General features: G+C 54.8%; 47 protein-coding genes (2 of these 47 only partly in view). 25 read left to right on the plus strand and 22 right to left on the minus strand.

Translation table 11 applies throughout. The annotated features are described in order from the left end of the window. From GSQ86_RS11375 to GSQ86_RS11405, 7 genes are all read left to right on the plus strand, one after another. Positions 1–12, plus strand: partial view of a tetratricopeptide repeat protein gene (locus GSQ86_RS11375; RefSeq protein ID WP_158750049.1) — the 3' portion only. The gene continues 825 nt to the left of window position 1, outside the view; 12 of the gene's 837 nt are visible here — the last part of the coding sequence; its start codon lies beyond the left edge, outside the window; it ends in the stop codon at positions 10–12. A gap of 257 nt (positions 13–269) precedes the next feature. Then, positions 270–3,782 carry a TonB-dependent receptor gene (locus tag GSQ86_RS11380; protein WP_158750050.1) on the plus strand — a complete coding sequence of 1,171 codons (3,513 nt, stop codon included), beginning with the start codon at positions 270–272 and terminating at the stop codon, positions 3,780–3,782. Between the two features lie 167 nt (positions 3,783–3,949). Continuing rightward, positions 3,950–5,131 carry a tetratricopeptide repeat protein gene (locus GSQ86_RS11385; protein WP_158750051.1) on the plus strand — a complete coding sequence of 394 codons (1,182 nt, stop codon included), beginning with the start codon at positions 3,950–3,952 and terminating at the stop codon, positions 5,129–5,131. Positions 5,132–5,159: 28 nt separating this feature from the next. Next, entirely contained in the window at positions 5,160–7,007 is a 1,848-nt protein-coding gene (locus GSQ86_RS11390) for a CRTAC1 family protein (protein ID WP_158750052.1), read from the plus strand. Between the two features lie 155 nt (positions 7,008–7,162). Continuing rightward, entirely contained in the window at positions 7,163–8,644 is a 1,482-nt protein-coding gene (locus GSQ86_RS11395) for a tetratricopeptide repeat protein (protein ID WP_158750053.1), read from the plus strand. A 19-nt stretch (positions 8,645–8,663) separates the two neighbouring features. Then, positions 8,664–9,644: a tetratricopeptide repeat protein gene (locus GSQ86_RS11400; protein WP_158750054.1), complete on the plus strand. Its 981-nt coding sequence runs from the start codon at positions 8,664–8,666 to the stop codon at positions 9,642–9,644. A gap of 104 nt (positions 9,645–9,748) precedes the next feature. Further along, positions 9,749–11,959 (plus strand): patatin-like phospholipase family protein, encoded by a 2,211-nt coding sequence (locus GSQ86_RS11405; protein ID WP_158750055.1) that lies wholly within the window; start codon positions 9,749–9,751, stop codon positions 11,957–11,959. Positions 11,960–11,967: 8 nt separating this feature from the next. On the opposite strand, the gene GSQ86_RS11410 is transcribed toward GSQ86_RS11405, so the two are convergent. After that, positions 11,968–14,496, minus strand: a complete 2,529-nt coding sequence (locus tag GSQ86_RS11410) for a glycoside hydrolase N-terminal domain-containing protein (RefSeq protein WP_158750056.1) — start codon at positions 14,494–14,496, stop codon at positions 11,968–11,970. A gap of 233 nt (positions 14,497–14,729) precedes the next feature. Here GSQ86_RS11410 and GSQ86_RS11415 point away from each other — a divergent pair, with 233 nt between their 5' ends. The 7 genes from GSQ86_RS11415 (at position 14,730) to GSQ86_RS11445 (ending at position 21,116) form a co-directional block, all read left to right on the plus strand. Then, the gene (locus GSQ86_RS11415) at positions 14,730–15,827 is read left to right on the plus strand and encodes a sugar kinase (protein WP_158750057.1); all 1,098 of its coding nucleotides are present in this window, start codon (positions 14,730–14,732) and stop codon (positions 15,825–15,827) included. Positions 15,828–15,842: 15 nt separating this feature from the next. After that, positions 15,843–16,487, plus strand: coding sequence for a bifunctional 4-hydroxy-2-oxoglutarate aldolase/2-dehydro-3-deoxy-phosphogluconate aldolase (locus GSQ86_RS11420; RefSeq protein WP_158750058.1), 645 nt, complete (start codon positions 15,843–15,845; stop codon positions 16,485–16,487). A gap of 156 nt (positions 16,488–16,643) precedes the next feature. After that, the gene (locus tag GSQ86_RS11425) at positions 16,644–17,408 is read left to right on the plus strand and encodes a glucose 1-dehydrogenase (protein WP_158750059.1); all 765 of its coding nucleotides are present in this window, start codon (positions 16,644–16,646) and stop codon (positions 17,406–17,408) included. Between the two features lie 8 nt (positions 17,409–17,416). Further along, positions 17,417–17,749 (plus strand): cupin domain-containing protein, encoded by a 333-nt coding sequence (locus GSQ86_RS11430; protein ID WP_158750060.1) that lies wholly within the window; start codon positions 17,417–17,419, stop codon positions 17,747–17,749. Between the two features lie 21 nt (positions 17,750–17,770). Next, positions 17,771–18,850, plus strand: a complete 1,080-nt coding sequence (locus GSQ86_RS11435) for an alginate lyase family protein (RefSeq protein ID WP_158750061.1) — start codon at positions 17,771–17,773, stop codon at positions 18,848–18,850. A 24-nt stretch (positions 18,851–18,874) separates the two neighbouring features. Next, on the plus strand, positions 18,875–19,732 hold the full coding sequence (locus GSQ86_RS11440; protein ID WP_158750062.1) for an IclR family transcriptional regulator: 858 nt from the start codon (positions 18,875–18,877) through the stop codon (positions 19,730–19,732). Between the two features lie 28 nt (positions 19,733–19,760). Beyond that, positions 19,761–21,116 (plus strand): alpha-L-fucosidase, encoded by a 1,356-nt coding sequence (locus tag GSQ86_RS11445; protein WP_254062314.1) that lies wholly within the window; start codon positions 19,761–19,763, stop codon positions 21,114–21,116. 29 nt (positions 21,117–21,145) lie between these two features. Here GSQ86_RS11445 and GSQ86_RS11450 read toward each other — a convergent pair whose 3' ends face one another. The 4 genes from GSQ86_RS11450 to GSQ86_RS11465 form a co-directional block, all read right to left on the minus strand. Continuing rightward, the gene (locus tag GSQ86_RS11450) at positions 21,146–21,622 is read right to left on the minus strand and encodes a cupin domain-containing protein (protein WP_158750063.1); all 477 of its coding nucleotides are present in this window, start codon (positions 21,620–21,622) and stop codon (positions 21,146–21,148) included. A 12-nt stretch (positions 21,623–21,634) separates the two neighbouring features. After that, complete coding sequence (kduI, locus tag GSQ86_RS11455) at positions 21,635–22,465, minus strand: 5-dehydro-4-deoxy-D-glucuronate isomerase (RefSeq protein WP_158750064.1); 831 nt, start codon at positions 22,463–22,465, stop codon at positions 21,635–21,637. Positions 22,466–22,486: 21 nt separating this feature from the next. After that, entirely contained in the window at positions 22,487–24,469 is a 1,983-nt protein-coding gene (locus tag GSQ86_RS11460; RefSeq protein ID WP_158750065.1) for a glycoside hydrolase family 88 protein, read from the minus strand. Positions 24,470–24,623: 154 nt separating this feature from the next. Then, entirely contained in the window at positions 24,624–25,460 is an 837-nt protein-coding gene (locus tag GSQ86_RS11465) for a FadR/GntR family transcriptional regulator (protein ID WP_158750066.1), read from the minus strand. Positions 25,461–25,646: 186 nt separating this feature from the next. On the opposite strand from GSQ86_RS11465, the gene GSQ86_RS11470 reads away from it, so the two are divergent. Then, positions 25,647–29,090, plus strand: a complete 3,444-nt coding sequence (locus tag GSQ86_RS11470) for a TonB-dependent receptor (protein WP_158750067.1) — start codon at positions 25,647–25,649, stop codon at positions 29,088–29,090. Between the two features lie 306 nt (positions 29,091–29,396). Beyond that, the gene (locus GSQ86_RS11475; protein WP_158750068.1) at positions 29,397–30,359 is read left to right on the plus strand and encodes a sugar phosphate isomerase/epimerase; all 963 of its coding nucleotides are present in this window, start codon (positions 29,397–29,399) and stop codon (positions 30,357–30,359) included. 199 nt (positions 30,360–30,558) lie between these two features. Here GSQ86_RS11475 and GSQ86_RS11480 read toward each other — a convergent pair whose 3' ends face one another. The 3 genes from GSQ86_RS11480 to GSQ86_RS11490 are packed head-to-tail and all read right to left on the minus strand — an operon-like array spanning position 30,559 to position 33,409. Next, on the minus strand, positions 30,559–31,938 hold the full coding sequence (locus tag GSQ86_RS11480; RefSeq protein ID WP_216841119.1) for an NAD(P)(+) transhydrogenase (Re/Si-specific) subunit beta: 1,380 nt from the start codon (positions 31,936–31,938) through the stop codon (positions 30,559–30,561). Beyond that, a complete protein-coding gene (locus GSQ86_RS11485) occupies positions 31,935–32,231 on the minus strand; it encodes an NAD(P) transhydrogenase subunit alpha (RefSeq protein ID WP_158750069.1) in 297 nt (98 codons plus the stop codon). The genes GSQ86_RS11480 and GSQ86_RS11485 overlap by 4 nt, the downstream gene beginning before the upstream one ends. Beyond that, the gene (locus tag GSQ86_RS11490) at positions 32,228–33,409 is read right to left on the minus strand and encodes a Re/Si-specific NAD(P)(+) transhydrogenase subunit alpha (RefSeq protein ID WP_158750070.1); all 1,182 of its coding nucleotides are present in this window, start codon (positions 33,407–33,409) and stop codon (positions 32,228–32,230) included. Before GSQ86_RS11490 ends, GSQ86_RS11485 begins: the two co-directional genes overlap by 4 nt. 156 nt (positions 33,410–33,565) lie before the next feature. Between GSQ86_RS11490 and GSQ86_RS11495 the strand changes: the two genes are divergently transcribed. Continuing rightward, positions 33,566–34,204 carry a phosphoribosyltransferase gene (locus GSQ86_RS11495; protein ID WP_216841120.1) on the plus strand — a complete coding sequence of 213 codons (639 nt, stop codon included), beginning with the start codon at positions 33,566–33,568 and terminating at the stop codon, positions 34,202–34,204. 442 nt (positions 34,205–34,646) lie between these two features. Here the strand turns inward: GSQ86_RS11495 and GSQ86_RS11500 are convergent, their stop codons facing one another. From GSQ86_RS11500 to GSQ86_RS11515, 4 genes are read right to left on the minus strand one after another with little or no spacing between them, the layout of a single operon-like run. Then, on the minus strand, positions 34,647–37,100 hold the full coding sequence (locus tag GSQ86_RS11500; protein ID WP_216841121.1) for a CHAT domain-containing protein: 2,454 nt from the start codon (positions 37,098–37,100) through the stop codon (positions 34,647–34,649). Between the two features lie 17 nt (positions 37,101–37,117). Further along, positions 37,118–37,960 carry a hypothetical protein gene (locus tag GSQ86_RS11505; protein ID WP_158750073.1) on the minus strand — a complete coding sequence of 281 codons (843 nt, stop codon included), beginning with the start codon at positions 37,958–37,960 and terminating at the stop codon, positions 37,118–37,120. A gap of 37 nt (positions 37,961–37,997) precedes the next feature. Beyond that, on the minus strand, positions 37,998–38,693 hold the full coding sequence (locus GSQ86_RS11510; protein WP_158750074.1) for a zf-HC2 domain-containing protein: 696 nt from the start codon (positions 38,691–38,693) through the stop codon (positions 37,998–38,000). 12 nt (positions 38,694–38,705) lie between these two features. Beyond that, positions 38,706–39,338: an RNA polymerase sigma factor gene (locus tag GSQ86_RS11515; protein WP_158750075.1), complete on the minus strand. Its 633-nt coding sequence runs from the start codon at positions 39,336–39,338 to the stop codon at positions 38,706–38,708. 211 nt (positions 39,339–39,549) lie between these two features. Here GSQ86_RS11515 and GSQ86_RS11520 point away from each other — a divergent pair, with 211 nt between their 5' ends. The 3 genes from GSQ86_RS11520 to GSQ86_RS11530 all read left to right on the plus strand — a co-directional run bounded on the left by GSQ86_RS11520 (position 39,550) and on the right by GSQ86_RS11530 (position 44,910). Then, positions 39,550–41,778, plus strand: coding sequence for a xanthine dehydrogenase family protein molybdopterin-binding subunit (locus tag GSQ86_RS11520; protein WP_158750076.1), 2,229 nt, complete (start codon positions 39,550–39,552; stop codon positions 41,776–41,778). 116 nt (positions 41,779–41,894) lie between these two features. Next, complete coding sequence (locus GSQ86_RS11525) at positions 41,895–43,451, plus strand: S10 family peptidase (RefSeq protein ID WP_158750077.1); 1,557 nt, start codon at positions 41,895–41,897, stop codon at positions 43,449–43,451. Between the two features lie 112 nt (positions 43,452–43,563). Continuing rightward, entirely contained in the window at positions 43,564–44,910 is a 1,347-nt protein-coding gene (locus tag GSQ86_RS11530; RefSeq protein WP_158750078.1) for a nucleotide sugar dehydrogenase, read from the plus strand. On the opposite strand, the gene GSQ86_RS11535 is transcribed toward GSQ86_RS11530, so the two are convergent. The 9 genes from GSQ86_RS11535 to GSQ86_RS11575 all read right to left on the minus strand — a co-directional run bounded on the left by GSQ86_RS11535 (position 44,823) and on the right by GSQ86_RS11575 (position 51,597). Then, complete coding sequence (locus GSQ86_RS11535; protein ID WP_158750079.1) at positions 44,823–45,389, minus strand: nuclear transport factor 2 family protein; 567 nt, start codon at positions 45,387–45,389, stop codon at positions 44,823–44,825. The two genes, GSQ86_RS11530 and GSQ86_RS11535, sit on opposite strands and share 88 nt — an antisense overlap. Before the next feature lie 18 nt (positions 45,390–45,407). Next, positions 45,408–45,887 carry a nuclear transport factor 2 family protein gene (locus GSQ86_RS11540; RefSeq protein WP_256366833.1) on the minus strand — a complete coding sequence of 160 codons (480 nt, stop codon included), beginning with the start codon at positions 45,885–45,887 and terminating at the stop codon, positions 45,408–45,410. 110 nt (positions 45,888–45,997) lie between these two features. Continuing rightward, positions 45,998–46,210 carry a hypothetical protein gene (locus GSQ86_RS11545; protein WP_158750081.1) on the minus strand — a complete coding sequence of 71 codons (213 nt, stop codon included), beginning with the start codon at positions 46,208–46,210 and terminating at the stop codon, positions 45,998–46,000. A gap of 52 nt (positions 46,211–46,262) precedes the next feature. Beyond that, positions 46,263–47,186, minus strand: a complete 924-nt coding sequence (locus GSQ86_RS11550) for a tetratricopeptide repeat protein (RefSeq protein ID WP_158750082.1) — start codon at positions 47,184–47,186, stop codon at positions 46,263–46,265. A 96-nt stretch (positions 47,187–47,282) separates the two neighbouring features. After that, positions 47,283–48,023 (minus strand): peptidoglycan-associated lipoprotein Pal, encoded by a 741-nt coding sequence (gene pal, locus GSQ86_RS11555; RefSeq protein WP_158750083.1) that lies wholly within the window; start codon positions 48,021–48,023, stop codon positions 47,283–47,285. Between the two features lie 109 nt (positions 48,024–48,132). Beyond that, positions 48,133–49,464 carry a Tol-Pal system beta propeller repeat protein TolB gene (gene tolB / locus GSQ86_RS11560; protein WP_254062315.1) on the minus strand — a complete coding sequence of 444 codons (1,332 nt, stop codon included), beginning with the start codon at positions 49,462–49,464 and terminating at the stop codon, positions 48,133–48,135. Between the two features lie 76 nt (positions 49,465–49,540). After that, on the minus strand, positions 49,541–50,389 hold the full coding sequence (locus tag GSQ86_RS11565; protein ID WP_158750085.1) for an energy transducer TonB: 849 nt from the start codon (positions 50,387–50,389) through the stop codon (positions 49,541–49,543). A gap of 16 nt (positions 50,390–50,405) precedes the next feature. Continuing rightward, on the minus strand, positions 50,406–50,831 hold the full coding sequence (locus tag GSQ86_RS11570; protein WP_158750086.1) for a biopolymer transporter ExbD: 426 nt from the start codon (positions 50,829–50,831) through the stop codon (positions 50,406–50,408). Continuing rightward, complete coding sequence (locus GSQ86_RS11575; protein WP_158750087.1) at positions 50,815–51,597, minus strand: MotA/TolQ/ExbB proton channel family protein; 783 nt, start codon at positions 51,595–51,597, stop codon at positions 50,815–50,817. Before GSQ86_RS11575 ends, GSQ86_RS11570 begins: the two co-directional genes overlap by 17 nt. 292 nt (positions 51,598–51,889) lie before the next feature. Here GSQ86_RS11575 and GSQ86_RS11580 point away from each other — a divergent pair, with 292 nt between their 5' ends. Both GSQ86_RS11580 and recN read left to right on the plus strand, forming a co-directional pair. Then, positions 51,890–52,099, plus strand: coding sequence for a hypothetical protein (locus tag GSQ86_RS11580; protein WP_158750088.1), 210 nt, complete (start codon positions 51,890–51,892; stop codon positions 52,097–52,099). Positions 52,100–52,264: 165 nt separating this feature from the next. Next, positions 52,265–53,953, plus strand: a complete 1,689-nt coding sequence (recN, locus tag GSQ86_RS11585; protein ID WP_158750089.1) for a DNA repair protein RecN — start codon at positions 52,265–52,267, stop codon at positions 53,951–53,953. 22 nt (positions 53,954–53,975) lie between these two features. On the opposite strand, the gene GSQ86_RS11590 is transcribed toward recN, so the two are convergent. Then, a complete protein-coding gene (locus tag GSQ86_RS11590; protein WP_158750090.1) occupies positions 53,976–54,443 on the minus strand; it encodes an SRPBCC family protein in 468 nt (155 codons plus the stop codon). A gap of 39 nt (positions 54,444–54,482) precedes the next feature. Between GSQ86_RS11590 and GSQ86_RS11595 the strand changes: the two genes are divergently transcribed. From GSQ86_RS11595 to shc, 3 genes are all read left to right on the plus strand, one after another. Then, positions 54,483–54,839, plus strand: coding sequence for a helix-turn-helix transcriptional regulator (locus GSQ86_RS11595; RefSeq protein ID WP_158750091.1), 357 nt, complete (start codon positions 54,483–54,485; stop codon positions 54,837–54,839). A gap of 167 nt (positions 54,840–55,006) precedes the next feature. Then, complete coding sequence (locus GSQ86_RS11600; RefSeq protein WP_158750092.1) at positions 55,007–56,032, plus strand: 4-hydroxy-3-methylbut-2-enyl diphosphate reductase; 1,026 nt, start codon at positions 55,007–55,009, stop codon at positions 56,030–56,032. A gap of 63 nt (positions 56,033–56,095) precedes the next feature. Next, positions 56,096–57,671, plus strand: the 5' portion of a protein-coding gene (gene shc, locus GSQ86_RS11605; protein WP_158750093.1) for a squalene--hopene cyclase. It continues 449 nt past the right edge of the window; 1,576 of the gene's 2,025 nt are visible here — the first part of the coding sequence; its start codon is at positions 56,096–56,098; the stop codon falls past the right edge of the window.

Genomic DNA, 57,671 nt, shown 5'->3' on the forward strand with positions numbered 1-57,671 from the left:
CCCCAGAATTGAACGCCAAAGGCGAACCATGGGAACGGTCCGTGGCATCGATACCATACCTGCAAAACCGCCGGAATGGCGTTATTTTTTGGCCCTAAAAAATCTGCTTGACAGCCCTCCTAAATACTCCCTATAGTTGGCGACGGTTGGAAACGATACCACGTCAACTTGGTATCGTTTCCAGATACCGAACGCAAAATAAGCCGGCAATGCTCGAATTACCCAGGCCGGACGATTGATAGTTAGGTAATTTTTCAGGAGGAGTTGTGATGCGACGATTGAGAGACGCCACTCGGCGTGTATCTAAAAACTGTGCCATCTTTGCAGTATTCATTGCGCTATTTCCACTGTTATCCGTACAAAATCTTCATGCCCAGGCCAATGCGGGCATCGTGGGAACTGTAGCGGATGCAAGCGGCGCGGTTGTACCTGATGCCAAGGTGACCATTACCAACCAGGGGACCGGCGTTGAGAACCACGCGACTACGAGTTCTGCCGGAACCTATGCCGTTACAGGTTTAACCCCGGGCGTTTACTCCATTACGGTCGAAGCATCCGGATTCAAGAAGGATGTCCAGAACTCGGTCAACGTGGATGTGGCCAACACCTCTACCCGGAACGTCACTCTTTCCACTGGCTCCACGGCTGAGACAGTCGAAGTCACAGCCAGCGCGATTGCATTGAACACAACTTCTCCGCAGCTTGGCAGCACCATTGAGCCTACGGTCGTCAAAGCGTTGCCGGCCGAAGTTTCGGGCCGTGGACGCCAGATCGATTCGCTGCAGTTCATGGTTCCCGGCACAACAGGCAGCGCGTTTTCACACCGCATCAGTGGCGGCGTGGACTTCGAGCAGGAAATTGTCTACAACGGTGTTCCCGCTCCTCAACCGGAGACAGAAGGCTACACCACCAACTTCAATCCGCCATATGAGATGGTCCAGGAATTCCGCGTTGAGCGCACCACGTTCGCCGCGCAGTTTGGACTTGGCCAGGGTGCTTTGAGCTACCAGATGGCATCAGGCACGAACAAGTATCATGGCGATCTTTTTGAGATCAACCGCAACAGCTTCTTCGACTCAGTCGGTTTCTTCAATGGTCCCTCATGGGGTGGCTCGAATACTCCGCCAACCGATCACGAAAACAACTATGGATTCACCGTCGGCGGCCCGATCTCGATTCCCAAACTCTACGATGGCCGCAACCGCACCTTCGGCCATTACAGCCAGGAGTGGTACAAGCAGAACAACCTGAATACGAACTCGTCCACAGTGCCGACGGCGCTGGAAAAGACCGGTGACTTCAGCGACTTCGTTGGAAGCGACGGAACCCTCATTCCGATTTACGACAACATTCCAGGAACCGCGGAATACGGCCAGCAGTTCTCGTACAACGGCAAAGCCAATGTCATTCCTCCGAGCATGCTCAGCCCAAATTCTCAGTCGCTGCTGCAGTATCTGCCTGATCCAAATCTTCCAGGTCTGGACAGCAACAGAAGCTATGCGCCTTTCGTCAATCCACACATCCAAAATGTCTGGGGCTTTACGGTTGACCAGGTGTTGACACCCAAACAGGGCATCCACTACAGCCAATGGCGTAACAGCTTCAGCAATTACAGCTTCGACAATAACCCATTTGTTATTGCGCCCAACCCGTTGAACAGCATGAAGTATGAGCCGGCAAAAGGCAGTGGCTTCCTGCTTACTTACGACAACACCATAACCCCAAACCTCGTAGCGACCGCTGGTATTGCCTGGATCGGTGAAATTAATAACCAGTTCAACCAGACCCGGTACAGCTTCCCGGCGATAGAGCAGGGAATCATCCCGCCTTATATTACTTGGGATGGTAACCACTCGCTAACCGATTGGGGAACGCAGGGTTCATGGCTGCAGTCCATCAACCGTAAGCTTGGTATCGCTATCGTTAACAACTACCTGTGGACCAAGGGACGCAACACCTTCAATATCGGTGGTGAATTCCGCCGGTCCTATCAGGACGACAACGAAGACCAGACGCAGGGCGGTCAGTTTGCCTTCAGCCAGAGGCAAACTTCAAGTCCGTCAGATTCCTCCAGCGGCGGCAGCGCGTTTGCCAGCTACATGCTGGGTTATCCCGATCAGGTCAATCGCAGCAACTCGCAGGAATTGCGGCTTCGCAACTTCGATCTCTCTCCATATGTTCAGGACGACATCAAGTTCAACCGCAGGTTGACGATCAATGTTGGCCTCCGTTGGGATATTCAGGTTCCGTTCAGCGAGGTCAACGATCGGGTAATCTTCCTCAATTCGGACAATAAAACTCCAAACCCCTTCGCCGGGAACGTCCCGGGCATTGCCCAACAGTTGGGCACTTGCAACGGATGTGCCGGATATAACCGTGCAGATATTCACTGGGGACACGTCGGGCCGCGCCTGGGATTTGCTTATCAGGTCAGCGACAAGACAGTTGTTCAGGCCGGCTTTGCGGTTGCTTTCCTGAACGGCGGTGCATATGAGTACGGTACGAACAAGGTGGCCGTAAACTATGGCAACCTGCTTGTCGGATCGTACAGCCAGCTCAAGACCGGATCTCAGCAATCCTCGTTCGGAAGCTGGGATGTCAACACCATGCCGAATCCCCAGCCCACACCCTATAGCCCAGGACTCGGTATAGGTACCCAGATCAATTCCTTAAACAAGACGAAAGACGGATTTGCTCCTTACGCTCAGCAGTGGAACGTAAACTTGCAGCATCAGGCTCCGTGGAATATCTTCGTGACTGCTGCATGGGTTGGCAATCGCGTCATTCACTTGCCCAGCAAACTGAACCCGATCAACCAGTTCGATCCCAAATATCTCGCGTTGGGTAACGACCTGCTTCTTAACTTCGCTGATGGCTCTGCACAGAGTAAGGGGTATCAGTTGCCGTATCCAACGTTCGTAAACGATTTTGGCGCATCGGCGACGGTGGCTCAGTCTTTGGCCCCCTTCCCGCAATACTCCAACGTCCAGAACACACTTGAAGGCTCCGGCACCACGTATTACGAGGGACTTCAGTTTGAGGCCGAGAAGCGCTTTACCAATGGCCTCTCGTTCCTGGCCGGATGGACACTCTCTCGCTTGTGGGATAACACCAGCAGCGGATTCACAAGCTTTACTGCTGGCGCTATCAACAAATACAACCAGAGACCCGAATGGGGTGTTTCAACTTCCGATGAACCGAATACTGTGAAGGTCAGCGGAACGTATGAACTGCCCATCGGTCCCGGCAAAGAATACTTCAACAACAAGGGAGTCACGGGTCAATTGCTGGGTGGCTGGCAGTTGAGCTGGATTCTTGATTACGAGTCGGGAACGGCAAACGGTCCCGGAGAGAACGGAACACCGTTCCCCCCGAACGGCGGCAACCGGCCAGATCGCAACAAGTCTGTCCAACTGTCGACCGCTTCTTATCAAGATGTGAAGAATCAGTTTGAAGGCAAAGGTGGCACAGCGCAGGTATGGCAGGCTAACAGCTTTACCCCAACCAGCCAGTTTGTTCTGGGTAACGCAACCAGAACATACACCGAGATGCGCAACCCGGCCTTCTACAACGAAAATGCGAATATCCGGAAGCACTTTTTCCTCGGCGAACGCTTCCAGGCGATTCTGCAATTCGATTACTTCAACCTGTTTAACCGCACGCAGCTGAATGGTCCTGATACGAATGCCAGCAACAGTACATTCGGTCAGGTCACCAATAAGAATGCGGCGAATTCGCCTGCAAACCGACAAGGGCAAATCAGCGTCCGAATCGAGTTCTAGACAAAAAGCTTGAAGTTTGCCAGCTGCAGTCTGGCTGGCAAGCTTCTCGATCGTAAAAAGATGAACCAAAAACTGCCTCCACGCCGGATTGCTTACCGCAATCCGGCTTTTTCTTCGTTGCTATCTGCCGCGCTCTCCGAAATAATGGTTTTTCCGGGAATCCATGCATGTCACGAGTAGTTCCGCTTCACATCAAGACTCTTCTTTTCACAACAATGCTGTGTATCGTCCTTTCAGCACGGCTTTTAGCCCAGTCCGGTAATAACGAAGTAACTCCCCAGGTGCAGGAGTTGTACGCGCAGGCGAAGGCGGCTCAACAACAGGGCGACGATGCGGCGGCTATTCAGAAGTACCGCGCCATGTTGAAGCTGGCTCCTCATCTGGCGGCCGCCTACAACAATCTGGGCAGGCTCTACGTGAATCAGCGCGACTACGCGCATGCCGTTGAAGTATTGGAGCAGGGGTTGAAGCTGAATCCTGACATGCCAACCGCCTCCGCGATGCTCGGCCTCAGCTATGCCCAAATCGGCGAAAATGAAAAGGCGGAGCCGCTTCTTGAGGCCGCGGTTCGTGCAAATCCCGCCGACGATAATGCCACGATGGTTCTTGTCCACACGCTGATCAATTTGAAAAAGTACGACGAAGCCGCGCCGTACCTGAAGAGTTTTCTGGAGCGCAATCCAAAGGATCAGCAGGCGTGGTATCTCCTCGGCAAGACATATCTCCAGTTGTCAGAAGATGCGCTGGGGCGTATCAATCAGATCGATCCGAATTCGCCAACAGCGCACATCGTTGCTGGTGAGATCGACGAGAGCATGCACAACTACGACGGCGCACTGGTGGAATACAAAAAGGCAATCGATGTTGATCCGCACCAGGCGGGTTCGCATGCGCACATGGGAAATACATTCTGGATGACAGGGAAGTGGGATTCTGCGGAAACCGAGTTCAAAGCGGAACTTGCGATCGATCCAAATAACTGTACGGCTCGCTGGAAGCTTGCCAACTCCATGCTGGAGGCGAACGCCTCACCGCAGGACGCGCTTACCGAACTCAATAAGGCGATCGATGGCTGCCCGACGCTCATGCAGGCACGCGTGGATCGTGCCCGGGCGCTGGTGAAGCTGGGTAAAAGCGATGACGCTCTGCCCGATCTGCTCATGGCCGTGAAGGCAAATCCGGATGAGCCGTCGATTCATTTTCTGCTGTCCACGGTTTATAAGTCACAGGGCAAGACCGCTGACGCACAGCAGGAAATGCATACCTATGCCCGGTTACAACGCCAGGCCAGCGAAGCTGTGGCAAGTCAGGCAAGCGATGCCATCAATATCAAAAGCACGTCTCATTAAAGTCGCGCTTTGGCCGGTATGTGGGGCAATGTTTCTGCCCATGGGGCTAGCTCTATCGAGCATAACCGTGCCGGAGCACGAAGACGCACAGGAACAGATGTCGTCTCAGCAGAGTGGTATGAGTACCGGCGGTACGCATTCGCCGGTGCATGATGAGGAACATCGTCCGATTACCGCTGGTGGATTTGTGAACGATGGGCCGGTGGTCTTCAAAGATGTAACCGTACAGTCTGGATTATCCGGATGGCGCTATGCCAGCGGGAATTCCGCAAAAGCATATATCGTCGAATCGCTCGGCAGCGGCGTTGCACTACTCGATTACGACAATGATGGCTGGCTCGATATTTACCTTGTAAATGGCATGACTTACACCGCCATGAGCGGAAAAGAGCCGGCACCTCATTCTGCTCTCTTCCACAACAATCACGACGGAACCTTCACAAACGTTGCCGAAAAAGCCGGAGTGACAAACGATCGGTGGGGAGTGGGCGTGGCAGTCGGCGATTACGACAATGATGGCTGGCCCGATCTTTATGTGACAAACATGGGCAGAAATCGCCTCTACCACAATAACCACGACGGCACATTTACTGATGTGGCAGAGAAGGCCGGCGTGGAGTTGGGAACATGGTCTACAGGAGCGAGCTTCGGCGACTACGATGGAGATGGAAAACTCGACCTCTTCGTTCCCGGCTACACCAAATTTGATTTCAACGATCTGCCCGCAGCGGATTCCAAATCAGTGGTTTCCAATACTTGTCGGTTTCGCGGCGTCAGTGTCTTCTGTGGACCGCGCGGACTGAAGGGGGAGCATGACCATCTCTTCCATAACAACGGAGACGGGACGTTCACCGATGTAAGCGTGAAAGCTGGTGTTACCGATGTGCCGGGATATTACGGCCTGGTTTCACTCTTCGTCGATCTGAATGGCGATGGCAAGCCCGATCTCCTCGTAGCCAATGATTCAACGCCGAATTATCTGTACCGAAACAAGGGCGATGGGACTTTCGAGGATCTGAGCTTTGAATCCGGTTACGCCGTCAACCACGATGGGCGCGAGACAGCAAGCATGGGCATTGCTGTAGGCGACTACCAGAACAACGGCCGCCTCGACATTCTCAATACGACGTTCTCTGACGATTACAAGGTCCTCTATCGCAACGACGGCGATCTCAGCTTCGCGGATGTCAGCTATGAAGCCGGTATTGCTGCTCCGACTATTCCATTTCTCAGTTGGGGAGATGGTTTCATTGATTACGACAACGATGGCTGGAAAGACATATTTATCGCCAGCGGCCACGTATATCCCCAGGTCGATCAACACGATTGGGGAACCAGTTTTTCTGAGCGGCCTCTCTTGTTCAGAAATTTAGCGGGAAAGAAATTCGAAGTGATACCGCCAGTGAAAGAAACCGGACTGGCCAGGGTTATTTCTGCGCGCGGAGCAGCTTTCGGCGATCTCTGGAATGACGGAAAAATCAGCGTAGTGATGAATAATATCGATTCCCCGCCCACACTTTTGAAAAATGTGAACCCAGATCATCATCACTGGATCGCGTGTAAGCTCGTCGGTGCTGCGGCAAGCCCGCGAGACGCGACAGGGACGACGGTCTTTCTCAGCGTTGGAGGGATGAAGCAGCGAGGAGATGTATTGAGCGGCGGCAGCTTCGCCTCTTCGAATGATCCTCGCGTGCACTTCGGTCTCGGCGATGCGACAGCTATCGATGCGCTGGATGTTCACTGGCCGGACGGCGCCGTAGAAAAGATCACCGTACCCGCGGTAGATCGAATTTACACAATTGAGGAAGGCAAAGGCATCGTGGGTTTCTGTTGCAAAGCTTCCGAGTCCAAAGAAAGTAAACTGGAACGGAAGTGATACGAAAATTCTTCATATATTTGACGCTGTTGCTGGTTCCCTTATCAGGCAGTGTTTCGATCCGAGCGCAGCAATCCGCATCGCCCGTTCGCGTAGCGGATGCTGTATGCGCAAATTGTCACCGGGAGCTGTTTCAAAATTACCTCTCAACTCCTATGGCGAATGCCAGCGGCGCAGCGATGGATAAGTTTCAAGCTGGCGCCTTCACTCATAAGTCTTCCGGAGTGACCTACAAGGTCTTTGCCCGCGACAAGCAGGCGATGCTCAGTTTTCAAAGCGCGCGCGATCCACAGCTGAATACCGAACGGCAGCTCGATTATTTTCTTGGCTCCGGACATCTCGGCATTACTTACCTCTATTCAGTTCAGGGATATCTCTTCGAGTCGCCGGTCGCATATTATTCCGCATCGCAATCCTATGACATGAAGCCGGGTCTTGAGACTCTTACCGCACTGCCACCCGCGCTGCCCATGCAGTCGGCTTGCATGCGGTGCCATATGAGCGCTGTGCAGAAGAGTGATCCTGGCACGGTTCACCATTATCAAGGCCTGCCATTTCTGCATACGGGCATCACCTGCGAGGCGTGTCATGGAGATACCCGGCAACACGTCCTCACGGGTGGTAAGGCAGCTGTCGTTAATCCCGCAAAGCTGGATGTTCCGAGGCGCGATTCCGTATGTATCAGCTGCCATCTCGAGGGCGACATTTCCGTCGAGCGGCCGGGGCGTTCTGCCATTGATTACAAGCCGGGAGATTCGATCTCCGACTATCTCTCTTATTTTGTCTACGAAGGGAAAGACGCGACGAAGAGAGGCGTAAGTGAAATTGAGCAATTAAGCCTGAGCAAGTGCAAACGCATGAGCGGCGACAAAATGTCGTGCATGAGTTGTCATAATCCGCACTACACGCCCCGGCCGGAAGAGCGCGCATCGTTCTATCGCGCCAAGTGCCTCGCCTGCCACACGGACGCCGCATTTGCGGCAACCCATCATCCTGAAAATCCTGACTGCACCGCCTGTCATATGCCGCGCAGCGGGGCGGAGAATATTCCTCACGTGGCATGGACTGATCACCGCATCAGGAAAACGCCCGAGACCGCTCTTGCCATGCAGGACATAAATGATGGAGATACGCTGACGGCGATTTTTTCTCCTCAGGCTGGCAATCGAGATCTCGCGCTCGCCTATTACAACGCAGTGCTTGATGGAAATACCGCGCTGCAGGACAAGTCGTATCAGTTGCTGGAAAGTTTGAAATCTGAAATATCGAATGATAAAGACGCGCTTGCAGCACTCGGCGTTCTTAGCGAGAAACGCGGCGACTATAAAGAGGCTACGATGACATTTGAGCAGCTTCGAAAGCTCGATCCAGAGAATCTGATCGCGTTGCTGAACCTCGGTGTGTTGCGCGCAAAATCCGGCGATCTGCAAGGTGCAGCGGCGCTGTTGCAACCGGCTTTTGAACGCAATCAGGATATCGTCGGCCTGGCAAAAAATCTGGCCACAATACAGTGCTCGCTGGGTGACGCAACCGCAGCACAGAAGACTCTTCAGACGACATCGCAGTACAATCCCGGACTTCAGGATGTGCAGAGATTGCTTGTCGAGTTCTCTTCATGCCCCGCTAACAAGCCATAAAATAATCAGCAGGGGAGATATGGGCAGCACTGTAACGGATTGCACAGGTTTATGGCGTGGGATGCGTCTGCTTGCAGGCTGCGCTCTATGCCTCATCGCCAGTTTATCCGTCTGGGGACAGACCTCTGCCGTAGAGGCCGATCCATTTCCAGCTGTCCACCAACTTCTGGATGAGAAGAAATATAGCGAAGCTGAGCAACTGTTGCGCTCATATCTTGAAAACCATCTCTCCTCTGCGGACGCACATTTTTTGCTTGGTTACGCGCTCTTCCGCGAAAACCGTCCTAAAGACTCCCTGGCAGAATTCACGCAAGGCGCGAAGTTTAAGCGGCCGAGCCCGGCGGATCTGAAGATTGTTGCATCGGACTATATCCTGCTCGATGCATACACCGATGCAGATAAGTGGTTGACGATGGTCACAACCGAAACTCCTCTCGATGCGGAAGCCTGGTACATGCTTGGCCGAACGAAGTACAACGAGAATCGCTTCCAGGAGGCAGTGCAGGCCTTTCAAAAAGTGCTCTCTTTGAAGCCCCATGACATAAAAGCAGAGAATAATCTTGGCCTGTCTTATGAGGGACTTAACCGCTTGGACGAAGCTCAGACTGCCTACGAAACGGCCATCGCCTGGCAAAAGGATGCGATCATTCGCGACGAGCAGCCTTATCTGAATCTGGGCAGCTTACTTGCCGATCGGGATCAGCTTGAGCCTGCGCTCGCCAACCTGCAGCAGGCTGCCGCTCTTGCGCCGCACAATCCGAAAATACTGGAACAGCTTGGCCGAGTCTACGATCTGTTAAAAATGCCGGATAAGGCCGAAGCCAATCTCGTGCAGGCCATCGCGATCGCGCCGGATGTGCCCGGTCTCCATTTTCGTCTCGGCCAGATATACAAACAGCTTGGCAAACGCGATTTGGCACGTCAGGAGTTCGAAATCTGTCAGAAGCTGACCAGTACGCACTCTTCGAGCGAAACGCCGAACCCCTTCACTCGGAACTGAAACCCACAATCCTGTCATATGGCGGATGAGGTACCTCCAGCCACTTTTTCCGGTCGTTCTAATGGAAAACCTGATGGATATTTGATGAGATATTAGGCATTGCCATGATGAGACTGTGGAAGGCAGTTGTCAGCGGGTTCGCCATCGGATCATTGCTAGCAGTTTCCACGCAGGCTCAGAGCGATGGCCCGCCTGCACACACCCGCCCGAAAATCGGACTGGTACTGAATGGTGGTGGCGCGCTCGGCCTCGCCCACATCGGTGTCCTGCGCTGGCTGGAAGAACACCACATACCCGTAGACATGGTCGCAGGCACCAGCATGGGTGGCCTTGTCGGCGGCGTCTACGCGACGGGTAATTCTCCAGCTCAGGTTAGACAATTAGTAGAAGGCATCGATTGGGACCAGATGCTGAGTGACGGCACGCCCTATCGCGACCTCTCTTATCGGCGAAAAGAAGACGCCGCCAACTATCCGATGGCTTTGCAGTTCGGCATCAAGAAAGGACTGGTCTCGCAGGGCGGATATAAAGCCGGTCAACAGGTACAACTACTGCTGGATAAGATAGCGCTGCCTTATTCCAACGTACAAAACTTCAACGACCTGCCCATACCCTTTGCCTGCGTAGCAACCGACCTCGTTTCGGGCCTTCCGCATGTCTTTCATTCCGGTTCCCTCGGCATGGCTTTGCGTGCAACCATGTCGCTGCCCGGAGTTTTCGCTCCGGTTCGGACCAAGGATGCCATTTACGCGGACGGCGGCCTGGTGGACAATCTCCCGGTCGACGTAGCCAAAGAGATGGGAGCCGATGTAACGCTGGCCATCTATCTGGAAACTGCACCCATCAAGCCTACGGAACAAATGTCTGCGGTGGGTGTTCTCGGTCGCGGCATCAGCGTCATGATCGCGGCCAACGAGCTGAGAAGCATGCAACAGGCCGATGTGCTCGTGAGCATCCCTTTGCAGGACTTCACAACACTCGATTACAGCAAGTCTAATGATCTGATCCAGAAGGGGTATGACGCCGCTCAGAGCAAAGCAACGATTCTCGAAAAGCTTTCTGTAGACGATGCGACCTGGCAGCAATATCTGGCGCAACGGGCAAAGCGCATGCGCACGTTACCCATTCCGCAATTTGTGGAAGTAACCGGCATTTCGCCGCATGATACGGAACAGATAAAAAAGCAGCTTGCTCCGACCCTGCAAAAGCCAATCGACTCTGACGAGCTCGCGCGCCAGTTGACGACCTTCGCCAGCGATCAACGGGTTTCTAACCTGGACTATGGATTGACCACCAATCTCTCAGGCGTCCCCGGTCTCGTCGTCGCCGGACAGCCAGAAACCTTCGGACGCAACATTCTGCGTCCTCTCATCGTCGTGAACGGGTGGGATTACAAGAACGTGACGCTCAGTGTCGGCGCGCGCCTCACCACGCTCGATCTCGGAAGGTACGGCGCCGAGTGGCGCAACGATATTCTGCTGGGATCGGAATATCAACTCTTCTCGGAATATTTCAGGCCGCTGTCGTCATCGCGTAAATGGTTCGTCGCTCCGTCTTTCTTCGGTGACAACGCGCCACTGAATCTCTATTCCAGCGACGGACTGATCGCTGAATATCGCAATCGAATCGTCGGCGGCAGAGGCGACGCGGGCTATCTGTTTGGTCGCTCTGCCGAGTTGCGGGTGGGCTACGAGGCAGGCATTCAGCGACTTTATCCGAACGTGGGTGATCCCACCCTCTATCCCCGCGTCGATGGCAGGGTAGGCGACACCCATGTCCGTTTCAACTTTGACCACATCGACAATCCAATCACGCCCATGAGTGGTTTTCGTCTGCAGGCCAGGAGCGAATGGTGGGATGCGAAGCCTGATTCAGGTGAGGCATTCCCCCTGGCGGAGCTTTCCATGCTCGGCTTTAAGCCACTCACACCAAGGTCATCCGTATATCTGGGAGCCGCGGGCGGCAGCACTCTCTGGCAGAATCCAGGCGGTCTGCCGCCATTCTCTCTGGGCGGCTCCTTCCGCCTTCCCGCCTATAACACAAACGAGCTTCTCACCAACCAGTACTTCGTCTTTCAGGGTGGCTATGTGAGGAAACTCGGCGCGCTCTCTCCGTTGGTTGGAGGAAAAGTATTGTTCTTTGCTGGAGCGGATATCAGCAAGGCCTACTATGTAGAGAATGCATCGCATCTCCCATCTGATGGGTCCGCCGGCATCATCATCAACACGCTGCTTGGTCCCATCGTTCTTGGAGGAGCAATCGGAGACGCCGGCCACTACAAGTTCTACTTTGAAATAGGTCGCGCCTATTTCTGATTCGCAGACTACACACTTGCTGCAGTGAAGTGCAGGCTGTAGCTGCGCCCCTTTTCTAGCTGTGCAGAGACACTGTTGTCGGCTTGTTTCGTCAGGGGCACTTCGCCCGCTTTCGACCGGATCGCGGCGAGTGTCTGTCCCGTCGGTGCCCGAAATCCATAGTTGCCGGATGCATATGGCCGCACTGAACACTCCGTGACCTTATCCTGTTCCCATCGCAGATCGATTTCCGCACCGGGACGTACGCGCAATCCCTTCACGCTTCCCGTTGCCCATGCCGATGGAACCGCAGGCAGCAAGTCGATCGTGTCATGGCTCTGCACTACCATTTCTGCAATCGCCGCAGTTGTCCCGAAATTTCCATCGATCTGAAAGATTGGCGCCTTGGATGTGGGGTGCGTATCGAAGAAGTTGATGTTCGTACTATGCTGCATCAGCATGGAAAGCGATTCCCACGCTTTATCGCCATCGCCGAGGCGGGCCCAGAAACCAATCGCCCATGACCGGCTCCAGCCTGTATACGCTCCGCCATGCGCCAGTCGTCGCTCCAGCGATACGCGCATTGCCTTTGCCAGCTCAGGTGTGCCGCGCGGCGTGATCGCGTCGCCGGGATAGAGCGCATACATGTGTGACATGTGCCGCTGTCCGGGCTCACTCTCTTCAAAGTCGATACACCACTCCTGCAACTGCCCGTACCTGCCGACCTGGTAAGGAATCAACCGCTTACGCGCGGCATCGAGCTTCGCGGCAAAATCACTATCTACGCCCAGTTCCTTCGAGGCAGCAATACAGTTGGAAAACAATTCGCGCATCAACGCCATATCCATCGTGCAGCCTGCGCTTGTCATCGCAGGTTTGCCGTCTGGAGCCATAAAATCGTTCTCTGTAGAAAATGATGGGCAGGTCGTAAGCCGTCCATGTTTGTCTTCGATGAGCCACGCAAGGCAGAACTCCGCCGAGCCCTTCATCAGCGGATACGCGCGCTCGCGCAGGAATTCGCGGTCCTGCGTGAAGCGGTAATGCTCATAAAGATGACCGCAAAGCCACGAGCCGCTCATGCCCCAATTCGCCCATGTCGGAGCGCCAACTCCTTCACCAACCGGGTTGGAGGCGCGCCAAAGATCGATGTTGTGATGCGACACCCATCCCGGAAGCCCATAGTGCTCCTGCGCGGTGCGCGCTCCATTCTCGCTAAGGTCCTTCATCCAGCTGAACAGCGGCTCGGCACATTCGCTCAGGTTGCAGGTTTCTGCCGGCCAGTAGTTCATCTGGACGTTGATATTCGAAGTCCAGTTGCTGCTCCACGGCGGTGTCACTTCGTAATTCCAGATACCCTGGAGGTTTGCTGGCTGCGTACCCGGTCTTGAACTGCTGATCAGCAGATAGCGTCCATATTGAAAATACAGCGCAAGCAGTGACGGATCAGGAGATGCCGCGAACTGCTTCAATCTGCGATCCGTTGTAAGCGACAGATTCTGTTTTCCTAAATCAAGAGACACACGCTCAAAGAATTTTTGATGATCGGCGATATGACGCTGACGCAATTCATGAAACTGTCTGGACGTGGGTGCTCGCAATCCTTCCTGAGCTTTGGCGATGACATTATCGAGCGGCATGTCAGGCTTTGATCGATAACCCTGAAAACCTGTCGCGGCAGAGATGAGCAGCGTGATCGCGTTCGCCTGCGAGACGGCCAGTTTCATTCCCTCGGAGTGGACGCTGCCTCCTTCAGTTTGTGCGTGAAGGATAGCCGCGAAATACATGCCCTCGCCCGGCGTGTCTGAAAGAACAACCGGCTTCTCACCGCCCGGATGCCCTGCTCCGGCAACGTGTGCCGCTGCCTTACCGGTAAGCAGCAGCTGGTTTTTTGCCAGAGCCTTCACTTCCTTCTGCAATGGCCCATCCAGAGAAATGCTGCAATTCAGTTGCCCCGGTTTGCTCGCCGTTATCCGCAAAACAATTACCTGATCGGGAGCCGAAACAAACGCCTCGTGTTCATACTGCACATCGCCGATGCTATAGCGAGTTCGCGCAATCGCCGTATGCAGATCAAGCTCTCGGCGATAGCTGGTGGCGTCACCCGAGTGCGGGAAATCGATTCTCAGGTTGCCGAGAGGCTGGTAAGCTTCCGCAAACCTGCCCTGCATTTTTTGGCAGATCTGATCGGCGAGATGGTAATCCTGCTTCTCTAGCACGGCACTTCGCACGGCAGCCAGATGATTCTTCGCGTCAGGATTGTTGCCGTCTCGCGGCTGCCCTGACCATAGAGTGTCTTCGTTGAACTGCAGCATCTCCTGGAATAGCGCGCCGTCCTCTCCGCCGCCGAAGACCATCGCACCCAGCCGTCCGTTGCCGATCGGAAGTGCATCGACCCATTGCGCGGCAGGCTTGTCATACCACAGGACCAGGTCGCTGCCTTCGTCGGTGTGCTGTACCCCGTCACGATCGAGTGCCAGTGCAAAACGCTTGTTGAGAGAGAGCGCTCCGAGGGTCGCTGATGCAGAAGACAGAAAACGGCGGCGTGTAAACCTGCCCATATAGATGTATAGATCCTTTGAAAGTCTGGTCAGGAAACATTGTAGGGGAGAATGCGACAAACACTCACTCCCTTACGTCATGAATTGAGGGCGTCCACTGGCAAAATTGCCAAGTCCGGTTGACAGGCCATGATGGCGTGCTTTATCTATGCGCGCGGATCGAAAGATGAAACGCCGTACCGGATTGCGGTATAACGGACTGCAACGATCAAAATCAATATCAAGGAATGGTAATGCAGCCGATTGTTTTGAAAACTGAAGCGTGCCGATGGGACAGCGTGAGCTTAGGCGAAGTGATGCTCCGGCTTGATCCCGGCGAAGGACGAGTTCACACAGCCCGCCAATTTACCGCATGGGAAGGCGGCGGCGAGTACAACGTGGCACGCGGTCTACGCCGCTGTTTCGGACTCAAAACTGCCATCATCACTGCTCTGGCGGAGAATCCCGTTGGCCGGCTGGTGGAAGACTTCATCCTGCAAGGTGGCGTCGACACCTCACTGGTTCGCTGGGCGAAATACGACGGCGTGGGCCGCACCGTCCGCAATGGCCTGAATTTTACCGAGCGTGGATACGGCGTACGCGCAGCTGTTGGCTGTTCGGACCGTGGCCACACGGCCATTTCGCAGGTGGCAAAAGGTGATTTCAACTGGCAGGAAATTTTTGGCTCGCAAAATGGATCGAAATGGTTCCACACCGGAGGCATCTTCGCTGCGCTTTCTGAAACAACTCCCGGCGTTGCGGACGAAGCAATGGACGCTGCGAAAGCGGCAGGAACTATCATCTCCTACGATCTGAATTATCGCGACTCCCTCTGGAAAGCGATCGGCGGAAAAGCCAAGGCGCAGGAAGTAAACCGGGAACTGGTGCGCAAAGTTGATCTGCTACTCGGCAACGAAGAAGATTTCTCGGCAATGCTGGGAATCGCTCTTGAAGGCGTTACCGAAGACTTTGACGAGCTGCCGATCGCGAGCTACGAAAAAATGCTGCGCGACGTAGCTGCCGCCTATCCCAATCTGAAAATGGTCGCTACCACTTTGCGCACTGCGCACACTGCAAGCCGCAATGCCTGGGGTGCCATCGCCTTGTATCAGGATGAGATCGTGCACGTCCCGCAGCGCGATATCGACATCCTTGATCGCGTCGGTGGCGGCGATTCCTTCGCATCGGGATTGATTTATGGATTCCTTGCCGGCAAGCCCGTAGAGTGGGCCGTTCGCTGTGGAGTAGCCCACGGCGCTCTGGCCATGACGACCCCCGGCGACACCAGCATGGCTACCTACGCAGAAGTCGAACGCGTGATGAAAGGCGGCTCGGCGCGAATCGCGCGATAGAGCTAGGAGAAAAAAATGTCAGCAGAGATTAAAGCAGAAATCGAACGTGTAGGGTTGGTTCCCGTCCTGAGGGCGCAGTCGGAAGAAATAGGTCATGCCCTTGTGGAAGCCATGCTCGCCGGAGGTGTTACCGTTGTCGAAGTCACGATGACAGTGCCGGGAGCAGTTGACCTTCTCCGCGCCCTCAAGAAGCAGCATGGCAGCAAGCTCCTTCTTGGCTCGGGCACAGTAACCACCGCAGCCCAGGCAGCCGCGACCATCGAAGCCGGGGCGGAGTTTGTCGTCAGCCCAAGCTTTCATCCGGAAGTGATTGCCAAAACAAAAGAACTCGGCAAAGTCTCTATTCCCGGCGCGCTCACGCCAACAGAGGTGATCACCGCGTGGAATGCGGGTGCCGACTATGTCAAGATTTTCCCCTGTTCAGCCATGGGCGGTGCAAGCTATCTGAAATCCCTGCTGGCTCCATTTCCTCACTTGCAGCTCATCCCCACCGGCGGGGTTACACAGCAGACAGCTGCAGACTTCCTGAAGGCGGGCGCACGCGCGCTGGGCGTGGGTGCCGACCTCGTCAACACCCAGGCTATTGCTGACGGCAAGCCGGAAACCATCACCGCAGCAGCTCGTGCTTATCTGGAAATCATTCAGCAGGCGCGGAAGTAGCAATCGGTCGGCGTACCGGATATCGGTACGCCGAACCCCAAAATGCCCGGCCAGCGCCGTTGTCTGATTGACAACCGTTTCCTTCATAAAAAACAATCCAGACGATAGAGTGCGCTACACGGAACGACGTACCGCTTACCAAGACAAACAAAATCCATGGGAATCCTTGACCGTTTTCGTTTAGAGGGAAAAACTGCTTTGGTTACGGGGGCTGCCGGCGGATTGGGCGGGGCAATTGCCATCGCGCTCGCAGAAGCGGGGGCCGCCGTGGCATGTCACGGAAACCGCAGACCCGCCGATGCAACGGCAGAGAAAATTCGTGCCGCTGGAGGTAAGGCCGTAAGCCTGTCCGCAGACCTGAGTCTGTCTGATGGCGCGGGTAAACTATTCAGCGCCGCTCAATCCGCAATGGGCTCTCCCGACATCCTCGTGAACAACGCCGGAATGATCCATCGCGACGCAGCAGAGAGCTTCGATTTAGAGGCATGGAACACGGTGCTGCAGGTGAACCTGACAAGCGTATTCCGTCTCTCGCAACTTGCAGGCACAGAGATGTTGAAGCGGCGAAACGGAAAAATCATCAACATCGCGTCGTTGCTTTCTTTTCAAGGCGGCATTCGCGTGCCTGCTTACGCAGCTTCGAAAGGAGCCGTCGCGCAACTCACTAAAGCACTCGCCAACGAGTGGGCAGGTCGCAACGTGCAGGTCAATGCAATCGCACCCGGCTACTTTCGAACCGAAAACACGTCGGCGCTGCAGAACGATGAAACCCGCAATCGCCAGATTCTGGAGCGTATTCCAGCACAGCGCTGGGGGGAGCCAGAAGATTTGGCTGGCGCGGCTGTTTTCCTCTCCTCTGCCGCAAGCGACTACATAAATGGCGAAGTGCTGGTGGTTGACGGCGGCTGGATGGCCCGCTGAGGAGCCCAATGGAAGAAATTAAAATATCGCATCAGAAGGCTGTCGCCACCACTGATCCTGAGGCCGGCCTCAAGCGCCAGGTGCTGGCTTACAACCCAAACCTGATGCTGGTGCGGCATGTCATGCAGGGCGGCTGGCAGGGAACTCGCCACAGCCACCCGCACGATCAACTGGTGTACGTCATCCGCGGCCGCCTGCGTTTCACAGGTGGCTCATCAACATTCGAAATCGCTGCCGGTGACAGCTTTGTAGTTCCGGGCAACATGGAACATCAGGCATCCGCGCTTGAAGATTCCGAAGTTCTTGACGTTTTCAATCCATACCGCGAGGACTATGCGTAGGCTAAAAGGATTTCGCAACCAATGAACGCGTCGCTATGTTTTCGTAAGATGCAATATTTAACGGCACTCTTATTCTTCTCGGCCATCCCGCTGCATGCCGAAAAGAAACTGCGCTCACCATGGGATAGCCATCGCATCAAGCTCACAACAGAGTCGTATGCATGCCCTGCTGTTGAGCATCTCTCTCCCGACCTGACTACCAGCGGCTTCTACTCTGACAGCAAATCCTCGATCATCGATCCCGAAAAATGGAAGGCTTACGCAGCATCTTCCGGGCCGTATAAAGCGCTCGGTGATCGAGTCGTAGCCGCTGCCGATACCTATCAATCTACCGGAAGCCGTGAAGCAGCAACATGCGCTCTAGAGCACATGGATGCTGCGGCGAAGGACGCTGTCTTCACCGGGAAGATGTCGTCCAATCAGGCATGCTACGTGCAAGGCTGGGTTATTGGCGCTGTATCGATCGCATATTTGAAAGTGCGCGACAGCGGATTAGTTAGTAAGAGCCAGAAAGAAACGATTCTTCCCTGGATCGAGAAAGTCGTTTCTCAAAGCCAGAGCTACTACGACGCACATCGACAGAAATCCTCCGGCGATGCGCAGAATAATCATCTCTACTGGGCTGGCGTTGAAGTTGCAGCCGCAGGTATAGCGACGAACAATCGACAACTCTTCGATTGGGGCATGGACACATATCACGCCGGCATATCGCAGATACAGCCCGATGGCTCGCTCGCGCAGGAGATGCGACGCGGTCAGCGCGCGCTCCACTATCATCTCTACGCCCTGGCTCCGCTGATTTACCTGGCCGAGTTCGGTGAAGACAATGGACTCCACTCCTATGCCGAGCGCGACTACGCCATCAAGAAGCTCGTAGACCTTTGTACCGCGGGACTCGAAGACAACAGCTTTTTTGTAAAAGCTACCGGCATTGCGCAGGACACGCCAAACGGACCGCCAGCAGCCGAACAGATCAGCTGGGCCAAAACGTATCTAACACGTTTTCAAAATCCCCAACTAACAAAACTATTAGAGCAGGCAACATCCCTGAGCTATATGTACCTGGGTGGGTTGCCGCCGGCCCCACACTCGCAAGGGTGAAATAAAAATTTTCGGAGGACCAGTATGAGCACTGCCATCGCGTCGCAAACGTTAGTCGATATCAGCAAGCAGGCAGACCCGTACCAGTTGCAGAGCATCGATCGCGTCGTCGCCCTGCTCGATATGTTGAGCGAAAGCGATGTTCCGCTCAGTCTGGCCGAGATCTGCGCGAGAATGGGCCTACACAAGAGCACAGCGCATCGATCCCTCATTGTGCTCGAGCGCACATCGATGATCGAGCGAACTCCAGAGGGCCGTTTCCGCCTTGGTTTGAAGCTTTATGAGCTGGGGAATCGCGCTGTAGAACAAGTGGATCTTCGCGAGCGTGTACAACCCTTCTTTCGTCGCCTTTCAATGGACGTAGGCGAGACGGTCCATCTCAGCGTCCTGCAAAAAACAAAAATCGTTTATCTCGATAAAGTAGAACCGAACCGCAGAGTCTGCATGACGTCGAAGTCAGGTACATCCAATCCTGTCTATTGCACTTCGATGGGCAAGGCGATGCTGGCTTTTCTGCCCGATAACACACGCGAAGAAATCATCAGCAAGATCAGGTTCACGCGCTTTACCACTAAGACATTGTGCACACGCGAGGCGCTGCTCAAGTCTTTGGAACGGGTAAAGAAACGCGGCTTCGCAATTGACGACGAGGAAATAGAAATCGGAGTACGCTGCGTCGGCGCGCCCATCTTCGATACCAACCGGCATCCTATCGCCGCCGTCAGCGTTTCAGGCCCAGCCTCGCGCATTACCGTCCAGAGCGTGCCTGGAATCGCGGAGCGCCTCATACGCTGCTGCAATGAGATTTCGCGCAGCCTCGGTATTCACGAGAGACGTCGCTCAAAGTACAGCTCGCCGCTGTTTCATCATTACAGCAACTGATCGAGTCCAAAAACAGGAGTCTCTCCAAATGCCTCATTCCATATCACGGCGCGACATGCTGAAGGCAACAGGAGCGTCGGTCGCAGCGCTCGGTATTCCCGGTAGCCCGCTCGCCATCTCCGCATCCGCACAGGAAGCAGAATCGGCCCAGGCCACAGACAAGACGCAGGAAGACACCCGTGCCAGGCGAATGGAATGGTGGCATGCTGCGAAGTTCGGCATGTTTATTCATTTCGGTGTCTACAGCTCCATCGAACGCCACGAATGGGTCATGGAAGATGAGGCATGGCCTATCGGCCCATACACACAGCACGCCGCAAACTTCAAGCCCGCGCACAATTGCCCTCAGGCATGGGCAAAGCTGGCCAAGCAGGCAGGAATGAAGTACATGGTGCTTACCACCAAGCATCATGAGGGCTTCTGCAATTTCGATACGAAGCTCACGAATTATTGTGCTCCCAAACAGGGCCCGGGACGCGACGTCGTGCGCGAATATGTAGACGCCGCGCGCGCGGAAGGCCTGCATGTCGGCTTCTACTATTCGCTCATGGATTGGCATCATCCCGATGGAGCGTGCTGTGCGACTGACGAAGCGGCACGCCGCCGCTTTGTCGATTACACCCACGGCCTCATCCGCGAGATATTGACCAATTACGGAAAGATCGATGTCCTCTGGTACGACGTTGCCTGGCCTCTCGATGCAGCCGGATGGGAATCAGAGAAGATGAATCAGATGGTCTTCCAACTCCAGCCTGAGATCATCGTGAACAATCGTAATAAGCTGCAAGGCGATTTCTCGACGCCGGAGCAGAAGATTGTCGCTGAAACCAACGGCCGCGCATGGGAATCGTGCATGACCCTCAATGACAGCTGGGGATATCAACGTGCCGATGACAACTGGAAGTCGTCGCGAACTGTGATCCGCAATCTGATCCAATGCGTGCGCGATGGCGGCAACTACCTGCTGAACATCGGACCCAAACCAGATGGAAGCATTCCGGAAGAATCAGTAAAGATTCTGAGCGAAGTTGGTCGTTGGATGGATTCCAATGGGCATACGATTTATAAGTCTGACTTGTGCCAGATGAGGCGTTCCAACTATGCAAGCTTCACCCGCACCGGAAATACGCTCTATATGCATGTCCACTTCTGGCCGGGTGAGTATGTTGCGATCAGCGGCTTAAAATGCAAGGTCATTTCTGCGCGCATATTGAAAACCGGAGCAGAAGTGAAATTCACGCAGGACGATTTCCAGACAAAGTTTACCGGTCTTCCAGAAAAGGCCCCGGATTATCCGGTAACGACAATTGCAATCGAATGCGACGCGGAACCTACTCAGGATACGGATTACGTTAGAAAAAACAAACCGCGCGATGGAGTGTAGAACGGGGAACGCGGTGAGAGTGAATCCTCTCACTGCGTTTTTACTTTAATAACGATCGCGCTATACGTCGTTCCCTTAGCAATCTTCAATTGATGGGGCGTTCCCGGCGGAATATTCACAACATCGCCGACAGAGATCACTCGCGTTGATCCTCCCGTGATCTCATTGCCTTTTGTCTCGCCGCTATCATCCGTCTTCGCGTCTGTGATGGTGCCGCCGGTAATCAGCGTAGCCTTGCCCTGCGTCACATAGAATACATCCGCATAGTGCGCGTGCATTTCGGCTCCGCCGCTCGACGAGCGCACTGACAACTTCAACTGATGATTTGCATATTCTCCCAATGTCGATCCGCTGCCTCCGGAAGCTTCGGCCTTCGCATCAAGATCAGCCAGTTGCTTCTGAATGTCTTGCGCGGAGAAATAATCGATCTTCGCAGCGCTGCTTTGAGCGTAAGCGGTAAATCCTGAAACCAATACTAGGCACGCCACTGAAATAGTTCTCTTCATTGAGGTCTCCTCTTACAGCATTCGTTCAACTGAAACCGGATCCATATCACTGTAATCCTGGTTTTCACCACCCATGCCCCAGCAAAAGCTATAGGCTTCGGTTCCAACGCCAGCGTGAATAGACCATCCCGGAGAGACGACGACATCGTGATTCTCCATGACCAAATGGCGCGTCTCATCGCCTGGCCCCATGAGGTGAAAGACACGCGCCTCCGGAGCAAGATTGAAATACATATATATCTCAGATCGCCGCATGTGCGTATGAGCCGGCATCGTGTTCCACGCGCTGCCGGGTTGCAGATGAGTTACGCCCATCACCAGCTGGCAACTCGGAGCTCCATCAAGAAAGATGTACTTGTACACAGTCCTGCGATTGCAGGTTTCCGTGGATCCAAGTTCCATCGGATTGGCGTCAGTCTTGCGCACGATCGCCGTTGGATAACTTGTGTGCGCCGGATAACTCAGTAGATAGAAGAGTGCGGGGGACGAGTTATCTTTCGACGCAAAGGAAATATGCGGATTGCCGCGCCCGATGTATAGGCAATCAAGGTTCTCCGTCTCATAAGTTGTGTCGCCAACAGATAGGCTGCCTGCGCCGCCGATATTCAGCACTCCCAGTTCGCGTCGCTCAGTAAAGTACGTTGCCTTCAGTGCCTCATCGGTCTGCAGTGTTAGGGGTTGCTCTCCAGGCGAAGCCATGCCGACCACGGCACGATCAAGATCTACGTAAGCGAGTTGAATCGATCCAGGTTGATGGAGCGAGTCGATCAAAAAAGATTCCCGCAACTCAGAGGTCGTCATCCGTTGATAACGAACTGGATCGGCAAGCAAGTGCATTCTCATGAAATAGTCCTGACAAGTGAATCAAAAGTATGAGTGTGCCTTAGGAAGTTGTTCGAGCAGCCAGCGAACATATTCTTTACCGCCGTCAAAGTTGTCATAAGGCTTCGGAAGTTTTCGCCCATCTGCGTATTCGTTATAGAGCCAGGGATCTACAAAGCCGATCACTCTCCCTTTACCGTATTTCGCTTCAGCAAGAAGTACATCGCCTTTATTGCTCCAGACCGCTGTCGCCGGCTCCTTCAATGTCAACGTGCAGATTTCCTTCATGAATAGGACATGTGGAGCGTGGAAAACCTGCCCGTCGCCGCTTACATCGATTCTTCCCATTTCATACTTTTCGCCGTCCACAGCATTGCGAAGAACGCTGTTGAAGTGCATACCAAAATGCTCAGCGAGTATATTGAAGTGGTCAAGATCAGCGTGAGTGGTGTCGTTCTCCATCATGACTAGTGTGCCACCCTGCTTCACCCAATCGGCAATCTGCGTTGCATCCGGCTCATTCATGTAGTGCGGGTTCTTATTCCAGTCAATGTTGTCTGGAGAAACAATCAGGTAAATCTGCGCCTTATTCAGATCCTGTATGGTGGGTGCTTTGTAAAGCGTGTCAGTAGTGAGCCCGTATTCGCGCAGAAGGTGCCCAAAGAGCGAATACCCGCTGTTGCTGTAGTCATCCCATTTGTAGTGGTACGAAACCACTTGCCCGGCAGCATTCTTGCGCGTCTGGCTGTTAAACCACGCATCCAGCAGAATCGTCTTACCCCGACCTAATCGGGCAGTGTCAGCAGCTTCCATCTCGGTGCTCGCCATCAGAAATGCGCCAACGCCCTTCGGATCGTTGCTCACGACATCCTGGCTCACATAATATTTGTAGCTTCCATCATGAACCGCATCCGTGCCCAGGCCGATAGCCTTCACCGTTTTCGAGAGCGTGACCGCACCATCTGCATCGACAGAGACAAATTGTTTCAGGATGCCTGCATAAGCGCGCGAAGCGTTAGCGGAGTAGCTTTGCGGAAGATAGCCAAGCCGTACGCCCTTTGCCAAAGCATAAGTAAACATGCAGGCAGCCGAGGATTCCAGGTAGTTATCTTTCTCCTTCGGCTTATCAACAACCTCGTACCAAAGCCCGCTCTTCTTATCCTGATACTTGGCAACAGCAACCGCGAGCCGTTGCAAAATCGCAAGCAGCTTCTCGCGTCCCGGATCATCTTGTGAGTAATAGGGAAGCGTATCGACCAGCGCCATCATGTACCAGCCCATGCCGCGTGCCCAGAAATTCGGAGAGATGCCCGTACTCTTGTCTGCCCATCGTTGCTGCTTTGTCTCGTCCCATCCGTGATACAAGAGGCCCGTCTTCGCATCCCGTGAATGTTCTTCCATCAACACAAACTGCTTTGTGATGTCTGCGAAATCCTGTGGCTCATGAAACGTAACCGCGTACTGCGCGTAAAAAGGTTCGGCCATGTACAGGCCATCGAGCCACATTTGCTGCGGGTAACGCTGCTTATGCCAGAATCCTCCATCCGCTGTGCGAGGATGCGTATTCAATTGCTGCCGCAGAAGAACTGCCGCCTTGTAATATTTTGCGTTTTGCGTAACGCCATAGAGCAAAAGCAACTCACGCCCGAGCACCAGATCGTCCAGTGCATTGTTTCCGGCGTTGTAGGTGGAAATAGAGCCATCCGCATTGATAAATGGATCGATGGAATCCTTGATGTACGAGTAATAAGCGCCATCCGCCGTGTGATACCACACATCGTCCATCCCTTGCAGCAGCACGCCTAGCTCGTAGTTCCAGGCCCACGGCTTGTCTTTCGGCAGGTAATTACCGTTAGGCCACCGCTTGATCGTTGTATCCGACATCCGCTGCGACCATGGCAGCGACTGCGCCTCCAATGCATCGAAAGCCACGCAGCAAGGCAACAAAAACAGAAAGCAGACGAAGACGCGCCGCAATAAACTGCGGGAAAAAATTGCTCGATGAACCGATATGCAAATCGACATGAAGAATTCCATCACTGCCCTGTACCGCCGAAACTTTCAGCAGCTACATGAATGATGTATCAAATGCGCATGCCTTGTGTCTGCATTGCGCGGCGTTCGCGTCTCGCTGGGGGAGACATACGGTTTGAATCGCGATGAAGAAAAGTCCTATCGCCTAAACAGCGGAGCCTTTACCGGAGATGAAAGTGCCGCTGTTTTTAGCCAGTACCATCTCCACGCTTTTCAAATGCCGCCGCATCGCTGCGCGTGCTCCCACTGGATCATGCGTCGCCAGCGCGGCAAAAATCGCCTTGTGTTCTGCCAGGGCCAGTTCCTGGTTCGCGATCAGACCAGTAAGCTCGCTCATCTTGTAAAACATGGGAGAAAACATTCCCTGCCACAGGTTCGAAACCAGTTCGGCCAGAACGCTGTTTCCCGACACGTTCGCAATCAGTACATGAAACTTCTGGTCGGCTGCGCGGCTATGCTCTCCAGCAAGAATCATCGTTTCCATCTCACGGATCGTCGCCTCAACCGCGGCCAGATCGCTATCTGTCATCCGGATCGCCGCTTCAGACGCCACTTCTCCCTCAATCAGCAACCTAGCATGCAGCAGCTCAAACGGGCCAGGGCCGGCATCCAGCATCGGAGGCAGGAGCCTTCCGCGTTGGATGATATAAGTCCCCGAGCCGGTGCGGATCTCCACAAATCCTGCAATTTCCAGCGCCACTAAGGCCTCGCGCACAGTCGGCCTGCTGACGCCGAGTTGGTGCGCCAGGTCTTTTTCCGCGGGCAGCCGATCTCCCGCCGAGAGTGTCCCCGTCTCTATCTGGCGTCGAATTCGCTCGGCCACCTGCTGATAGAGGCGCTTATTGATAATCGGATCGAGCATCGAAACCTCGCCGTGATAATTCATTCCAGTTCCTGCTAAATAGCCCTTTGATAAACGGCTGTCAGGCAGCTTTACCGGATGCGAATCTACTCTACCACGCTGATCTACCTTTAGAATCATCGGCTGTTTCCTGATAAAACCGAATGTTTGCTCCAGAAAATCTGCCTTACAGCTTGACAACAATATCACCACGCAGATAACTTTCGCGTGTTTTGTAAATGACTTCTTTTGTGGACCCAACATTGATGTCCTTGTTTCGCCCGGGCCTCAAAGAAGCAGCCGGCTTCACATTCGGGGAGGATAGACATGCAGCCCAAGTTTTCTCGTTTGCGAGTTTCTCGCAATCGCAGGCATAACTTTTCAACCTCATCGAAGTTCAACCGCATCGCACTTCTCCTGCTGCTCGCCGTCCTTTTCAGCGGCACATGGTCAGCAGCAAACGCTCAGGCAGTCTCGGCAACGCTGCTCGGCAGCGTAAGTGACAAGTCAGGCGCCAGCGTCAACAGCGCCAAAGTGAGCATCCTGGAATTGGCCACAGGGATCAGCCACATAGCCAATACCAACGAGAGCGGCAATTACACCTTTCCTGACCTGCCTCCTGGCGCATATTCCGTTACCGCTGAGGCCTCCGGCTTCAAAAAAGAGACACGCGCCCGTGTGGACGTGATCGTCAACACGGCCACCCGCGTCGATCTTTCACTTGAGCCTGGAAGCGCTTCCGAAACCGTGACCGTGACCGACGCGCCTCCCATCCTGCAGACCGACCGTGCCGACGTGAGCACGAAGTTCGAGGCGCGCCATATCGAGGACATGCCGCTCAGCGTAAACCGCAACTTCCAGGGCATGCTGAACCTCGTGCCCGGCACCACGCCAGCCACCTTCCAGCACTCGCAGTTTTTTAATGCGCAAAGCTCACTGCAGACCGAAGTCAACGGTGTCCCGCGTATGGGCAACAGCTATCAGATCGAGGGAATCGATGATGACGAGCGCACCGGGCTGTTGCAGATCATGATTCCGCCAGCCGACGCCATCCAAACCGTCGACATCTCGACCAACAACTTTGAAGCCGAGCTTGGCCGAGCCATTGGCGCCGTCACCAATGTGACCTTGAAGTCCGGAGCCAATGCCTTCCACGGTTCCGCGACAGAGTATCTGCAGAACAGCGTCTTCGATGCGCGTCCGTATTTCGCCAAGAGCGTGGGGCACGTGGCCTACAATTACTTCGGCGGCAATGTCAGTGGACCGATTATCCGCAACAAGCTCTTCTTCTATGGCGACTACTACCGTACCTCCGACCACGAAGCCAACTCCAACACCCTGACCATTCCTCCCACGCAGTTCTATACCGATAATGGCAGTGGATACGTCGACCTCAGCGCACCTCTCAAGGCCGACGGAACCGGCCAGATCTACGATCCCTCAACCGGAAACGCCGATGGCAGCGGAAGAACTCCGTTTCCTAACAACCAGATTCCCGTCGGTCGTATAAATCCTGTGTCGCTGAATCTGCTTCATCTCCTGCCTGCACCCAACACGCCATCGAGCCTGGCATCACCCACCAACAACTACTTCGCCGTCCTGCCATTCCAGAAAACCGCCGACACCTACGACGCAAAAATTGATTGGCAGATCACCGAGAAAGACCACCTCAGCGGACGCTACAGCTATCAGAAGGTAAATACTTTCCAGGCGCCAGTATTCGGTTCCATGGGCGGCGGTCCTGCGCAGGGCGCATTTCAGGGAACTGGCTTGCAGAACGCCTTCAGCACCGGTTTGAATTACGACCGCGCATTCTCGCCAACGTTGTTGACGGAAGTCCGTTTCGGCGTTGCTCATTATCACAGCGATGCCCAACCCAGCGATTACGGCTCCGATGATGCAACCGCCATCGGCATCCCCGGCGTAAACATCAGTCCGTTCACCAGTGGACAGGTGGGCATCAGCCTCGGCTCTTTCAGCAGTCCCATCATCGGCTACTCTGCCTCCGTACCGTGGCGTCGCGGCGAAGCCAACATCGACTTCGTCAACCACTGGACGAAGATCATCGGCAATCACACCATAAAGTTCGGTGGCGATCTCCGCCGTATCCAGGACAATCTCCTGCAGGACCAGACCTTTAGCCCGCGCGGCGTCATTACATTTGCTGAGGACCAGACCTCGATTCTCGGTGGAAAAACGAACCTCGCAAATGACATGGCCAGCTTCCTGCTCGATGTTCCCAGCCAGGTAGGCCGCGACGTCAATACTTATTCGCCCGCATACCGCCAGTGGTGGTTCTTCGCCTTTGCCGGAGACAAGTGGCAGGCTTCCTCTAAGCTCACTCTCGATCTTGGCGTGCGCTGGGAATTCTATCCGCCGGCAACTCCGGGCAAATCCGGAGGCTTCTCCAACTATGATCCGACCAACAACACGCTGGTCATCGCCGGCGTCGGCGGCAATCCTTCCAATCTCGGCATGGAAACCCGCTACCGCTACTTCGCCCCACGTCTTGGCTTTGCTTACCGCGCCAGTGAACAGACAGTCGTCCGCGGCGGCTTCGGCATCAGCTACATGCCGTTTCCCGATAACACTTACGCCTATAACTACCCAGTGCGCGCCAACAACAGCTACCAGCCCATTGGCTCGTACACCGCTGCTGTTCTCGATGACGGAAGCATAGCCACCTTCCAGGCAGGCTTCCCGGCTCCTAAGCCCATTGACGTTCCCACGAGCGGAATCCTCCCCGCACCCATCAGCCAGTCCTATATCGTCATTCCGCAAAACTATAAAAATCCCTACGTGGAATCGTGGAATCTCGTCGTGCAACAGGCATTGCCCGCGCAATTCAACTTGCAGCTTGCCTATGTAGCCAACCACGGCGTCGACATCGGTACCGCGCAGAACATCAACCTGCCTCCAGCCCTGAACCTTGGAACGAAAGGTGAACCCGAATACATTGCCTTCGGACGCAGCGCCAGCACCACCGCACAGTTCCTTGGTTACTCGTCCAACTTTCAATCGCTGCAGGCCCAGCTGACGCGCCGCTTCACCAACGGCCTTGCCACAAGCACGGCTTTTACCTGGGGTAAAGGACTCGGCTATCAGAGTGGTGACGATGGCGGCCTGACCTTCTGGCTCGATCAGCACCGCAACTATGCTCCCAACGATTACGACCGCCGTCTCAACTTCGAAGAGAGCTTTACCTATGAGCTGCCCTTCGGAAAAGGGAAGCGTTGGCTGAGCAGCGGCGTTACCTCTGTCGCGCTCGGTGGCTGGAAACTCTCAGGCATTATCTCCGTTGTCTCGGGTATTCCGTTTACGATGACGGCAAATGGAGGCACCATCAACACGCCTGGACAGCAGCAGACCACGAACCTGGTAAAGCCATTCCACGTGCTGCATGGCATCGGCACAGGAAACAACTGGTTCGATACCAGCAGCTTTACGCAGCCGGCCGGTTGCACAGGTACTCCATGCCCGATTCAATATGGATCGGTCCTCGGAAACACCGGTCGCAACGAGTTCTATGGTCCCGGCTTCATCCAGGACAATATTTCAGCCTTCAAAACATTTCCTATCTGGGAGAGCCTCTCGCTTGAAACCCGCGTCGATGCCTTCCAGCTGAGCAACACTCCACAATTCGCCAACCCGAGCAATTCCATCACCAGCAGCACCTTCGGTCAGGTCACGGCGACAACCGGCAGCGGCTCCGGCGTGAACGGCACAGGAGGCGGAAGAGCACTGCAACTCTCAGGCACCATCCGCTTCTGATGAAGGGAACTAAAGAAAGTAATAGGAACGACGTAGGAGCCTCAGGTCTCGCTTCTGAGACCTGGGATCCCGTGAGCGTAGTGAAGAATGCCACCCGGGTGCCCCATCCTTTCGCGTTCTTCGCGAAAGGGTGGGAGAGCAAGCCCTCAGCAAATCGAAGGTCTCAAAGACGCAACGATCACAGGGTAGAAGCACCGGGCTTTAGCCCGGTGAAAAGCACGAAACATCTGAGGGCTTTAGCCCCGGGCAACCCGTGAATGCAAGCTTCTCAAACACAACGTATTCTTATCAACGGAGGAATGATCGATGTCCGTGTCCCGTCGTGAATTTGTGCTGGGTATGGCAGCCGCAGGTATGACTGCGAGCTTGCCATCGTTTGCAGCAGACAGCAGCTGCCCCTTTCGGTTGTCGGTGATCAACGACGAGTTGACGCAGGATTTCGACCGCGCCTGCCAGATCGCTTCTCAGGACTTCGGCCTGAGCTGGATCGAGCTTCGTGCCATGTGGAACAAGAACGTTACCGAGCTCGATGCGAACCAGATTGTTGAAGCACAGAAAATTCTTGCGAAATACAAGCTCCGCGTTACGGATATCGCCAGCCCGCTCTTCAAGGTCGATTGGCCCGGAGCGCCGCTCTCCAAGCACAGTCCCAGTCGCGATCAATTCCACGCCGATTTCGACTTCAAGCAGCAAGACACGCTGCTCGACCACTGCATCGAGCTCGCCAAAAGCTTTAACACCGACCGCGTCCGCTGCTTCGACTTCTGGCGGCTCGACGATCCCAAGCCTTACCGTGCGGCAATGAATGCAAAACTGCGCGAAGCGGCAGATAAATGCGCGAAAAGTGGCGTAATTCTGCTCCTGGAGAACGAAATGGCCTGCAATACCGGCACCGGAGAAGAGGCAGTCGAAGTCCTGAAGGCAATTCCCAACAAAAACTTCATGCTCAACTGGGACCCAGGGAATGCTGGAACCTTCCCCGGCAACGTTCCCTATCCTGACGCCTACAACAAGCTGCCGAAAGACCGCATCGGCCACTGCCACTGCAAAGACGTAAAACGTCAGGCCGACGGCAAATTCGAATGGGAGCCCGTAGGTGGAGGCATTATCGATTGGGTGGGCCAGTTCAAGGCTCTAAAACGCGACGGCTACCACTACGCCGTAAGCCTTGAAACCCACTGGCGTGGCGCCGGAACTCCAGAGGCATCGACCCGCATCAGCATGCAGGGCCTGAAAGACTCACTCAAAAAAGCCGGAATCAGCTGCTGATTCATGGATTCGTCAGGCACGAGGGAGCCATCCCCGTGGCGTCATTCTGAGGAGAGAAGCGACGAAGAATCCAGAGAATATTTCGTGTGCTGTGGCTGGTTAAGGTTTCTCATGAGAAACCTTGGCGTCACGACAGCCGCCCGCTATCTGTGGATTCTTCCCCTTCACTGCGTTCAGGGTCAGAATGACGGATTGTGCGCTAAGATCCCGCTGCAACCGCATTCAGCTCTTTCACAATGCTTGATACAAAAGCCTTGGCATCGCCAAACAGCATCAGGGTTTTATCCATGTAGTACAGATCGTTATCGATTCCGGCAAAGCCCGGACTCATGCTTCGTTTGATCACCATCACCGTCTGCGCTTCATAGACATTCAGGATAGGCATACCGGCGATGGGACTGTTTGCCGTAAACCGCGCCGCAGGATTCACCACGTCGTTCGCGCCGATCACCAGCACTACATCTGTTCGCGGAAACTCTGGATTGATCTCGTCCATCTCAATCAACCGGTCGTAGGGAACGTCAGCCTCCGCCAGCAATACATTCATATGTCCTGGCATGCGTCCCGCAACTGGATGTATGGCAAAGCTCACTTCGATGCCGCGCTTGGTGAGAATATCGTGCAGTTCCCGAAGCTTGTGCTGCGCCTGCGCAACAGCCATCCCGTAGCCGGGTACGATGACGACCTTGCGCGCCGCATCCAGAATCTCCGCAGCCTCTTCGGCAGAAGCTGAGCGAACAGGCCGCTCCGTCGTCTTCGTTACCGCTGTCTGAATCGTTCCAAACGCGCCGAAGAGTACGTTGCTGAACGAGCGATTCATCGCCCGGCACATGATCACGGCAAGAATAAATCCGGAGGAACCATCCAGTGCTCCGGCAACGATCAGAAGCTTGTTATCGAACGCAAACCCCATCGCGCTGGCCGAAAGTCCTGCATAAGAATTAAGCAGCGCAATCACCGTCGGCATATCTGCGCCGCCGATGGGAATAATCAGCAACACACCAAAGGCTAGTGACAGCACCGCAAAGATCGGAAAGAGCCAGGTACGCTCTGGTGAAAGAATGAGCATCACGCCTATCACGACAGCGGCAAGAAGGATCCCAAGGTTTACAAAATTCTGTCCGCGAAAAGTGATGGGACGCTGCGGCAACGTCTCCTGCAGTTTGCCGAAGGCCATCATGCTGGCTGTAAATGTCAGGAATCCGAGCAGCATCTCGACGATCAGCGCGATCATGACGACGCCGTGCGGCTTCTGCCGGTAATATTCGGCTGCGCCGATCAGTGCTGCCGCCAGCGCGCCGCAAGCATGCGAAAAAGCGGTCCGCTGCGGCACCGCCGTCATCGGCATGTAATACGCGATAGGAACGCCGATCGCCGCGCCAATGAAGAACGCGATGAATATCCATTGATAGTTGACAACCTCGGCCCGCAGCAGTGTTCCCACAACTGCCAGCAGCATGCCGATTTCCCCAACGAACACGCCCCGGCGCGCAGTCGTGGGAGAACTCATCCACTTGATTGCAAGAATGAAGCTGGCCGAAGCCAAAAGATAAAGGACAGGGAAGATGCTCTCCATCATTTCTTTTCAGCCCCCCGCTTCTTGAACATCTTCAGCATGCGGTCGGTGATGAGATAGCCGCTGACCACGTTAATCGTCGAGAGCACCACCGCTGTGAATCCAAGCACTCGCGTGAGCATCGAAGCATCTTTCGATCCGGTTATAAGAATCGCGCCAACGACCGCAATCGCTGAGATCGCGTTGGTTAACGACATGAGCGGGGTATGCAGCAAAGGCGAGACGCGCCGTATCAACTCGAAGCCGAGGAACGCCGCCAGCATGAACACCCACAGAGCAACTTCATATGAACTCATGTCTTCACCTCGCCCGTAAGTTGCGACGCGCCCAGCAGTTCAACAACTTTCGGATGCACGATCTTTCCCGCATGTGTGACCAGGGATTCGCGAATGATTTCATCCTCAAGATTCAGCGAAATATTGCCGTCGCGCAGCAGCAGCTTTACCACCGCCGTGATATTAGTCGAGAGCATCTGGCTGGCATGATAAGCAACGGTGGAAGGGATATTCAGCGGGCCGAGAATGCTGACGCCATTATGATCTACGGTTTCGCCGGGCCTGGTGAGTTCGCAATTGCCGCCGCGTTCAGCAGCAATATCCACGATCACTGAGCCTGCCGGCATAGCCTCAACCATCTCCGCCGTAATAAGAATCGGAGACTTGCGCCCTGGTACTGCCGCCGTGGTGATGACGACATCCTGCTCCCTCAGCACGTCGGTCAGCAATTCGCGCTGTCGCCGATAGAAATCCTCATCCATCGCCTTGGCATAGCCGCCCTTGTCTTCCGAGGACTTCGCATCCACGTCGAGCATCACGAATTTGGCGCCGACGCTCTCCACCTGCTCCTTGACCGCAGGACGCACATCGTACGCGCAAACCACCGCACCCAACCGCCGCGCCGTGGAAATGGCCTGCAGTCCGGCCACACCCACGCCCAGAACAAAGACCTTCGCCGGAGTAATCGTTCCGGCTGCCGTCATCAGCAACGGAAACATCTTCGGCAATTGCATCGCGCCAATCAGCACGGCGCGATATCCTGCGATGGTTGCCATCGCAGAAAGAGCGTCCATGCTTTGCGCACGTGTAATGCGGGGAATCAGCTCCAGCGCCAGCATCGAAACACCTGCAGATGCCAGCTGCGAGGCTTCCTGCAGCGCCGTCAACGGCTCACCAAAGCCAATCAGCGTCTGTCCCGGTCTCAGAAGTGGAAGGTCGGCACGACCAGCGTCGGGGTTCGCCCCCAGGCAGCGCACCTGGGCGATGATATCGGCCTCGCGGAACACATCTTCGCGGCTTCCGATACGTGCCCCGCGCGCGATGTACATCTCATCTGGAAAGCCGGCTGGCACGCCCGCCGACTGCTCAATCACAACCTCAAGTCCAGCTTTCTTCAGCGCCTCGCACTGGCGGGGAACAAGGGCAACGCGCCGCTCCTGAGGATAGGTCTCACAAAGAGCTCCAAGGGTCCCGGGCATCCAACCTCCGGCAGCCAAAGTATTCAAGATGCCCTACAATTGGCAAGCTTTTCTTATCACTCAGCTGCATTTTCCACGAAAGGCCGCACTAGCATCCATAGAAATAGACGAATGTAAAGGCTCATGAAGTTGCGTCCTTGAATGAAGGGGGCCGAAATGTTTCGGGACAGAAGGGAAGCCGGCCAACTCCTCGCCATGAAATTATCCCGGTATGCCGACCGTAACGACGCCGTCGTCCTCGGGCTGCCCCGAGGCGGCGTTCCGGTAGCTTATGAGATCGCCAAGGCCCTGAATCTTCCGCTGGATGTCCTGCTCGTGCGCAAGTTGGGAGCGCCCGCTCAGCCCGAACTCGCTATGGGTGCTATCGCCGGAAACGGAGTCAAAATTCTCGACTACGCATTGGTGCGCGAACTCGGCATCAGCGAAGGCGAGCTATCCGCTGCGATCCAAAGAGAAGAAGGCGAACTTCACCGCTGCGAATCCATTTACAGGAAAACAGGATCACCCTCGAGTCTGGCAAGCGCTTACGTGATTTTGGTCGACGATGGAATTGCCACAGGTTCCAGTATGCTCGTCGCCATCCAGGTTGTGCGGGCACGAAATCCTGCCAGAGTCATCGTAGCAGTCCCTGTGGCGCCGTCGGCAGCGCGACAGCAGATCGAGGCACACGCAGATGAATTTGTCTGCCTGCGTCTTTCCGAGCATTTTCCTGCTGTCAGTTCTTTTTATCGCGATTTTTCGCAGATCGGTGAAGATGCTGTACGCGAACTGCTGGCGCGTTCGAAGAACGCCTGATCTTCAAGCGTTCGAAAAATCGTCAGCTATGGGTTAGACCGGGCATCACGTTCGGGGCTACAAAACAGGCTGGATATCTGTCCAGAAATTCAAGAATTTGTTCGACCAGAGAAACGTTTTCACCCTCTCTACAACCGTTTGTGACTCGATCTTCTTGCAACTCTGCGAAATCCTGGGAAGTAGGCTGTTCGGAATTCTCCGAATGGCTTGCCTGAGTAAGATCCTTGCTACGCGACATTTCTCCTCCGATCAACATATTCAAGTTGGGATGAAAAGCCGAGAAATCCTATCGGATTCCAGGAGCATTTAACATACTCCGTCGTGCCAGCGTCTGAGCAGGCGCCCGAGGCACCGCCGGATGCGAATTTTGCAGTTACAACTTTATGGTGACGGAAGTAATACCACCGTTACATAGGATTCGTAAAGAAAATACCAGGCGCTCTCAGGTTCCGCCATAGAGTTGGAATGTTGCCCAATATAGGGGCTTACGAAAGACACCTTGGGAGTGCAGCATTGCGAGTTTGGCATCGCGCAATGCAATGTCCGGCGAGCGTCCTGCAGCCAACTCGCTATACATTCTGTCCATGAGTTGGGGAGCCGCGGCGTCGCTGACCTGCCACAAGGAACCCACTACATAATGGGCGCCGGCTCGGAGGAATGCCCACGAAAGGCCAACCAGACCCTCGCCACCGTAGACACGTGATCCCGAGCCATAGCAGGCCGAAATGGTCACCATGTCTGCGTGAAGAGGGTGCCGGATCACGTCGCGCGCATAGAGCTTAAAAGCATCAGGATTCGATGGCGTGCGCGTCAGCACAATTGCCGAATCGAGCGGGCTGGCGCTGCTGCTCGTACCGTGCGCAACAAAATGAATATAGGAAAACTGCCCGGGATCGCTGCCGGCGTAGATCGACGGAAGCGCCTGCTTTTGGGTAAAAACGTCTTCCTCCGCGGTTTGAAAATGTCGAGCCACGTCGCTTACTTCTGCCTGAGCATTAGGCAGGTCCGGGAATTTCTCGTCCGGTGAAACAGGGTTCCCGATCAGCAATAGCTTCTTCGCTGTTTTCTGGCGGCTCTCCGGATGAAACGCCGCAAGAAGCTTCATTGAGCTGGCATCGGTAATGGTCGCATCTTCAAGCCAGTAGTGAATGCCGCCGCCTGGTGCGAGCAATGTCTCAAAATTCAGAGTCGTCAGGCTTCCGTCAGGGATGATGTAAACCGTAGAGTCTTTTGGAATGAATGAAGCTGCAGGCTCTACCAGAATCCGGTAAAGCGCCATTCCATCTGTGTAAGAACTGGCCAACGTGTCGCGGGAATCGAGAATGGCGCGCTGGTAGTTTTCGACATGCTTATTGATTTCAGCCTGAGGCGGCAGCTTAAAGAAACGCGTACCTGCAGGAGTAACTACCCAAAGGTATGACTCCTCAGACGCCAGGTTATAGACCAGAATCGTGCCATGCAGCCTGCGAGCAATCGCAGGGGCATCCAGTTTCTTTAGTGCCGCAGCCTTGAAATTCGGAGAAGCGACGCCAAGCCCTTCCTCAAGTGTCCGCGCCCGTCCAAGATCGAGCCATTGAAGCGCTTCATCGGTTCGTTTCTGATTTATGAGGAAGCGAATGAAGTCGTCATAAAGCTGGTTTGCATTTGTTGAGAACGGCAGTTTCGACTCTTCCTGCTTGATAGTTTCTCTCTGAGTCTCAAACGTCGTTATAGATTGGCGGTACCACTTATCTGCAGCTGCTGGCCGATTGGTTACCGCGTAAACATTTGCGAGCGAGCCTTCCACCTGCCAGCGTTGTGATGGCTGTAACGTAGTGATAGCTGCTAAATTTCTGAAATTATCTAATGCTTTATCTGCCTCATTTTTGCGAAAAAAAATAAGACCCTGAAGGAACAGCGCATCAATTTCATCAGTCTTCCTCTCGGAGGACTGAGCAAGTGTAAGCGCTTCTTGCCCGTGTTGAATTGCCGCATCTAGCTTTCCAATTTGCAGATAGAGAAAACCAAGAGCTAAATGTGCTTCTATTGTTTCGTCCAGATAGCGATTAGTATCAGCAATCTGCAATGCGCGCTTATAACAGTCTTCCGCCTGGCTGTATTCGTCCAAACGGTATAGAGACAAGCCTGCATTATTGAGCCATTCGACTTCATCATTTGGTGATCCGAGGACCTCAGCTTCTCGTTGTGCCTCTCGAAAGCGATTCAATGCTTCTTCAAAATCACCTAAAGCATAGTCCGCATAAGCGATATTGCCTTGAGATTTTTCCTGGATGAGCCGCTCGCCAATCAATCGAGCTTCGTCCGCTGCTAATTTTGACCACTCGAGTGCTTCGTCAAAGTGTTCTTGCTGTAATGCAATAACCCCCAGATTGAGAAGGGCAGAGGTTTGCATATGACGATCTGTTTGCTGTCGTGCAAGATCGAGCGATCTGCGGAACATTTCGCTTGCAAGGGGGAGATCGTTTTGTTCAACGGCAACCACCCCTCGTGTTCTAAATAGCTCGGCAGCTAATGAAGAATGCTGCTCATCCGAGATTTTTTGGGCGTCCTTTAGCTCCTGATTGGCAAGGGTTGTTTGTCCCAATCGTGCATACGCCACCGCCCGAATCGTCGATCTTTGAATGGCAATGTCCGTGTTAGCTAAGTTTGGCTGGAGATTGCTTGAAAGAAGGGAAAGTGCTTTAGCGTTAAGCCCTTGAAGGAGATTAAGATTTGCTTCGAGCAGGCGAAACTTCCAATCCCAGGGTTGCGGCTGCTCAGGATGGGATTGAAGGAATGCCTGCAGTCGTTCTTGCGCCCCGGCCAAATTTCCGCGGGTGAGCTGATTTTGAATATCTGTGTAGGCTGCCTGGGGACTTGAATATCGCCGTGCGTGGCAGCCTAATACAGTAGTCAAAATAAAGAGAAAAACTATTATGGATAAGTTTTTCCATTGGATCGAGCAGTAGCCGCCGAGATAGCTCCACCCACGGGAGAGCCAAGCTTTACTCGAATCATCGAAAGTGAATAGGTTCCCCCCTGCACGATGACTTCGCCGAAGAAGATCCTTCCAAAGTCGCGTACATAAATGGAGTGCGCAAACACTTTGCCGGGAAAGTTCTTCGGTACTCCTTCGAAGCCGTCGACGATTGAGCATACGATGCCGTCATTAGTATTGCTTTTCTCACCGGATTCGAGCCAGTGGAAGTGATGTCTTACCCAGTCCGGGGTCTCCTCTTTGCCACCGCCGGCCTCTTGGTACTGCCTTTCGACATGCTTCCGCAGGCTTTTCTGCTCATCCCAGGGCTTTCCTGGATATCCGGTTGGCGCGGCTTCAAAGCCTTCAAAAAGGTCATAATTGAGAATTGGCGTTATCGGGATGCCACTGATACGCAGATCAACAAACTGCGAGCCGGTTAGATAAATCTTTGGCGTATGGCCTTCATGTGGGTGCTCCACAGAAAGCTGAGCGACAATGCGCTTCGCTGTGATAATTTCCCGGATGTTGAGGTCATCGATCGCGGCTGTCACCTCCGTGATCCAGGGGCCGGTTGTGTCCTGCTTTTTTCCCGATACAGTGGTGCTGGTATTGGAATAGTTGACCGTGTTCTTCCACTTGCGGCCCTTATGTTCTCTTTCAATGACCCCTCCTACCAGCGGGAGCGAAACTGAAGATTGGGAGGGAACAAAGCCTGTAAAAGGACGGGTGATGTAGCCGCCGATAGCGCTGGCGTCGGCGTGGTAATAATGAGTCCTCTCAATCGTATTTTCTGCCATGAAATCTCCGTTATGGGGCATGTTTGTGGATGAAAAGTTAACGAATCTGCAAGAGAAAACGGTACTTCACGAGATCGACGGGCGTTTTCGGCGCGTCAGCGGAAACTCCCTGAACAAGCAGTGTATTGACACCTGCTTCCGCATTTTCTGCAGGCACCTGAATCGGCACTGTGTTCATAGCTTGCGACGGCGGGACCGTGATCTGCCAGATCAGCTTGCCGGAAGGAGCATACAGCGAGCAGAGATATCCTGAAAAGCGGGTATCAGTCGGCACATCTACAAAGAGCAGGAATGACTTTTGCGCGCTGGCGATAACGGTGCGAATCTCCGCGCCGCGGCTCCCTCCATCCGCCAGATTCACCGAGGGCAAAATCTGCGGCTGCGATGCAATGGAAGCCTCCTGCCTCAGATGGGGAACCGTGACAACGTTCTGGAATGCAATCACCAGCAGCATGGCCGCCATAGCCGGGACAGCGAAGGCGGGGCGCAGAATCGAAGGAAAATTAAATAATTTGCGCTTTTCCTTAACCGCAGCCACTGGCATGGTGATGACGTTCGGGCGCGCCAGTTCTTTCTTTGCCTGGGCGATAAAGATGGTAGCCATCTTCAAATCGGCAGCGCATTCCTCGCACCCGAAGTAATGCTCCTCAAAGGCGTCGCGAGCCTCCGGGCTCAACTCCCCGAGTAGATATTTCTCTACCGCGTACTGATTTACTGCCTCAGCGTGTTCCATGGATTTCGAGCCTCAACAGAATAGTGCAGGAAAAAGCCAAACGTATCGCCCGAAATTGCCGCCGCCTCCACCTGAAGGCCCGGATGACGCCATGTGTTTGACATAAAAAGACTTGAAGGATAGTTTCGCGCGGTGCAGAAGGACTCTTAGATACTCCCTGTCAACGCCGAATTCCGCGCAGACCTCGTCTTTGTCGCGATCCTCGAGAAAAACTCTCTTCAGGAGCTGGCGGTCACGCTCGCTTAGTTTTTCCAGAATCTGACGCACGGTCTTCTGCGTATCTTTGGTAACCATCTCGTCCAGCACATCTGTATTCTCTGCAACTATGTCGATTTCCGAAGTGTCTTCCATCGCTTCGCTTCTTGAATGCGACCGATAATACTCGAGCAGAACGTGATTGCAGATGGAATTTACCAGCGCTCCGAGTGCGGAGGCATTGCGCACGCCTTCTTTGCCCCTCAGTAATACGAAAACGCGGGCAAAGGTCTCCTGTCGGAGATCCTCGACGGCATCTTTGGAGTGCAGTCGTGAGCGCAACTTCAGATGAATCAGTTCGCTGAAGTATTGAACGAAGTGCTCTTCGGTGCGGGGATCGCCGGTGCGAAGTTTTTCGAGGTAAGCATCATCGAACTGTTGGAACTGCAATCCATCGTCCTCAAAATAAAGTGCTTTTCGACTAAGACAGCAAACACCCAATGGCAAAACTATACATGGCCGAGAGCAAAATCGTTGCGAAATAAGTGCAAAATCGGGACATTTTCGCGTTGTTTTAAGCGCTTTTGGCGACATTAGCGATTGCGGTATGATCACGTCCAGGCATCAGTAGGTAAATCCTTCATTTCACGGAGCCAGCTCCATGCAGACGCCAGAAACCCAGCCATCCTCTGTAATCGGTACGGCCGTACCCCGTGTCGACGGCCGACTGAAGACGACCGGGGCGGCCATGTATTCGTCGGACTATAGCTTTCCGGGAATGGTTTACCTGGTGCCGGTTTGCAGCCCGATAGCCAAGGGCAGGATCACGAAACTGGATGCGTCGGCGGCCGAGAAGATGCCGGGCGTACTGCGCGTGATGTACCACGGCCACGCTCCGGTAATGTACCGGCCGATTCCCGGCAGCGACGACGCCTTTGTGGATGAAACCCGTCCTCCGTTTGAAGACGAGGTGATTTATTACAGCGGGCAATTTGTCGCGGCGGTGGTCGCGGAAACCGTAGAACAGGCAAGAGCCGCTGCCGAAACCGTTCAGGTGGAATATGCCTCTGAGTCACCGAATGTCGCGACCGATCTCAGCGATGGATGGGGCAGTCTGGCTGATACGAGTCATCGGGGCGATGCAGGCAAGGCTTTCGCTGCCGCTCCCGTTCAAATCGACGAAACATACGTCACCCCGGTCGAGACGCATAACCCTATCGAGCTGCACGCCTCTGTTGCCGTGTGGGACGGAAAGAAATTCACGCTTTATGAAACCACTCAGTCACTCCTGAATCACCAGGCGGTGATGGCGCAGTTTCTCGGCGTTCCTAACGAAAATGTGCAGATTGTGATGAAATTCCTGGGCTCCGGTTTTGGAGGCAAGCTCTGGCCGTGGACGCACGCTCCGCTGGCTGCGGCGACTGCCCGCGAGCTGAACCGGCCCGTCAAAGCTGTCGTTACGCGCAAGATGATGTTCAGTAACGTCGGCCATCGCCCCCGCACGCAACAACGCATCCGCCTGGGAGCCACGCACGACGGCAAGCTTGTCTCGCTGCAGCACGACTACGTCAATCACACGTCGATGATCAGTGACTACGATGAGGGCTGCGGCGAAGCCACGCCCTACATCTACAGCACGCCAAACCTGTTGCTGCGTGCCGCCAAAGCTCAACGCAATATCGGTCCGCCGACTGCGATGCGCGGACCCGGAGCGGTGCCCGGGCTTTATGCGCTCGAATCTGCAATGGATGAGCTGGCTATCAAGTTGAAGATGGATCCGGTCGAGCTGCGCCTGCGCAACGAGCCGGAAAAAGATGAGAGTAACGGAAAGCCGTTTTCTTCGCGGCACCTGAAAGAGTGCCTGACCACAGGCGTGGAAAAGTTTGGCTGGGCGAAGCGTAACCCTGCCGTCGGCTCCATGCGCAAGGGCGATCTAGTGCTGGGCTGGGGCATGGCCTGCGCCTCATGGGGAGCTTTTCGGATGGCGGCCCAAGTCTCCGTGGCGCTAAACAACGACGGTACGGCACGCGTCAGCTGTGCTACGCAGGATATCGGGACCGGCACCTATACCATTTTTGCCCAGGTTGTCAGCGACAAGACCGGAATTTCTGTCGATAAGGTTCAGGTGGTGCTCGGCGATACCAGCTTGCCTGCCGGCCCGCTTTCGGGTGGCTCGTGGGTCACGGCTTCGGTGGTTCCGGCCATCGCCGCTGCTTCGAATGCGGCGGTTCATACGATGCTCGGCATCGCTGCCAGTACAGCCGGGTCGTCTTTCCATGGACGGAAACCCGATGACCTGGCATATACTGCCGGACGCATCCACGCCAAAGATCAGCCGGCGATGCAGGGGGTTCCGTTTGAGGATCTTCTGAAGCAGGCCAACATCCGCAGTGCTATCGGCAACGGTAAATCGCTCGCGGCATCTGATGATCCCAATGCGCAGAAATATTCGCAGCATTCCTACGGCGCTCAGTTTGTGGAAGTTACCTGGGATCCTGGCATTGCGCGTTTGCGTGTGAGCCGCGTCGTTTCGGTCATCGACGTGGGACGCGTCATTAACCTGGGACCTGCTCGAAATCAGGTGCAGGGTGCGATTGTGATGGGCGTAGGCATGGGCATCTTTGAAGAGACGCGTTATGACCCGCGAAACGGCAACCCGATCAACAGCAATTTCGCCGACTATGTTGTATCGACCAGCGCCGACGCACCGGAGATCGACGTCACTTTTCTGAATTACCCGGATCTGACGCTGAATGAATATGGAGCACGCGGAGTGGGTGAGATTGGGCTCGCGGGAATTGCTCCAGCCATCACCGCTGCTGTTTATCATGCAACTGGTGTGCGTGTGCGCGAGCTGCCGGTAAAGATCGAAAACCTGATGATGGCATAGCCGTCCAACCCGGTGATCAAGTCTCAATATGTATCGTGAAACAAATTTCAGGTGCCACACGTCTTCCGTGGCACCAACCCTTTTAAAAATTGAGTACATTTCTGGAGGAAAGTGAATTGAACAGGCTTCCACGCAGGCTGGCGACGCTCTCACTTGGAGCACTGTTGCTGGGGACTCAGGCCATTGCCCACGCACAGGATAAGAAACCGGACGATGCCAAACAGCATGACAACGAAAAAGAGCAGCCTATTCCGCCGGAAAAAAGCTCGGTCACGCATCACGAGATCACGCTCGATGGCAAGACGATTCACTACACTGCCACGGCAGGAACGCTGTTGATTCGTGACGAGGAAGAGAAGCCCTACGGAAGCATCTTCTACATCGCTTATACGCAAGACGGAGTGGACGCAAAGAGCCGTCCGGTTACCTTTCTCTATAACGGCGGACCCGGCGCGGCGACCCTGTGGCTGCACATGGGCTCGGTAGGGCCGGTGCGCGTCACGACTTCCAGTCCGGCAGCGACAGGAGCCGGGCCTTATCAGGTAGTGCCAAATCAATACAGCCTGCTGGATAAGACCGACCTCGTCTTCATCGATGCGCCTCTGACCGGCTACTCACGCGCCGTGGGCAAGTCGACCCCGAAAGACTTTGCCGGAGTGGATCAGGATCTGAAGGCTTTCGACAAATTTATTGAACGCTATCTTGTAGTGAATCAGCGCTGGAACTCACCCAAGTTTCTCTTTGGCGAGTCCTATGGAACCACGCGCTCTGCTGGACTTTCAGCAGTGCTGCAGGAAAATGGCGTCTCGCTGAATGGCATCGTTCTGCTCTCGTCGATTCTGAATTATGGTGAGCTAGCCGCGGGCATGGACACGCAGTACATCAATAACCTGCCGAGTTATGCCGCGATTGCCTGGTATCACAACAAGCTGCAGAATAAGCCTGCCGATCTCAAGCCTTTCCTTGAAGAGGTTCGCGGCTTTGCGCGCGGCGATTACTCCGAAGCGCTGGCGGAAGGCGACCAGCTTCCGCCCGCCAAGCTTGATGCCATTGCGGCAAAGGTTAACCAGTACACCGGGCTTAGTGTGCAGTACGTGAAAGACGCGAAGCTGCGTGTCTCTCCCACGCGCTTTCGAAAGGAGCTGCTGCGCGGCGAGGGTGACATTCTTGGCCGCTACGATGCTCGTTTTGAGGGAACCGACGTCGACAACGCAGGCGAATATCCCGGCTACGATCCTTCCGACACTGGCATCTCCGGAGCATTCGTCGCCGCGGAGAATGACTATCTTACGCGCGAGCTGAAATATGAGACCACGGATACTTATCGTCCCAGCGCGAACTCCATTGGCGAATGGGACTGGAAGCATCGCGGAGCGGGTGCCGGGCGCGGCTTTGGCGGCCAGCAGGCGATGCCTTACGTTGCAGGCGATCTGGCGGACACTATCCGCAAAAACCCCAAGCTGAAAGTCATGTCAGCAAACGGCTACTTCGACCTGGCAACGCCCTTCTTCGCCACCGAATACGACCTCTCGCACATGATGCTGACGCCCGACCTGGCAAAGAATGTTGAGTTCACCTACTACCCATCGGGGCACATGGTGTATCTCAATGTAGACGCGCTGAAGGACTTCAAGCACGACCTGGATAATTTCTACTCAGGCGCTGCAAAATAGATGATCGAGGGGCCGGGGAATCGGCCTCTCAGTTCTTTCGCCGGTTCGCAATCTGACTGCCGCAAATGCGATGATATTTCTGTAGGGCTTTATGCCTGAAAGGAATAGAAGTATGGCAGATGTGGTAACAAGCGAGGCGTCCCAGTTCACACAAAAAGTTGAGAACCGCTCCGCCCGTATCGGCATCATCGGAATGGGGTATGTGGGCCTTCCGCTGGCACTTCTCTTCAGCGAAGAGCGCTTCGCCGTGACGGGCTTTGATATCGATGCGAAGAAGGTCTCATCTCTCAACTCCGGCGGCTCCTACATCGTGCGTATTCCGGGAACGGAGATTCAGGCAGCTCAGAAGCACGGCTTCCGCGCCACTTCTGACTACTCTGAGATCGCGAGTGTGGATGCCGTCATCATCTGCGTGCCAACGCCGCTCAATGAGCACCATGAGCCAGACCTGAGTTATATCCGCGATACGGCGAGCGCCATTGCACCGCATTTGCGTGAAGGCCAGATCGTTATTCTTGAAAGCACGACGTATCCCGGCACTACGGAAGAAGTTCTAATCCCCATTCTCGAAGAAGGAAACAGCCGTCAGCTTCGCGTAAGCAGAGACGCCGCTTCCAAGGGATTTTACGTAGCGTTCTCCCCGGAACGAGAAGATCCGGGAAATGACACTGTCGCGCGTCGCGATATACCGAAGGTTGTCGGGGGTGTGGGTTCACGCGCTCTTGAAATGGCTTCTTCGGTCTATGGAAGTATTTTCAATCGCACCGTGCCTGTATCGACACCGGCAGCAGCGGAAATGACCAAGCTGCTCGAAAACATCTATCGCTGCGTGAACATAGCGTTGGTAAATGAGCTGAAACAGCTCTGCCATCGCATGGATATCGATATTTTTGAAGTGATCGATGCGGCGAAGACCAAGCCCTTCGGCTTCCAGGCATTTTATCCCGGTCCGGGATTGGGTGGTCACTGCATCCCAATTGACCCGTTCTATCTTTCGTGGAAGGCGAAGCAGTATGACTTCCGTACGAAGTTCATTGAGCTTGCCGGTGAAGTGAATGTCGCAATGCCATACTACGTCGTCGATAAGACGGTTGAGGCACTGAACGAACAATCAAAGGCGATGAAGGGCGCGAAGATATTGGTTCTTGGCCTTGCTTACAAGAAGGACGTCGATGATCTGCGTGAATCTCCTTCACTTACGATCATCGAGTTGCTGAAGGATCGGGGGGCTGTCGTCGCCTACAACGATCCATATTTTCCTTATGTAGGACGGGGTCGCCATTACGATCTGGAGATGCATGGAGTGTCGCTCGACAATCTGGCGCAATATGATTGCGTGCTGATTGTGACCGATCATTCTGACTACGATTATCAGCGCATCGTGGCCGATTCGAAGCTCGTTGTCGATTCAAGAAATGCGACCAAAGGGATTCGTTCAGAAAAGATAGTGCGCTGCTGAGGCAGCGCACGGTCAATCGTTGTCAGCGGGTGTCTGTGTGAGTAGATGACGCGCCAGCCAGCGTCTTTCCAGACATACACGTCCGATGATCGGGTCGTCATCTGTTTGCCGTCAGGGCCGGGATAGCTGAAACGGCCGTGCGCGACAGCCACATCTCCGTACATGGACACTTCGCTTTTTGCGCCGGACGGCGTGTAGGTCTTTCCCTTGTTCTTCGCAGCTCCATTCAGCTCATCGGTCAGATTGCCAACCTTCCCGTTACGCTTTACTTCGCTATAGCTGGGTAGAAGCAGGCAGCGTTCGAACTCCACATCGCCGGTGCTGTACGCTGCCGACCACGCATCTTCCAGCCGCTGGATAGTGGCTTCGTCATGGTCTTGATTCAACAGCGAAGGGGAGTTGCAACTATCGTCGGCAAAGAGCGACGGATGTGTGGAGAAAGCCAGTCCCGCGCACAGCACGAAAAAGCGAATACGCATGTCGAATCTCCTGATGGCCTAGTTGTTGTCTGCGGGTGTCTGCTGCGTGTAGAGGACGTGCCAATTGCCATCTTTCCACACGTAGGTGTCAGAGAAACGAGTGCTGTGGGATTTGCCATCTGCGCCGGGAGCAGTGAACACTCCGTGCGCGATCGCCACATCATCCTGCAGGATGACGTCTACTTTCGGCATTTCCGGAACCGACAAATTTTTGCCGCGATTCTTTTCGGTGATTTCCAGCTCGCGAGAAAGGTCAAGCCATTTGCCGCTGCGGGATATCTCGGCGTAGTTAGGCAGCAGCAGGCACTTGTCGAAGTCCGTATCGCCCTTGAGAAATGCATTCATAAAGGCCGATTCAAGTTTCTGAACGGTTTCTGCGTCGTGGTGCTGATCGGCTAAGTCCGGATACGAGCAGCCCTCTGCGAATAAGGAGTGAGAGCTGAGAGGAAGAGTAATTCCAACAAGTAAGGTGAGTGATTTTAAAGCCCGCAAGTGCACAGCGTATCTCCCGATAAGATTTATCTGGAAGATACGCTGTCGGTTATCTCAATTGAGCCATGAATCGGCTACTTCTGGCTTATCCGCGCTGAGACGCTGGTGCGATGCGGTTACTCGCGTTGCCCGCTGTGTTCGGGGGTGCCGCTCTGTTCAGGGTAATCTGTGTCGTTGTCAGTGTCATGATCCTTGATAAACGGATCGGCATTGCGGTGCGGGAGCTGTCCGGAGAGGCTGGTGTTTTGATCGCGCTGCTTGGAAGCGTCTGCAGGGGACTCGCTCTCCACCGCACCTTTATGAGTATCGCTATCGTGATGTGTAGGCATAAGTCCTCTTCGATGATGCTGAGCCGTCTTATGTTGCCAGCCGGCCAATGTTCTACTGCGGCTTCGTGCTGTAGGCCGAGGGTTTCGGCGCGATAATACGCACGCCCATACCATTCAGGCGGCTGCGTGCCTGGGCTGCTTCAGGAGTCTGCGGATAGCGCTGGATGAGATTGCGCAGGTCGCGGACACCCGCGTCGCGCTGATTCATCGCCAGCTCCGCTTCTGCCTTGTGGAGCTGCGCAGCCGGGGCTTTCGGATTTCCGGCAAACTGTTCCAGGACAGCGTCGTAATTCTGGATCGCCGTCTTGTAGTCGCCCTGACGATAGGCAATTTCGCCAAGATAGAACTGCGCGTTTCCAGCGAGATTGTCCTGCGGGTAGTATTTCAACACGTCGCTGAACTCGCCTGCGGCCACGTCGTACTTAGCGCTGTTGAGGTCACGCAGTCCGCCCTGGTAGAGCTGATCGACAGGCGGGGCCGGAGGCTGCGCCGGAGGGGCGTTCGCCTCGGGGCCGGAGTTTGGCATCGGCTGGCCGGCTGGAACATTGTTCTGTGGAACGCCACCGCCTGCAGGCTGGCTGCTCACGTTCTGCAATTGAGCCTGGATGCTCTGCAGTGTCTTGTCCAGATTTGAGATGCGCGACTTCAGCTCGTCGACGGAATCGTTCATGCTCTGCATCTGGCCGGACATTTGATCGATCTTGTTGCCGCCTTCGCCCTGAGACTTGATCTGCTCCTGCAGCGTGTTCATCGTCTGCGACATGCGGTTGACGTTGTCGGCAGTCTGCTCGACAAGGTGCTGCAACACGCCCATGCGCTCGTCATTCGATTGCTGCAGACGCTGCAGCATATCCTGCAGATTCTGCACCTGCGTCTGCAACTGAACCATTTCTTTGGAGACGGCATGTGCCCTGGGCACCGGGCAGAGAAGCGCAAGTGTGGCAACGGCGGTAAGGTGAATCAGAGTCTTTCGCATAGAAAAATCCCCAGCTCTTGGCAAAAACATCTTGAGTGCAGTGCAAATGCAAACGGCAGCATCGCTTAGCAATGCTGCCGTTTATTGTAGAAGGATTTAGCGGTCCACGCCGAACTGAGCACGGCGGTTCTGCTGCCAGCACTGTTCTGAGTGGTCAGTGCAGAACTGCTTTTCCTTGCCGTAACTCACGGTGCGGAGACGATCCGGGCTCACGCCGGCGTTCACCAGCGCCTGCTTGGCCGCGTTGGCGCGGTTCTCACCGAGGCTCAGGTTGTACTCCGTTGATCCGCGCTCGTCGCAGTATCCGCCAATCACAACCTTGATGCCGGTGTGCTGGTTCAGGAACGCAGCGTCCTTCGAGATGATGGGCGATGCATCGGGGCGAATCTCGTAGCTGTCGTAATCGTAGAAGACATCCTGAACATTCTGATGGAAGAGCTGATCATCCATGTCGCTCTCGTTCATATTGCTTGGCGGAGCGGCTGTGTTCACGGTCAACCGTGCGGTTGCATCCGTCGATCCGCCATCTCCACGTGCAATCAGATGATAGTTGGTCGACTGAGTCGGTTTCACATTCATCGTGCCGGCGCTGGCAACCTGTCCGACGCCTTCGATTGAAATATCGGTAGCCCCGTTTGTTTTCCAGGTCAGCACGGCGCTGTCGCCGGGATTGATCGCCGTGGGATTCACGTTGATCTCAGCCGTCGGCGCAGGTGCGGAAACGGTGGGTGGCGGCGGCGGTGGCGGCGCGGGCTTTTTCTTGTGGCATCCGGCAATTGTTACCAGAGCTGCCAAGCTGACTACGGAAACAATGTACTTACGATGAAGGTGTTGCACGGTCTCCTCCTTTGGGAGCTGATTGTAAATGCTCTCGAACGAGCGTTAGTTCCACCAAGACAGGGTAGACGAGGAGTCGTTCCCTCACTACCAATTAAAAAACTGCAACTTACTTCCAACTCCAGTTCGGCATGGAATTAGAGCCGCTGTGGGTTAGTGTGTGCTGCTCAGTACCGTCTGACAACATGGTCCAGATCTGCGAGCCTCCGTCTTCACGCTGGAAGACGATATGGCGGGAATCCGGTGACCATGAAGGAAAATCGTTGCGGCCAGCATCGTGCGTGAGCTGGGTCCACCGCTTGCTGGCGATATCCATGATATAGATATCCTGGCCGCCGGGGGCGCCGGGCCCATACTTGCGGTTCCATGCGAAAGCAAGATACTGCCCGTTTGGCGACCACGACGGCGACGTGGCATAGCCGCCATCCGTCATTCGCTGCACATTGGCGCCATCGGAGTCCATGATGTAGATCTGCGGCAATCCGGTGCGGCCGCTTACCCAGGCAATCTGCGCGTTCGTCTTCGGATTCCACACCGGTGAAACATCGGGACCGTGAAACGCTGTCAGCCGGCGTGCACCGCCGCCACTGGCATCCGTCGTATAAATCTCCGAATCACCATCACGCGCGGAAGAGAAGGCAAGCTTTCCGCCGTCGCTCGACCACGCTGGAGAGATCGTCGTGCCGCCGGGAGAATTGAACCCGACAGCGCGGTTCAGCAGCAGCGAATACATGTGGATGGACCAGCCATTTTTGCCGAGGCTGGAAAATGCAACGCGGGAATTGTCCGGAGCGATACGCGGCGAGAGCGAGATGGTTCCGAGGTGTGTAATTGCATGCTCGTTTTGACCGTCATAGTCCATCACCCAGATCTCTTTATTGCCGCCACGGGCGGAAACGAAGTAGATCTTCGTTTCGCAAATGCCGGCGATGCCACCCAGGCGTGCGATGATTTCATCGGCAAAGCGGTGCGCGATCATACGCGCATTGTCCACCGTCGCGTTATCGCTGTACTGCTTGCCGAGAATCTGTGGAGACTGCTGGTTCTTGGCGTCGAAGAGGTAGCCATAAGCTGTTACCTTGCCATCCGCTACACTGATCGCGCCAAACGCAACCATGTCCGCATTTGAGGGAGCACCAGACCACTGTGCGAGCTGGATCTCCTGCGGCGAGCCAGGCATGATCGGCGGAGCCATGCTCTTTGAAACCATGTCAAAGATGCCAGCGTTCGACAAGTCGTTGAACAGCGTCGTATCAAATGCGCTCTTCAGCGATCCTGTCTGAGGATCATTGGATGTCGGCTTGAAATCGGCGGCGGCTAAGCGAATCTTCGTAGCGCCAAGATTGGTACCGGTGCGGACCCAGTCTTGTGCTTCTATCTGATAAGAACCGGCGAAGATAAAAAGTGCCGCCAAAAAGAGGAAACAACGCGAGGTCAACAAATCTAGCTTCTTACTAATATTCATTCTTCCGTCCCGCAGACTGATTTGCGAAAACTGGATTCCGCAGACAAAAACATCAATGTCCCGGCTCCTCACAATAGTACGACACTGAGAGCGAACTTCCGTTGTATCCCGCAGGAAGCGGACCATAGGAATCAACTCTTTGCACTGCTCTTAGACACGAAGTGTCCAGACTCGGTGACCCGCTCGATTGAGCGATGCGTACCTGACTCGGCGAGCCATCACGCGAAACCACAAACGAGAGGTACACCTTCGACCCTGCAGGCGTGCCTGGCGAAACCTCCTGCACAAGCCAATTCTGCGCGGTTTTTCTTCGTATCAATTCCACATACCAGGGAAAGCGAGAACCAAAGTCCCCGCCATTGACTGCGACGGGATTATTCCCGTTTGGGTTGCTCGCCGTCGAGCGCGGAATATTGGTCTGCGCTGCTTCGCCGTAATTCGCACGATTTTGTTGATTCGGAATCGGTTGAGCGTGCTTGGTAGAGCTTTGCGTCACCGGCTTCTTTGGTTCCGGCTTCACAGGCGCTTCTGTTTTCTGCGGAGCCTGCTTCACTTTGGGCTGCGGCTTTTCTTTTTCCGGAATCGGAATCGCATCCGGCGGCGGCGCTTGCACTGCCTTCTCCGGTGCAGGCGGAGCCGGTGCCGGACTTGGCGTCTGTGTGGCTAATACGTTCTCGGTGGGCTTGTTTTCGCTGGGCAACGGAATCGTGGGCGCCGCACTCACCAACGTCGCCTGAATCGCGCCCTGGGAGGATTCATTGTTGCCCCATATGCCGCCATGAAAGCGGCCGATGAAAAAGACATACAGCGCTATGGCTGCTACCACGCCCAGGTGCAGCATGATCGAGCCAACCGCAGGCGCGCCTATGCGATCGGATTCCAGCTCGATTCTTGCGCTCATCCTCATCGAAACGCCCTTACTTCGCTGTGCCGTTATTGAGCGGCTGCGTCACAATGCTGATATTCGTAATCCCCGACTGCTTCACCGCGTCCATCACGGAAGCAAACGCGCCGAAGGGAACGCGCTCATCGGCGCGCAGATAAATAATCCGGTGCGCAGGATCGCTGTTCGGCTGCTGCAGACGAGAAGGCAGGTCGGCGAGGTTGATGGGTTGATCGCCAAGAAAAACACGCTGGTCCTTGTCGATTGTCAGCACCGTGCGCTGCTCGGTGATTTCCTTCACCGTCTTCGTCTTGGGTACAGCCACGTCAATCCCTGACTGCAGGACGGGTGCCGTGAGCATGAAGATCACCAGCAGCACCAGCACCACGTCCACCAGCGGAGTGATGTTGATCTCGGCCAGCGCCGTCTGCGTGTGCCCGCTTCTACTTGTGAAGGCCACGCGCGGCCTGCCTTTCCAGTGGGTCTTCGTTGGCTGCGACGGTAAACTCTTCCATGCTATTCAGCAGTTCGCGGGAAAAATCATCCATGCGCGCGCCAAACTCACGGCAGCGCGCCGTGAACTGGTTGTAAGCCACCACCGCGGGTACAGCGACGATAAGTCCAGCCGCCGTTGTAATCAGCGCCTCCGAAACCCCCGGAGCCACCGCCCGCAGCGTTGCCGCGCCCGCCGTGCCTAATCCATGGAAGGCATTCACAATGCCCATGATAGTTCCGAACAAACCGATGAACGGCGAGATCGCGCCAATGGTTGCCAGCCAAGTCAGTCGCTCTTCGAGCACAGTCAACGATTCGCTCGAAGCTGTCTGCGCCGCGCGCTCCAGCGCCGTAATGTTCTTCGGCGGACCGTATCCGCCGGTCTGGCGTTTGTATGTCTCGTACACCTCGTCAAAGACATTCACGAGCGGACTGGGCTTGAACTGCTCGCTGACCGCGGCAATTTCCTGCAGCCGCGTAGCTTTGCGGAAGGCACGGAGAAAGCGCGCGCTCTGCGTCCGGGCGCGCTTGAATGCGCCCCACTTGCCGAGAATGATTGCCCACGAATAAAGGCTGGCAATCAACAACAGGCCGAGCACGGCAAAAGCCACCGGGCCGCTGTTCTGCAGCATCTCCCAAATCGCGCTACCGCTCGGAGGCGCAGGCGCCCCAGCTGCATCGGGATCTGCCTGAAAGAAAATAAAAGCTAGTGCAAAAAAAAGGTGTGTCATCGCCTGGTATTAACGTTAGCAGACGCAGAACCGGGCGACCAAGTTGTCTGGAGAAGGGAATTGAGCTGGTTACGTTGGATTGACGTATGGTTATTGCGAACTGACTTGCTGTCATTCCAGGTCGTAGAGCGATAGAATTCCGACCGATGTGGTCTTGTTTAACTCTCAGAAAAAAAACAAGATACGCGAGAAAACCGGATGCAAAATTTGAACGTCAGACGTATTATGCTGCGTAGTTATAGGGCGTTGGAAATTTCTCAACGTGAATTCATAAGCGGCAAAGGAGCACTGTATGATCGCAATCAATCAAGGTCAATGCGGACTTTGTGTTCACTTCGGTGAGCCCCATCCAGCAACCCCTACGCTGACGCAGATACACACCAGCAAGCAAGCTCCGGAAACATTCCTCGATGACTGCGGTCATCCGAAGCATGCTCCGCTTCACCTCAAAGTGAGCGCCATGAGCGGATGCGACGGCTTCACACCGACCGCACAGGCATAATTCGATTCCAAACAACAACTCCGGGTGCCCCATCCTGAGCGCAAGCGAAGGGTGGGAGTTTCCCATGATGCAGTAGTCCCATCTCCGCAACGCCAATCCCACTGGTAACGCTTTGCTGACGGGCGCGTTTCGCTGAACGCGCAGTCCTGATATTCTGCGCGCAGCATGCTGCTTGAATTGCGCGCGGAAAACTACGCTGTCATTGATCACGCTATCGCCGTCTTCGGTCCGGGCCTTAATCTGCTTACAGGCGAAACGGGAGCAGGCAAGTCCATCCTCGTGGATGCGCTTGCTCTGTTGATGGGCGATAAAGCTTCCTCTGATATGGTGCGACATGGCGCAGATCGCGCTGTAGTGTCCTGCGTCTTTGAAGGAACGCCCCCCGCTGAATCCGTGCTCGAAGCGAACGGTATCGACAGCGAGGGCCACGAGATTATCCTGCGCCGCGAAATTCTTTCTAACGGCAAGGGGCGCGTCTTTATCAATAATCAGCCTGCGACGGTGGCAGCTTTGCGCCAGCTCGCACCTGAACTGGCCCTGGTTCACGCACAGAGCGAGACGTTGGGGGCCTTCGATCAGCTACAGCAACGCAGCCTCCTTGACCGTTTCGGTAGCATCTCGTCAGAAAATGTGGCTGCCGCGCACGAGCAATGGCGAGCAGTGCAGGAAAAGCTCGACGAGCTTGAACGAGATGAACAGGACCGCCTGCGCATGGTCGATCTTTGGAGCTTTCAACGTAAGGAGATCGACACCGTAAGTCCGTCAGAAGGCGAGGACGAAGCTTTAGAGACGGAGCGCCGTGTCCTGTCGAATGCGGAGAAGCTTTACGCCGCGGCCATGAGCGCGCATGAGTTGCTTTATGAAGGAGCAAGCTCTGCCGAGACTTCTTTGCGTGCTGCCGAAAAACACATCGAAGAATTAGCTCACTACGATCCAAAATTTCAGGAGCCTGCCCAACAGCTGGCTTCCGCCCGTGCCGTGGTGGAAGACGTAAGCGCTACCGTGCGCGACTATGCCGAGAATATCCAGGCATCGCCCGAACGGCTTGCGGAGATCGAAGATCGACTTGCGGCCCTCGGAAGATTGAAGCGCAAATATGGCCAGACGCTCGCTGAAGTCATTGCCTATGGCGCAGAGGTAGCCGCAAAGCTGAATGAAATTGAGAATCGTGACGAGATACTGAAGATGCTGCGAGATGATTTGAAATATGCTGCTGATGCCTATCGCAAAGCGGCGCAGTCACTCAGCGCAGAGCGGACAGCAGCAGGGAAAAGGCTCGAAAAACTCGCTGAGGCCCAGATCAATGATCTCGCCATGAAGGTGCGTTTCGCCGTAGCCGTGAAACCGAACGAAGAACCGTCACACTGGACCTCGCACGGCTGGGATGCCATCGAATACCGAATCGCCACCAATGCAGGCGAGCCGCTCAAGCCGCTGGATGAGATTGCATCGGGAGGCGAAATGTCGCGCGTGCTACTCGCACTCAAAGTCAGTGTGGAAGAGGGTGCAGGCAAGGCGCAGAACAAGAAGAAGACGCAGGTGCCGCGCACGCTCGTCTTCGATGAAATCGACATCGGCATCGGAGGCCGCGCCGCTGAAGCCGTCGGACAGAAGCTAAAGACACTTTCGCGCGCGCAGCAGGTTTTGTGCGTCACGCATCTGCCACAGATTGCAGCCTTCGCCGATCAGCATTTTCTCATCGAGAAGAGAGAGCATAGCGGACGTACCAAGACCTCGGTCCGCCTGCTCGAATCTGCCGACCGCACTGAAGAGATTGCCCGCATGCTTAGTGGCGCAACTGTTACCGATACGTCGCTCAAGCATGCGGAGCAGATGATCAAGTCCAGCCGATAAGCATGGTAAGACGTCGAATCAATTACCCGTGGTTCGCCAGCTTCGGATTATGGAAGAATCCTTCACGAAGATTGATGCCGTGTTCCAGGTAAGCCTTGAGGCAGCAGCTCATGTGCATCCATCCGTAGCAATTTCCGTAGGAAGCATTCAGCCCTTTCTGGTTCTCGCTCCAGTTGCCCTCTGAGATTGTGATCAACGTTTCATTCTTGCTCAGGGCTTCAAAGCGCATTTCTACATGCGTGTTATATCCGCCGTCGCCTGCTTCCCATTCGAGCAGAATCAGCTCATTCGGAACCATCTTCTTCACCGAAACTGGCACGTCGCCCGGATAATCGGCAAAACGCCAGATCACCTTCGTGCCTTCGTCGAGCGGGGCGCTTGCCGACCCGGTTGCAAAATACTGCGTGATCTTCTTCGGGTTGTAGACGGCGTCAAAGACCTGGTCGATCGGCTTCTGAATTTTCACGTGAAGCTGAAACTTTAGTTCCATGGTTCCTCCTTCGCGTTTCCGCGATGCAGGGAAAAATATATGTTGTATTTTTATAACATGTCAATCGGGAAAACTGCCACCCAACAGGAAGCGGTCTTCAAGGCCCTGGCCGACTACCGTCGGCGTGAAATGCTTGATCTGCTGAAGAATCGGCCGCTGACCACGGGAGACATTTGCGGGCACTTCAAGAAACTCGATCGCTGCACGGTGATGCAGCACCTTGGAGTTCTCGAAAGAGCTGAGTTGATCATTGTGCGGCGTGAAGGTCGTATCCGCTGGAACTATCTCAATCCGCTTCCGATCAAAGAAATCTATGATCGCTGGATCAGCGGCTATGCTACGCATGCCATCGATATTCTTACCCATATGAAGCATGATCTGGAAGGGGAAGGTTGATTCATCGAGAGTCTGGATGAAGGTTGTGCCATGTCATCGTATTTTTCGAGCATGGGTTACACCTGCGATTTTGAAGATTACGGCATGTACTGTAACCCTTCTCGGTACCCCGTCCGGCTCCGGACTGCCCTATCCCCCGCCGCCCGTCCCACGGTATACTGGTAAATGTGACAGCGACCACATTTGACACCCTTTCCGTAGAGCCTGGTAATGGCTCGGCGTCTTCCGACAAGCGCGTTCTACTGCTCAAGCCCCGAGGCTTCTGCGCAGGCGTTGTTCGCGCGATTGATATCGTAAGGATTGCACTCGAGACCTTCGGCGCGCCGATCTATGTGCGTAAGGAAATCGTCCACAATCGGTTTGTAGTCAACGAGTTGGCGGAAAAGGGTGCGATCTTTGTCGATGAGATCGACCAAGTCCCCCAAGGCATGCGCGTCATCTACAGCGCTCACGGCGTTTCGCCGGCTGTTCGCGAGCGCAGCAAAGACCTGAAGCTTAAGGTCATTGATGCCACCTGCCCGCTGGTCACGAAGGTTCACGTAGAAGCGGTGAAGTTTGCCAAGCAGGGCTATTCTCTTGTGCTTGTGGGTCATCGCGATCACGATGAGATTGAAGGCACCTTTGGCGAAGCGCCGGACGTGACTCAGATCGTTTCGAGCGCGCAAGAGGTAAGCACGCTTGAGGTACCTGATCCGAATCGCGTTGCCTATCTCACGCAGACGACGCTTTCGCTGGACGAGGCGCGCGATATTATTCACGCGCTGAAAGAAAAATTTCCGAACATCGTAGGCCCACATTCGCAGGACATCTGCTACGCGACAGAAAACCGTCAGACGGCGGTCAAGAATGTTGCTCATAATGCCGACCTCGTGCTGGTCGTCGGTTCAAACAACAGCTCGAACTCGAATCGTCTCGTCGAAGTGTCGCGCAACCTTGGAACGAATGGCTATCTCATTGATAACTCCGAGGCTATTGATCCGGCATGGCTTGAAAGCGTGTCAACTGTCGCCATTACTGCAGGCGCTTCTGCTCCAGAAGTGCTGGTCGAAGACGTCGTAAATTATTTGCGTCAAAAAGGTTTTGGCAGCGTCGAAGAAGTAGAAGTAATGCCCGAGAATGTGCGGTTTGGGCTTCCGCCTGAGATTGTGCAGGCCATTGCATCGGCACCAGCGCAGACGCCTGCGTCCGTTTAAGTAGTAGCGCAAACATAAGAATTCCTGCTTGCCAGGAACGAATAGTAGAGCTTTAGCGACAGCATGAATCCAATTTCCGGAACTGCAAAACGCGACGTTTCAAAGAGTGATACCCCCAGATTCGGCAGAATTGACGCCGCATTGGCATCCGTTGAAGCCGCTATTAAGCGTTCCCGTGATTACATTTTCTCAATCCAGGATCGGGAAGGGTTCTGGTGTGGCGAGCTCGAAGCCGACGGCATGCTCGAAGCCGATTACATCTTCGTGCACCGTTTCCTCGGCACTGGAGATGAAGGCAAGTTGCAGCGCGCGCTCACCGAGATGTTGCGCTACCAAAAGGAAGATGGGAGCTGGAGCATTTATCCCGGCGGACCCGGCAACATCAGTCTTTCGGTAAAGTGCTACTTCGCCGGCAAGCTCATGGGCATGACCCCTGATGAGCCGATCCTTGCCAAAGCACGCGAGTGGATTCTGGCGCATGGTGGCGTAGTAGAGTGCAACACCTTCACCAAGATTTACCTCTGCGCTCTCGGGCAATACGAGTACGACGCTGTTCCGGCGGTTCCGCCGGAGATCGTACTTTTCCCAAAGTGGTTCTATTTCAATATCTATGAGATTTCTTCGTGGTCGCGCGCCATCCTTGTTCCGCTTTCGATCGCATATGCGAAGAAGCCTTTCAAGAAAATTCCAACGGAACAGGGAATCGACGAGCTTTTCGTTGGCGGGCGCGAGAATGCCAATCTGCATCTCCGTTGGGATCATAAGAACTGGATCAGCTGGCGGAACTTCTTCCTCATGTGGGACCGCATTGCCCACTGGGCTGAGCGCGTTCATATCCGTCCCTTGCGCAAGATCGCTCTAAAGAAAGCCGAAAAATGGATGCTGGAGCGCTTCGAGATGTCCGACGGTCTCGGCGCTATCTATCCAGCCATGCTCAACGCTATTGTTGCGCTGCGGTGCCTCGGCTATTCGCTTGATGATCCGCAGGTCATCCGCGCAATGGACGAGTTTGAGAAGCTGGGCATCGATGAGCCGAACGGCTCTGCCGACTATGCCGATCCGACGTTTCGCATGCAGCCTTGCATGTCTCCTGTATGGGACACCGCGCAGGCTGTCTTCGCTCTTGGCGAAGCGGGTGTGGACCGCAACGATCCGCGCATGCTCAAGGCTGCCGACTGGATGCTTTCAAAAGAAGTACGCCACAAGGGCGACTGGGCCATGAAGGTGCGCAACGCCGAGCCGGGTGGCTGGTACTTCGAGTTTAACAATGAGTTTTACCCGGATGTCGATGATACGGCACAGGTTCTGCTTGCGCTGAATAAGGTTGATAACCCTCGCGAACGTTATCAGCATGACGTCTGCCTGCGCGCCATCGACTGGATTTTCGCCATGCAATGCCGCAACGGCGGCTGGGCCAGCTTCGATAAAGACAACACGAAGATGATCTTCCAGTACATTCCGTTTGCCGATCACAACGCGATGCTTGACCCGCCGACGGTCGACATCACCGGGCGCATTCTGGAAATGTTGGCGATCTATGGCTACACGCGCAAGGACAAGCGCGTTGAAAAGGCCATCAAGTTTATCTATGACGAGCAGGAGCCGGACGGCAGCTGGTTCGGACGCTGGGGCGTCAACT

Origin of the sequence: Acidobacterium sp. S8 (genome assembly GCF_009765985.1) — a bacterium.
Lineage (GTDB): Bacteria > Acidobacteriota > Terriglobia > Terriglobales > Acidobacteriaceae > Alloacidobacterium.

Bases quoted from the DNA above. Each gene is read 5' to 3' on its own strand.
- GSQ86_RS11380 (WP_158750050.1), top strand. From the start codon at position 270: ATGCGACGATTGAGAGACGCCACTCGGCGTGTATCTAAAAACTGTGCC.
- GSQ86_RS11385 (WP_158750051.1), top strand. From the start codon at position 3,950: ATGTCACGAGTAGTTCCGCTTCACATCAAGACTCTTCTTTTCACAACA.
- GSQ86_RS11390 (WP_158750052.1), top strand. From the start codon at position 5,160: ATGTTTCTGCCCATGGGGCTAGCTCTATCGAGCATAACCGTGCCGGAG.
- GSQ86_RS11395 (WP_158750053.1), top strand. From the start codon at position 7,163: ATGGCGAATGCCAGCGGCGCAGCGATGGATAAGTTTCAAGCTGGCGCC.
- GSQ86_RS11400 (WP_158750054.1), top strand. From the start codon at position 8,664: ATGGGCAGCACTGTAACGGATTGCACAGGTTTATGGCGTGGGATGCGT.
- GSQ86_RS11405 (WP_158750055.1), top strand. From the start codon at position 9,749: ATGATGAGACTGTGGAAGGCAGTTGTCAGCGGGTTCGCCATCGGATCA.
- GSQ86_RS11410 (WP_158750056.1), bottom strand. From the start codon at position 14,496: ATGGGCAGGTTTACACGCCGCCGTTTTCTGTCTTCTGCATCAGCGACC.
- GSQ86_RS11415 (WP_158750057.1), top strand. From the start codon at position 14,730: ATGCAGCCGATTGTTTTGAAAACTGAAGCGTGCCGATGGGACAGCGTG.
- GSQ86_RS11420 (WP_158750058.1), top strand. From the start codon at position 15,843: ATGTCAGCAGAGATTAAAGCAGAAATCGAACGTGTAGGGTTGGTTCCC.
- GSQ86_RS11425 (WP_158750059.1), top strand. From the start codon at position 16,644: ATGGGAATCCTTGACCGTTTTCGTTTAGAGGGAAAAACTGCTTTGGTT.
- GSQ86_RS11430 (WP_158750060.1), top strand. From the start codon at position 17,417: ATGGAAGAAATTAAAATATCGCATCAGAAGGCTGTCGCCACCACTGAT.
- GSQ86_RS11435 (WP_158750061.1), top strand. From the start codon at position 17,771: ATGAACGCGTCGCTATGTTTTCGTAAGATGCAATATTTAACGGCACTC.
- GSQ86_RS11440 (WP_158750062.1), top strand. From the start codon at position 18,875: ATGAGCACTGCCATCGCGTCGCAAACGTTAGTCGATATCAGCAAGCAG.
- GSQ86_RS11445 (WP_254062314.1), top strand. From the start codon at position 19,761: ATGCCTCATTCCATATCACGGCGCGACATGCTGAAGGCAACAGGAGCG.
- GSQ86_RS11450 (WP_158750063.1), bottom strand. From the start codon at position 21,622: ATGAAGAGAACTATTTCAGTGGCGTGCCTAGTATTGGTTTCAGGATTT.
- kduI (WP_158750064.1), bottom strand. From the start codon at position 22,465: ATGAGAATGCACTTGCTTGCCGATCCAGTTCGTTATCAACGGATGACG.
- GSQ86_RS11460 (WP_158750065.1), bottom strand. From the start codon at position 24,469: ATGTCGATTTGCATATCGGTTCATCGAGCAATTTTTTCCCGCAGTTTA.
- GSQ86_RS11465 (WP_158750066.1), bottom strand. From the start codon at position 25,460: ATGATTCTAAAGGTAGATCAGCGTGGTAGAGTAGATTCGCATCCGGTA.
- GSQ86_RS11470 (WP_158750067.1), top strand. From the start codon at position 25,647: ATGCAGCCCAAGTTTTCTCGTTTGCGAGTTTCTCGCAATCGCAGGCAT.
- GSQ86_RS11475 (WP_158750068.1), top strand. From the start codon at position 29,397: ATGTCCGTGTCCCGTCGTGAATTTGTGCTGGGTATGGCAGCCGCAGGT.
- GSQ86_RS11480 (WP_216841119.1), bottom strand. From the start codon at position 31,938: ATGATGGAGAGCATCTTCCCTGTCCTTTATCTTTTGGCTTCGGCCAGC.
- GSQ86_RS11485 (WP_158750069.1), bottom strand. From the start codon at position 32,231: ATGAGTTCATATGAAGTTGCTCTGTGGGTGTTCATGCTGGCGGCGTTC.
- GSQ86_RS11490 (WP_158750070.1), bottom strand. From the start codon at position 33,409: ATGCCCGGGACCCTTGGAGCTCTTTGTGAGACCTATCCTCAGGAGCGG.
- GSQ86_RS11495 (WP_216841120.1), top strand. From the start codon at position 33,566: ATGTTTCGGGACAGAAGGGAAGCCGGCCAACTCCTCGCCATGAAATTA.
- GSQ86_RS11505 (WP_158750073.1), bottom strand. From the start codon at position 37,960: ATGGCAGAAAATACGATTGAGAGGACTCATTATTACCACGCCGACGCC.
- GSQ86_RS11510 (WP_158750074.1), bottom strand. From the start codon at position 38,693: ATGGAACACGCTGAGGCAGTAAATCAGTACGCGGTAGAGAAATATCTA.
- GSQ86_RS11520 (WP_158750076.1), top strand. From the start codon at position 39,550: ATGCAGACGCCAGAAACCCAGCCATCCTCTGTAATCGGTACGGCCGTA.
- GSQ86_RS11530 (WP_158750078.1), top strand. From the start codon at position 43,564: ATGGCAGATGTGGTAACAAGCGAGGCGTCCCAGTTCACACAAAAAGTT.
- GSQ86_RS11535 (WP_158750079.1), bottom strand. From the start codon at position 45,389: ATGCGTATTCGCTTTTTCGTGCTGTGCGCGGGACTGGCTTTCTCCACA.
- GSQ86_RS11545 (WP_158750081.1), bottom strand. From the start codon at position 46,210: ATGCCTACACATCACGATAGCGATACTCATAAAGGTGCGGTGGAGAGC.
- GSQ86_RS11550 (WP_158750082.1), bottom strand. From the start codon at position 47,186: ATGCGAAAGACTCTGATTCACCTTACCGCCGTTGCCACACTTGCGCTT.
- GSQ86_RS11565 (WP_158750085.1), bottom strand. From the start codon at position 50,389: ATGAGCGCAAGAATCGAGCTGGAATCCGATCGCATAGGCGCGCCTGCG.
- GSQ86_RS11575 (WP_158750087.1), bottom strand. From the start codon at position 51,597: ATGACACACCTTTTTTTTGCACTAGCTTTTATTTTCTTTCAGGCAGAT.
- GSQ86_RS11580 (WP_158750088.1), top strand. From the start codon at position 51,890: ATGATCGCAATCAATCAAGGTCAATGCGGACTTTGTGTTCACTTCGGT.
- recN (WP_158750089.1), top strand. From the start codon at position 52,265: ATGCTGCTTGAATTGCGCGCGGAAAACTACGCTGTCATTGATCACGCT.
- GSQ86_RS11590 (WP_158750090.1), bottom strand. From the start codon at position 54,443: ATGGAACTAAAGTTTCAGCTTCACGTGAAAATTCAGAAGCCGATCGAC.
- GSQ86_RS11595 (WP_158750091.1), top strand. From the start codon at position 54,483: ATGTTGTATTTTTATAACATGTCAATCGGGAAAACTGCCACCCAACAG.